Annotated in this window: 50 protein-coding genes; 20 read left to right on the forward strand and 30 right to left on the reverse strand. The window is 72.8% G+C overall.

Features of this window, described 5'->3' with window-relative positions:
* Positions 1-162 precede the first annotated feature (162 nt).
* Complete coding sequence (gene groL / locus ACT3SP_RS11590; RefSeq protein ID WP_444587444.1) at positions 163-1,800, forward strand: chaperonin GroEL; 1,638 nt, start codon at positions 163-165, stop codon at positions 1,798-1,800.
* 158 nt (positions 1,801-1,958) lie between these two features.
* Here groL and ACT3SP_RS11595 read toward each other — a convergent pair whose 3' ends face one another.
* The gene (locus ACT3SP_RS11595) at positions 1,959-2,474 is read right to left on the reverse strand and encodes a DUF1990 family protein (protein WP_444587445.1); all 516 of its coding nucleotides are present in this window, start codon (positions 2,472-2,474) and stop codon (positions 1,959-1,961) included.
* A 219-nt stretch (positions 2,475-2,693) separates the two neighbouring features.
* Here ACT3SP_RS11595 and ACT3SP_RS11600 point away from each other — a divergent pair, with 219 nt between their 5' ends.
* From ACT3SP_RS11600 to ACT3SP_RS11610, 3 genes are read left to right on the forward strand one after another with little or no spacing between them, the layout of a single operon-like run.
* Entirely contained in the window at positions 2,694-3,764 is a 1,071-nt protein-coding gene (locus ACT3SP_RS11600) for a TRAP transporter substrate-binding protein (RefSeq protein WP_444587446.1), read from the forward strand.
* Positions 3,761-4,423 carry a TRAP transporter small permease gene (locus tag ACT3SP_RS11605; RefSeq protein WP_444587447.1) on the forward strand — a complete coding sequence of 221 codons (663 nt, stop codon included), beginning with the start codon at positions 3,761-3,763 and terminating at the stop codon, positions 4,421-4,423. Before ACT3SP_RS11600 ends, ACT3SP_RS11605 begins: the two co-directional genes overlap by 4 nt.
* A gap of 1 nt (position 4,424) precedes the next feature.
* On the forward strand, positions 4,425-5,747 hold the full coding sequence (locus ACT3SP_RS11610; RefSeq protein WP_444587448.1) for a TRAP transporter large permease: 1,323 nt from the start codon (positions 4,425-4,427) through the stop codon (positions 5,745-5,747).
* 72 nt (positions 5,748-5,819) lie between these two features.
* On the opposite strand, the gene ACT3SP_RS11615 is transcribed toward ACT3SP_RS11610, so the two are convergent.
* Genes ACT3SP_RS11615 through ACT3SP_RS11635 form a run of 5 tightly spaced genes read right to left on the reverse strand, consistent with a single transcriptional unit; the run spans position 5,820 to position 10,744 of the window.
* Positions 5,820-6,644, reverse strand: coding sequence for a CPBP family intramembrane glutamic endopeptidase (locus ACT3SP_RS11615; protein WP_444587449.1), 825 nt, complete (start codon positions 6,642-6,644; stop codon positions 5,820-5,822).
* 33 nt (positions 6,645-6,677) lie between these two features.
* On the reverse strand, positions 6,678-7,508 hold the full coding sequence (locus ACT3SP_RS11620) for an energy-coupling factor transporter transmembrane component T family protein (protein ID WP_444587450.1): 831 nt from the start codon (positions 7,506-7,508) through the stop codon (positions 6,678-6,680).
* Positions 7,505-9,310, reverse strand: a complete 1,806-nt coding sequence (locus tag ACT3SP_RS11625) for a DUF3744 domain-containing protein (protein WP_444587451.1) — start codon at positions 9,308-9,310, stop codon at positions 7,505-7,507. Before ACT3SP_RS11625 ends, ACT3SP_RS11620 begins: the two co-directional genes overlap by 4 nt.
* Positions 9,307-9,861 (reverse strand): ECF-type riboflavin transporter substrate-binding protein, encoded by a 555-nt coding sequence (locus tag ACT3SP_RS11630; protein ID WP_444587452.1) that lies wholly within the window; start codon positions 9,859-9,861, stop codon positions 9,307-9,309. Before ACT3SP_RS11630 ends, ACT3SP_RS11625 begins: the two co-directional genes overlap by 4 nt.
* 43 nt (positions 9,862-9,904) lie before the next feature.
* Positions 9,905-10,744 (reverse strand): SAM hydrolase/SAM-dependent halogenase family protein, encoded by an 840-nt coding sequence (locus tag ACT3SP_RS11635; protein ID WP_444587453.1) that lies wholly within the window; start codon positions 10,742-10,744, stop codon positions 9,905-9,907.
* A gap of 128 nt (positions 10,745-10,872) precedes the next feature.
* On the opposite strand from ACT3SP_RS11635, the gene ACT3SP_RS11640 reads away from it, so the two are divergent.
* Positions 10,873-11,691, forward strand: coding sequence for an endonuclease/exonuclease/phosphatase family protein (locus tag ACT3SP_RS11640; RefSeq protein WP_444587454.1), 819 nt, complete (start codon positions 10,873-10,875; stop codon positions 11,689-11,691).
* A 49-nt stretch (positions 11,692-11,740) separates the two neighbouring features.
* Here ACT3SP_RS11640 and ACT3SP_RS11645 read toward each other — a convergent pair whose 3' ends face one another.
* On the reverse strand, positions 11,741-12,337 hold the full coding sequence (locus ACT3SP_RS11645; RefSeq protein WP_444587455.1) for a hypothetical protein: 597 nt from the start codon (positions 12,335-12,337) through the stop codon (positions 11,741-11,743).
* Between the two features lie 43 nt (positions 12,338-12,380).
* A complete protein-coding gene (locus ACT3SP_RS11650; protein WP_444587456.1) occupies positions 12,381-13,385 on the reverse strand; it encodes an LLM class flavin-dependent oxidoreductase in 1,005 nt (334 codons plus the stop codon).
* A 117-nt stretch (positions 13,386-13,502) separates the two neighbouring features.
* Between ACT3SP_RS11650 and ACT3SP_RS11655 the strand changes: the two genes are divergently transcribed.
* Positions 13,503-14,471 carry an MsnO8 family LLM class oxidoreductase gene (locus ACT3SP_RS11655; protein ID WP_444587457.1) on the forward strand — a complete coding sequence of 323 codons (969 nt, stop codon included), beginning with the start codon at positions 13,503-13,505 and terminating at the stop codon, positions 14,469-14,471.
* Positions 14,472-14,521: 50 nt separating this feature from the next.
* On the opposite strand, the gene ACT3SP_RS11660 is transcribed toward ACT3SP_RS11655, so the two are convergent.
* Positions 14,522-14,908 carry an HIT family protein gene (locus ACT3SP_RS11660; RefSeq protein WP_444587458.1) on the reverse strand — a complete coding sequence of 129 codons (387 nt, stop codon included), beginning with the start codon at positions 14,906-14,908 and terminating at the stop codon, positions 14,522-14,524.
* A 66-nt stretch (positions 14,909-14,974) separates the two neighbouring features.
* The gene (locus tag ACT3SP_RS11665) at positions 14,975-15,535 is read right to left on the reverse strand and encodes a hypothetical protein (protein WP_444587459.1); all 561 of its coding nucleotides are present in this window, start codon (positions 15,533-15,535) and stop codon (positions 14,975-14,977) included.
* 278 nt (positions 15,536-15,813) lie between these two features.
* Between ACT3SP_RS11665 and ACT3SP_RS11670 the strand changes: the two genes are divergently transcribed.
* Entirely contained in the window at positions 15,814-15,984 is a 171-nt protein-coding gene (locus ACT3SP_RS11670; RefSeq protein WP_444587460.1) for a hypothetical protein, read from the forward strand.
* Positions 15,985-16,021: 37 nt separating this feature from the next.
* On the opposite strand, the gene ACT3SP_RS11675 is transcribed toward ACT3SP_RS11670, so the two are convergent.
* From ACT3SP_RS11675 to ACT3SP_RS11715, 9 genes are all read right to left on the reverse strand, one after another.
* Positions 16,022-16,516: a GNAT family N-acetyltransferase gene (locus ACT3SP_RS11675; protein WP_444587461.1), complete on the reverse strand. Its 495-nt coding sequence runs from the start codon at positions 16,514-16,516 to the stop codon at positions 16,022-16,024.
* Complete coding sequence (locus tag ACT3SP_RS11680; protein ID WP_444587462.1) at positions 16,513-18,213, reverse strand: dipeptide ABC transporter ATP-binding protein; 1,701 nt, start codon at positions 18,211-18,213, stop codon at positions 16,513-16,515. Before ACT3SP_RS11680 ends, ACT3SP_RS11675 begins: the two co-directional genes overlap by 4 nt.
* On the reverse strand, positions 18,210-19,070 hold the full coding sequence (locus ACT3SP_RS11685) for an ABC transporter permease (RefSeq protein WP_444587463.1): 861 nt from the start codon (positions 19,068-19,070) through the stop codon (positions 18,210-18,212). The genes ACT3SP_RS11680 and ACT3SP_RS11685 overlap by 4 nt, the downstream gene beginning before the upstream one ends.
* Positions 19,067-20,104 (reverse strand): ABC transporter permease, encoded by a 1,038-nt coding sequence (locus ACT3SP_RS11690; RefSeq protein WP_444587464.1) that lies wholly within the window; start codon positions 20,102-20,104, stop codon positions 19,067-19,069. Before ACT3SP_RS11690 ends, ACT3SP_RS11685 begins: the two co-directional genes overlap by 4 nt.
* A complete protein-coding gene (locus ACT3SP_RS11695) occupies positions 20,101-21,762 on the reverse strand; it encodes an ABC transporter substrate-binding protein (protein WP_444587465.1) in 1,662 nt (553 codons plus the stop codon). The genes ACT3SP_RS11690 and ACT3SP_RS11695 overlap by 4 nt, the downstream gene beginning before the upstream one ends.
* On the reverse strand, positions 21,759-23,015 hold the full coding sequence (locus ACT3SP_RS11700; protein WP_444587466.1) for an aminotransferase-like domain-containing protein: 1,257 nt from the start codon (positions 23,013-23,015) through the stop codon (positions 21,759-21,761). The genes ACT3SP_RS11695 and ACT3SP_RS11700 overlap by 4 nt, the downstream gene beginning before the upstream one ends.
* Entirely contained in the window at positions 23,015-24,412 is a 1,398-nt protein-coding gene (locus ACT3SP_RS11705) for an FAD-binding oxidoreductase (protein WP_444587467.1), read from the reverse strand. The genes ACT3SP_RS11700 and ACT3SP_RS11705 overlap by 1 nt, the downstream gene beginning before the upstream one ends.
* 114 nt (positions 24,413-24,526) lie before the next feature.
* Complete coding sequence (locus ACT3SP_RS11710; protein WP_444587468.1) at positions 24,527-25,501, reverse strand: cation diffusion facilitator family transporter; 975 nt, start codon at positions 25,499-25,501, stop codon at positions 24,527-24,529.
* A complete protein-coding gene (locus ACT3SP_RS11715; RefSeq protein ID WP_444587469.1) occupies positions 25,498-25,842 on the reverse strand; it encodes an ArsR/SmtB family transcription factor in 345 nt (114 codons plus the stop codon). Before ACT3SP_RS11715 ends, ACT3SP_RS11710 begins: the two co-directional genes overlap by 4 nt.
* 168 nt (positions 25,843-26,010) lie before the next feature.
* Between ACT3SP_RS11715 and ACT3SP_RS11720 the strand changes: the two genes are divergently transcribed.
* Positions 26,011-27,570 (forward strand): long-chain-fatty-acid--CoA ligase, encoded by a 1,560-nt coding sequence (locus tag ACT3SP_RS11720; RefSeq protein ID WP_444587470.1) that lies wholly within the window; start codon positions 26,011-26,013, stop codon positions 27,568-27,570.
* 17 nt (positions 27,571-27,587) lie between these two features.
* Here the strand turns inward: ACT3SP_RS11720 and ACT3SP_RS11725 are convergent, their stop codons facing one another.
* Together ACT3SP_RS11725 and ACT3SP_RS11730 are read right to left on the reverse strand one after the other, a co-directional pair.
* Positions 27,588-28,037: a rhodanese-like domain-containing protein gene (locus ACT3SP_RS11725; RefSeq protein ID WP_444587471.1), complete on the reverse strand. Its 450-nt coding sequence runs from the start codon at positions 28,035-28,037 to the stop codon at positions 27,588-27,590.
* Positions 28,034-29,569: a DEAD/DEAH box helicase gene (locus ACT3SP_RS11730; RefSeq protein WP_444587472.1), complete on the reverse strand. Its 1,536-nt coding sequence runs from the start codon at positions 29,567-29,569 to the stop codon at positions 28,034-28,036. The genes ACT3SP_RS11725 and ACT3SP_RS11730 overlap by 4 nt, the downstream gene beginning before the upstream one ends.
* Before the next feature lie 398 nt (positions 29,570-29,967).
* On the opposite strand from ACT3SP_RS11730, the gene ACT3SP_RS11735 reads away from it, so the two are divergent.
* The 9 genes from ACT3SP_RS11735 (at position 29,968) to ACT3SP_RS11775 (ending at position 39,209) form a co-directional block, all read left to right on the forward strand.
* Positions 29,968-30,987: a LacI family DNA-binding transcriptional regulator gene (locus ACT3SP_RS11735; RefSeq protein ID WP_444587473.1), complete on the forward strand. Its 1,020-nt coding sequence runs from the start codon at positions 29,968-29,970 to the stop codon at positions 30,985-30,987.
* Between the two features lie 99 nt (positions 30,988-31,086).
* On the forward strand, positions 31,087-33,054 hold the full coding sequence (locus ACT3SP_RS11740; protein WP_444587474.1) for a glycoside hydrolase family 2 protein: 1,968 nt from the start codon (positions 31,087-31,089) through the stop codon (positions 33,052-33,054).
* Between the two features lie 78 nt (positions 33,055-33,132).
* Positions 33,133-33,894 carry a class I SAM-dependent methyltransferase gene (locus tag ACT3SP_RS11745; protein ID WP_444587475.1) on the forward strand — a complete coding sequence of 254 codons (762 nt, stop codon included), beginning with the start codon at positions 33,133-33,135 and terminating at the stop codon, positions 33,892-33,894.
* Positions 33,891-34,958 carry a GNAT family N-acetyltransferase gene (locus ACT3SP_RS11750; protein ID WP_444587476.1) on the forward strand — a complete coding sequence of 356 codons (1,068 nt, stop codon included), beginning with the start codon at positions 33,891-33,893 and terminating at the stop codon, positions 34,956-34,958. Before ACT3SP_RS11745 ends, ACT3SP_RS11750 begins: the two co-directional genes overlap by 4 nt.
* A gap of 114 nt (positions 34,959-35,072) precedes the next feature.
* Complete coding sequence (locus ACT3SP_RS11755; protein ID WP_444587477.1) at positions 35,073-35,450, forward strand: GntR family transcriptional regulator; 378 nt, start codon at positions 35,073-35,075, stop codon at positions 35,448-35,450.
* Positions 35,447-36,370: an ATP-binding cassette domain-containing protein gene (locus ACT3SP_RS11760; RefSeq protein ID WP_444587478.1), complete on the forward strand. Its 924-nt coding sequence runs from the start codon at positions 35,447-35,449 to the stop codon at positions 36,368-36,370. The genes ACT3SP_RS11755 and ACT3SP_RS11760 overlap by 4 nt, the downstream gene beginning before the upstream one ends.
* Positions 36,367-37,083 carry a hypothetical protein gene (locus ACT3SP_RS11765; RefSeq protein ID WP_444587479.1) on the forward strand — a complete coding sequence of 239 codons (717 nt, stop codon included), beginning with the start codon at positions 36,367-36,369 and terminating at the stop codon, positions 37,081-37,083. Before ACT3SP_RS11760 ends, ACT3SP_RS11765 begins: the two co-directional genes overlap by 4 nt.
* 43 nt (positions 37,084-37,126) lie before the next feature.
* Positions 37,127-38,161, forward strand: a complete 1,035-nt coding sequence (locus ACT3SP_RS11770; RefSeq protein WP_444587480.1) for an alcohol dehydrogenase catalytic domain-containing protein — start codon at positions 37,127-37,129, stop codon at positions 38,159-38,161.
* Positions 38,162-38,225: 64 nt separating this feature from the next.
* Entirely contained in the window at positions 38,226-39,209 is a 984-nt protein-coding gene (locus ACT3SP_RS11775) for an RNase H family protein (protein ID WP_444587481.1), read from the forward strand.
* Between the two features lie 27 nt (positions 39,210-39,236).
* Here ACT3SP_RS11775 and ACT3SP_RS11780 read toward each other — a convergent pair whose 3' ends face one another.
* Positions 39,237-40,994 (reverse strand): DUF222 domain-containing protein, encoded by a 1,758-nt coding sequence (locus ACT3SP_RS11780; protein ID WP_444587482.1) that lies wholly within the window; start codon positions 40,992-40,994, stop codon positions 39,237-39,239.
* Positions 40,995-41,350: 356 nt separating this feature from the next.
* Between ACT3SP_RS11780 and ACT3SP_RS11785 the strand changes: the two genes are divergently transcribed.
* A complete protein-coding gene (locus ACT3SP_RS11785) occupies positions 41,351-42,631 on the forward strand; it encodes a DUF418 domain-containing protein (RefSeq protein WP_444587483.1) in 1,281 nt (426 codons plus the stop codon).
* Positions 42,628-43,182, forward strand: coding sequence for a DUF4031 domain-containing protein (locus tag ACT3SP_RS11790; RefSeq protein WP_444587484.1), 555 nt, complete (start codon positions 42,628-42,630; stop codon positions 43,180-43,182). Before ACT3SP_RS11785 ends, ACT3SP_RS11790 begins: the two co-directional genes overlap by 4 nt.
* A gap of 9 nt (positions 43,183-43,191) precedes the next feature.
* Here the strand turns inward: ACT3SP_RS11790 and ACT3SP_RS11795 are convergent, their stop codons facing one another.
* From ACT3SP_RS11795 to ACT3SP_RS11820, 6 genes are all read right to left on the reverse strand, one after another.
* Positions 43,192-45,264 (reverse strand): PhoX family protein, encoded by a 2,073-nt coding sequence (locus tag ACT3SP_RS11795; protein ID WP_444587485.1) that lies wholly within the window; start codon positions 45,262-45,264, stop codon positions 43,192-43,194.
* Positions 45,265-45,487: 223 nt separating this feature from the next.
* Positions 45,488-47,083 carry an ATP-binding protein gene (locus ACT3SP_RS11800; RefSeq protein ID WP_444587486.1) on the reverse strand — a complete coding sequence of 532 codons (1,596 nt, stop codon included), beginning with the start codon at positions 47,081-47,083 and terminating at the stop codon, positions 45,488-45,490.
* Between the two features lie 3 nt (positions 47,084-47,086).
* A complete protein-coding gene (locus tag ACT3SP_RS11805) occupies positions 47,087-47,806 on the reverse strand; it encodes a response regulator transcription factor (RefSeq protein ID WP_444587487.1) in 720 nt (239 codons plus the stop codon).
* Positions 47,807-47,860: 54 nt separating this feature from the next.
* The gene (locus ACT3SP_RS11810; protein ID WP_444587488.1) at positions 47,861-48,349 is read right to left on the reverse strand and encodes a LapA family protein; all 489 of its coding nucleotides are present in this window, start codon (positions 48,347-48,349) and stop codon (positions 47,861-47,863) included.
* Between the two features lie 92 nt (positions 48,350-48,441).
* On the reverse strand, positions 48,442-50,097 hold the full coding sequence (locus ACT3SP_RS11815) for a DNA repair helicase XPB (protein ID WP_444587489.1): 1,656 nt from the start codon (positions 50,095-50,097) through the stop codon (positions 48,442-48,444).
* A gap of 45 nt (positions 50,098-50,142) precedes the next feature.
* Complete coding sequence (locus ACT3SP_RS11820; RefSeq protein WP_444587490.1) at positions 50,143-50,943, reverse strand: hypothetical protein; 801 nt, start codon at positions 50,941-50,943, stop codon at positions 50,143-50,145.
* A 280-nt stretch (positions 50,944-51,223) separates the two neighbouring features.
* Between ACT3SP_RS11820 and gndA the strand changes: the two genes are divergently transcribed.
* Positions 51,224-52,684, forward strand: a complete 1,461-nt coding sequence (gene gndA / locus ACT3SP_RS11825; RefSeq protein WP_444587491.1) for an NADP-dependent phosphogluconate dehydrogenase — start codon at positions 51,224-51,226, stop codon at positions 52,682-52,684.
* A 70-nt stretch (positions 52,685-52,754) separates the two neighbouring features.
* On the opposite strand, the gene ACT3SP_RS11830 is transcribed toward gndA, so the two are convergent.
* Positions 52,755-53,021 (reverse strand): hypothetical protein, encoded by a 267-nt coding sequence (locus ACT3SP_RS11830; RefSeq protein WP_444587492.1) that lies wholly within the window; start codon positions 53,019-53,021, stop codon positions 52,755-52,757.
* Between the two features lie 156 nt (positions 53,022-53,177).
* Positions 53,178-55,337, reverse strand: coding sequence for a helicase-associated domain-containing protein (locus ACT3SP_RS11835; protein ID WP_444587493.1), 2,160 nt, complete (start codon positions 55,335-55,337; stop codon positions 53,178-53,180).
* Positions 55,338-55,362 lie beyond the last annotated feature (25 nt).

The following is a 55,362-nucleotide window of genomic DNA, read 5'->3' on the forward strand; positions in this document are numbered from 1 at the left end:
CCCCTCGGGCGCAGGATCGGCAGGCGGCCACCGCCTCGCCGACCGCGAACATTCCGGCCCCGTGAGGGGGTCGGCGCCGTGGGACATGAACACGGCGTCGGCTCTCGTCCGTCGCGGGCACTGGGTCGGGTGGACACCACACCACACGGGAGAGATTCCACAATGGCCAAGCTCATCTCTTACGACGAGGAGGCCCGGCGCGGCCTCGAGCGGGGAATGAACCAGCTCGCCGACGCCGTCAAGGTCACCCTCGGCCCCAAGGGCCGCAACGTCGTGCTCGAGAAGTCCTGGGGCGCCCCCACCATCACCAACGACGGCGTGTCGATCGCCAAGGAGATCGAACTCGACGATCCCTACGAGAAGATCGGCGCCGAGCTCGTCAAGGAGGTCGCCAAGAAGACCGACGACATCGCGGGCGACGGCACCACCACCGCCACCGTCCTCGCCCAGGCCCTGGTCAAGGAGGGCCTGCGCAACGTCGCCGCCGGCGCCAACCCGATCGCGCTCAAGCGCGGCATCGACAAGGCCGTGGCCGCGGTCTCCGAGACCCTGCTCGCGCAGGCCAAGGAGATCGAGACCAAGGAGCAGATCGCTCACACCGCAGGCATCTCCGCCGCTGACCCGGCGATCGGCGAGCTCATCGCCGAGGCGCTCGACAAGGTCGGCAAGGAGGGCGTGATCACGGTCGAGGAGTCCAACACCATGGGCCTCGAGCTGGAGCTCACCGAGGGCATGCGGTTCGACAAGGGCTACATCTCGCCCTACTTCGTCACCGACGCCGAGCGCCAGGAGACCGTGCTCGAGGATCCCTACATCCTCCTGCTGTCCTCCAAGGTCTCCTCCGTCAAGGACCTGCTGCCGCTGCTGGAGAAGGTCATCCAGGCCGGCAAGCCGCTCGCGATCATCGCCGAGGACATCGAGGGCGAGGCCCTCGCGGTCCTCGTGGTCAACAAGCTCAAGGGCTCCTTCAAGTCCGTGGCCGTCAAGGCCCCCGGCTTCGGCGACCGCCGCAAGGCGATGCTCGAGGACATGGCTATCCTCACCGGCGGCCAGGTCATCTCCGAGGAGGTCGGCCTCAAGCTGGAGACCGCGGGTCTCGAGCAGCTCGGCCAGGCGCGCAAGATCGTCGTCACCAAGGACGAGACCACCATCGTCGAGGGCACGGGCGACGCCGATCGCATCGCCGGTCGCGTCTCCCAGATCCGCACCGAGATCGAGAACTCGGACTCGGACTACGACCGCGAGAAGCTCCAGGAGCGTCTCGCGAAGCTGGCCGGCGGCGTGGCCGTCATCAAGGCCGGTGCCGCGACCGAGGTCGAGCTCAAGGAGCGCAAGCACCGCATCGAGGATGCCGTGCGCAACGCCAAGGCCGCCGTGGACGAGGGCGTCGTCGCCGGTGGCGGCGTCGCGCTGCTGCAGGCCGGCAAGGACACCTTCGACTCGCTCGATCTCGTCGGTGACGAGTCCACCGGTGCGAGCATCGTCAAGGTCGCCATCCAGGCACCGCTCAAGCAGATCGCGGTCAACGCCGGCCTCGAGGGCGGCGTCGTGGCGGAGAAGGTCATCCACCTCCCCGTGGGCGAGGGCCTGAACGCCGCGACCGGCGAGTACGAGAACCTGCTCGACGCGGGCATCATCGATCCCGTCAAGGTCACCCGCTCGGCGCTGCAGAACGCCGCGTCCATCGCGGGCCTGTTCCTCACCACCGAGGCCGTCGTGGCCGACAAGCCGGAGCCCAAGGCCCCGGCCGGCGGCGGCGACGACATGGGCGGCATGGGCGGTATGGGCGGCATGATGTGATCCAGCCTCACGGCTGATCGACGCCTGTGCGTCACGGGCCCCGATCCTCTGCGGAGGGTCGGGGCCCGTCGCTGTCCGGGGCGCCCACCGGGCGCCTCGGCGGTCCGGAGCGTGGTCCGTCGGCGGTGAGACGGTTCGCCGGCGGTGCGGAGAGCGGATCAGCGCAGGGCGCGCAGATACCGCGACCGATAGACCCGCTGCAGCAGCAGCGCGACCGGGAACAGCAGTCGCCGCCACCCGGGCGCGGCAGCTGTGACCGACCGCAGGGTGAGCACCACGGTGCCGTCCGGGGCCCGCTGCAGGATGAAGGCCTCCTCGCCGCGCACCGGGTGGCCCCGGCGGGTCGTGTAGGACAGCGCCACCCGATCGGCGCGGTGCAGGACGTCCACGACCTCTGCGGGCTCGCGCACCCGCAGCGGTCCGAGACGGGCGATGATCGTGAGCCGCTGTCCCGGAGCGGGGACAGGGGTGCCCGGGGGGAGGGAGAACCCGCTGGGGGTCTTGACCGCCCACGCCAGCAGGTCCCTCGACGCCCGCTCCCAGAGCTCCTGGCCGGTGCCGATCACCCGCGAGGTCGTGACGGCGCGCCCAAGCTCAGGACGGACCGACCACTCCTCCCGGGCGGGATCGGTGATTCCCGGGGCCGGCCATGTGCGCTCGCGCTCGCGTGCCATCCCCGGAGCATAGGGCCCGCGCCGCCGGAGCGCGCCGCGCACCTCAGGGCCATGCTGGCCGCCCGGCCCCGATGACGCGGCCCCCACCGCCGCGATGCGGGCAACGTTCGGCAAGCAGGCGGCACCGGGCGGCGCGACGGGCAGACTCCTCGTGAACGTTCATGCGCCGAGTCGGCCGCCCTGCGGTCGGCGTCGGCGCGTTACAAGGAGGTGACCCCCGTGACGTCCACCCCGTCACCGACCACCCGCAGAAGGGCCCGGCCACGGCGCCGCGACCTGCTGCGGGGGATCCCCGCGCTCGGCCTCGGTGCCGCCGCGCTCGCCGGCTGCTCGCAGGCCGGCGCCACGACGGACGTCGAGAACGTCCTGTCGGTCTCGCTGAACCAGGCCGAGGACCACCCCAGCTTCCTGGCCCTGACCTACTTCGGCGAGCAGCTCGCCGAGAGGACCGAGGGCCGCTGGGGCGCCCGCATCTACGCCAACGAGGCCCTCGGAGCCCAGCAGGAGGTCATGCAGCTGGTCTCCGACGGCTCCGTGGACCTGGCCGTCATCTCCAGCACCCAGGTGGAGAACCTCTCGATGGCCTTCCGCCCGCTGAATCTGCCCGGTGCCTTCGAGGACATCGAGCACCAGACCGCCGTGCTGAACGACGAGTCACTGGTCGGCGAGCTGTTCTCCTCCCTCGAGGCGGAACGACGCCTGCGCGTGCTCGGCGGATTCACCCAGGGCTCGCGCCACGTCTACACCGACCGCGGACCGATCGAGGGCCCGGAGGACCTGGCCGGCCTCAAGATCCGCGTCCAGGAGTCCGACGTCTTCATGGAGCTCACCCGGGCCCTGGGCGGCTCTCCCACCCCGATGGCCTACGGCGAGGTGTACACCGCGCTGCAGGCCGGCGTGCTCAACGGAGCGGAGAACAACGAGGTCAGCTACGTGACCCAGCGCCACTACGAGATCGCCCCGCACTTCACGCTCACCAATCACCTGGTGGGCCTGGACTACGTGATGGCCAACGTGGACCGCATCGAGGACATGGACGCGCAGGACCAGGACGCCTTCGCACAGGCGTTCACCGCCACCCAGGAGGAGTTCGTGCGGCTCTGGTCCCAGGAGACCGAGGCCAGCACCGAGCAGATGATCGACCAGGGCGTCGAGATCCACGAGCCCGATCCCGAGGCGTTCACGCCCCTGATCGAGGACGTGGGGCGCGCGTTCCTCCAGAGCCCCGAGGACGAGGCGCTGTACGAGGCGGTCCGCGCCGTCGCCGAGACACGGGGAGGAGAGGGATGACCGCCGTGAGAGCTAGGACCGTCGAGATCCTGAAGTGGATCAGCATCGTGCTGTTCGTGGTGCTGGTGGCCGTGGTGATGTGGCAGGTGATCACCCGCCAGGTGCTGCAGGCGCCGAGCGCCTGGACCACCACCGTCTCCCAGTACCTGTTCATCTGGCTGGTGCTGTTCTCGGTGGCGATGGTGTTCGGGGAGCGCGGGCACGTGGCCGTCGACTTCTTCGCCCGCCTGCTGCCGCGCCCCGCCCAGCGCGTCACCAACGTGCTGGTCTCCCTCTCCGTGCTCGTCTTCGCCCTGCTGGGGCTGGTCTGGGGCGGGATCCGCGGCATGTCGATCTCCTGGGACCAGATCATCCCGGGGCTTCCGGTGACCGTGGGCCAGATGTACCTCGCCCTGCCCCTCGCGGGCGTGCTCATCGCCCTGTTCGCCCTCGAGGACGTGGCCCGCGCTGCACGCGGCGAGGACATGCTCGCGGGCGACAGCGCCCAGGAGGCGGCCGCCCTCGCGTCCACCGAGGGTCTGCGGGAGGACTCGCCGCTGCACGCCCAGGAGCCGCAGTCCACCCAGCAGCCGCTGTCCGCCCAGCAGCCGACGGCGACGCCCGAGGACCCCGGCACCGCCCGGGACACCACCCGCCACGACCGGACGACGGAGGACTGACATGGATCCCGCACTTCTCGCCGGCGTCATCCTGATCGCCGGGGTCATCGTCCTGATCGGCATCGGCGCCCCCATCGGCATCGCGATCGGGCTGCCCTCGGTCCTCGCGCTCGCCGCGGTGGTCGGCACCGAGCAGGCGGTGTTCGTCGCCTCGCAGCGGATGTTCACCGGCGCCAGCTCCTTCACGCTCCTGGCCATCCCGTTCTTCGTGCTCGCCGGGTCGCTGATGAACACCGGAGGCATAGCCTCCCGGCTCGTCGACGCCGCCAAGGTGCTCGTGGGCCGGATGCCCGGCTCCCTCGCGCAGACGAACGTGGTCGCCAACGCCCTGTTCAGCTCCGTCTCCGGAGCGGCGGTGGCGTCGGCCGCCGCGATGGGCTCGACCCTCGGCCCGCGCATGCGGCGCGAGGGCTACGATCCGAGCGTCTCCGCGGCGGTGAATGCGGCCTCGGCCCCCGCCGGCATGATGATCCCGCCCTCGAACACGCTGATCGTCTACTCGCTGGTCTCCTCGACCTCGGTGGCCACGCTGTTCATGGCCGGCTACGGCCCGGGCCTGGTCTGGGTGCTGGCCTGCGTGCTGGTCGTCGCGATCCTGTCCCGTCGGCGGCCCGAGATGCGCGCCTCCGGGGACCGGGTCCCGCTGGGTCTGGCCCTGATCACCCTGGCCAAGGCGCTGCCCGCTGTGCTGATGATCGTGATCGTGATCGGCGGCCTGCTGGCCGGCATCTTCACCGCCACCGAGTCCGCCGTGATCGCCGTGGCGTACTCGCTGATCCTGGGACTCGTCTACCGCCAGCTCACCCTGAGGAACCTGCCCACGGTGATCGCGGACTCCGCGCGCACCACGGCGGTGGTGATGCTGCTGGTGGCGGTGTCCTCGGCGCTGAGCTGGGTGCTGAGCTACGCGACCATCCCGCAGTCGATCTCCGCGGGGCTGCTGGGACTGGCCGAGTCCAAGACGGTCATCCTGCTGCTGATGATGCTGATCCTGCTCATCGTGGGCGCCTTCATGGATCCCACGCCCGCGATCCTGATCTTCACGCCGATCTTCCTGCCGATCGCGATGGAGCTCGGCGTCGATCCGATCCACTTCGGCCTGATGATCACGTTCAACCTGTCGCTGGGGACGATCACCCCGCCGGTGGGGAACATCCTGTTCATCTCGGCGAAGGTGGGCGACGTCCGGGTCGAGCCCGTGATCAAGGCGATGATCCCCTTCTTCATCGCCCTGCTCCTGGGACTTCTGGTGGTGGTGTTCATCCCGCAGATCACCATGTTCCTGCCGGAGGCGCTGGGGATGATGACGGGCACGGAGGACTGATCCCGACTCCCGCACCCGCAGCAGGTGCCCCGGCCCGTCGCCCGACGGGCCGGGGCACCACCCACCTCGCCGTCAGACCAGGAAGATCCCGATCGCCCCGGGGTGGCGGGCGTGGACGATCGCGAGGAACACCACCACGTCGAACAGCAGGTGCACGATCAGCACGTACAGCAGGGAGCCGGTGCGGTCGAAGAGCCAGCCCTGGAGCAGGGCGAACGGCGCGGTGAGCAGCGGACCCCACGCCTGGTAGCCGAGCTCCCACAGGAAGGACACGAAGATCACCGCCTGCAGCAGGTTCGCCGTCCACAGCCCGAAGTGCCGGCGCAGCAGGGCGAAGCAGAGGCAGATGAAGAACAGCTCGTCCCAGGTGCCCACGAAGTTCACGCCCACGAAGAAGCGGCCCACCTCGGCGCCGTCGGCCAGGTGCGGCCAGTTGCGGTACACCCCCGACGTGAGGAAGTAGAACGGCAGGATCAGCCAGCCCAGGAAGGGCACGGCCACGATGTAGCCCTTCTCCAGGCGGGTCCAGCCCTGCCCGGTGCGCAGCGGGAAGCGGATCGCCCGTCGGCGCAGCAGCAGCCGGTCCACGAGGACCGGCGCCGCCACCGCGAGCAGGAGCACGGCGCCGATCGTGACGAATCGGTCCCAGTCCACGGAGGCGACCACGGACGTCGTCGAGACGATCGCGATGCCGAGGCCGATCAGCGCGAGGTCCTTCGCGAGCTCGCGCGAGACCAGCACCGCCCCGAGCAGGCTCAGCGCCAGCAGGGCATGGCCCCAGCCGCCCAGCTGGAGGGCGAACAGCAGGAACGCCGAGGCCGACACCCCGAGGGCGGGCAGCAGCGCGAGCCGCGGGGTGGGGGGCGGGTCGTGCACGGCGGTCGGCAGGGAGCGCATGGGGCACAGCATGGCAGGCCCGGGCTCGTCGGGTCAGACGAACGGGTTCCAGAACCGGCCGCCGTTGACGGCCAGCAGTGCGATCGGCACGACGGCCACGAGCACCGCCGCGGCGATCACCACCGCGTCCCCGCCGCGCAGCGGTGTGCGCACCAGCCAGGTGCGGCCCCTGCCGCGGCCGAAGCCCCGCAGCTCCATCGCGGCGGAGACCGCGTCGATGCGGTCGAAGGTGCCGAGCAGCAGCGGCATCAGGACGGAGGTGAGGTTCCGCAGCCGGGTCCCGAGAGGGGCGCCGCGGGTGGTGTCGAGGCCGCGCGCCTGCTGCGCCCGGGAGATGGTGCGGAACTCCCGCTGCACGTCGGGGATGTACCGCAGGGCCAGGGAGACGGCGTACGCGATCCGGTAGGGCACCCCGATCCGGGCCAGCGACGAGGCGAACTCCGGCGGACGCGTGGTGGCCACGAAGAGCAGCACGGAGGGCAGCACCGCGAGGTACTTCAGGGAGACGGCGAGCTGGTAGAACAGCTGCTCGGCGGTGACGTCCCAGCGCCACGGCCCCTCCAGCAGCACGTGGCGGGTGCCGAACAGCTCGGTGCCGTACCCCGGGGCGAACAGGAAGATCCCGATGTTGTTCAGGACCATGAAGATCCCGATCAGCCACAGCACCACGGCCAGGTCGCGCGCCCGCACCCGGGAGACGCCCCACAGCGCGAGGGATCCGGCCGCGACCGCCGCGAGGTAGCGCACGTCGAAGCCGATCATCGCGCCGAGCACCACACCGAGGGCCAGGGCCAGCTTGGAGACCCCGGAGAGGGTGTGGAGGGGCCCGGGGCGGTCGACGTATCCCAGCAGGGGAGTGCTCATCGCGCCTCCCCGCGCTGCGCACGGTCCACGGCCACGAAGCGCCGTACGAGGGTGTGAGGGTCGGTGATGCCGCAGCGCCGCGCGAGGTCGTACAGGCCGGTGGTCACGAGGTCGGCCTCCGCCGTGAGGGCCGGGTCGGTGAGCACCACGGCCGGGTCCTCGTCGGCCAGCAGGCGCCCGCCCGAGAGCACCAGCACCCGATCGGTGTACTCCACGGCGAGGTGCATGTCGTGGGTGATGAGCACGACCGTGGTGCCCCGCGCGTTCAGGGTGCGCAGGAACCCCATGAACTCGGTGTAGTGGGCGAAGTCCTGACCGGCGGTGGGCTCGTCGAGGATCAGCACCTCGGGCTCGAGGGCGAGCACGGCGGCGATGGTGACGCGCTTGCGCTGGCCGTGGCTGAGCGCGGAGAGGGGCCAGGTGCGGAAGGGAGCCAGTCCGCACACCTCGAGCACGGCCGCGGTGCGGCGAGCGATCTCGGCCTCGTCGAGGCCACGGGCGCGCATCCCGAGCGCGATCTCGTCGGCCAGGAAGGGCTGGGAGAGCATCTGGCCGGGCTCCTGCAGCACGAAGCCGACGTGCTCGCCGCGCTCGGCCAGGGTCCATCCGGCGGCATCGGCCCCGCCGATCCGCAGCTCTCCCGCGGTGAGCTGCTCGAACCCGCAGATCACGCGGGCGAGAGTGGACTTCCCGGCACCGTTGGAGCCGAGCACGCCGATCATCTCGCCGCGGCGCACTCGGGCGCTGACCCCGTCGAGGACCGCGCGGTGCCGATCGGGGCCGACGGCCACGGCGCAGCCGACCTCGCGCAGGTCCAGCGCCTCGTCCTGCGCCCCCGGCGCCTCTCCCTCCGGCGCCTCTCCCTCCGGCGCCTCTCCCTCCGGCGTCTCTCCCTCCGGCTCCCCTCCCGGCGGTGTCCCGTGCGGGGCCGCCGCGTCCTCGACCCACGTGCGCACGGCGTCGATCTGCTGCGGGGTCAGGGCGATGTCCGTGCTGCGCGAGGGGCGCTGGGAGGCGGTGACCGGGGCCCCCGCGCAGGCGAGGGCGGTGACGTGCAGCGGAGGGCGGATGCCGTGCCGCTCCAGCAGCCCGGAGGCGAGCATCTCGGCCGGTGGAGCGTCCCGGACGATGCGCCCCTCGGCCATCAGCACGATGCGGTCCACGTCCCGGTGCAGGACGTCCTCGAGACGGTGCTCGACCAGGACGATCGTCGCGCCCTGCTCCCGGTGCAGATCGTCCAGCAGCTCGACGGCGGCGCGGCCGGCGGCGGGGTCCAGGTTCGCCAGCGGCTCGTCCAGCAGCAGCACATCGACCTCGTCCACCAGCACCCCGCCGATCGCGACCCGCTGCTTCTGCCCGCCCGAGAGGTCCTGCGGGGAGTCCGCGAGCCGGTCAGCGATCCCGGCGAGCTGCGCGGCCCGGGCGAGGCGCGCGGGCATCTCGCTGTGCGGGACCTGCTGGTTCTCGAGGCTGAAGGCGATGTCCTCGGCGACCGTGAGGCCCACGAACTGGCTGCTGCTGTCCTGCAGCACGGTGCCCACGACCCGTGCGGTCTCCACCAGCGGCACGGCCGCCGGGTCCCTCCCGAGCACCCGCACCGTGCCGGTCGCCGTGCCGCGGTGGTGGTGAGGGATCAGCCCGTTGATCACGCCGACCAGCGTCGACTTCCCGGAGCCGGAGGCCCCCACGATCGCGATCTTCTCCCCGCGGCGCACCGTGAGGTCGATGTCGTGCAGGGTCGGCTCCGACTGGGCGCGGTACTGGAAGCCGTACCCCGCCAGCTCGATCAGAGCGGCCGTCACTGCTCGTGGCTCAGCGAACCGGTCCGGGTGCGGGTGCGGGCGTAGACCGACAGGATGACGATGCCCAGCACGATGGCGGTGACCGAGTTGGAGGCGAAGGCGAGGGCGCCCTGCGTCCACACCTTGTTCGCCGGCTCGGAGTAGATCAGCACGTCCCCGAGCGGGGCGACCAGCAGCCAGGCCACGGCGTTGGCGAGCAGCACGGCGAGGCCGAAGCGGACCGCGGTGCGCCGGGTGAACTCCCCGTCGGCGACCGCGTTCCTCAGCAGCAGGAGTCCCACGATCAGCCCGAACACCCCGGAGGAGAGCTCCCAGGAGATCCAGATGCCGTAACCGGTCGCGTCGATGAGCAGGTGGCCGATGAACCCTGCGAGCGCCCCGACCCAGGGGCCGTAGAGCACGGCGAACACCGCCAGGATCGCGTACTGGATGCTGATCGCGGTGTTCGGGACCGGGGTGGGGATCGCGACGAAGCGACCCAGCACGAAGAACAGGGCGGCGCCGATGCCGATGGCGACCACCTGGGTGACGGGGGAGGGGGAGCGGGTCATGGGATGTCCTTCGGGAGAGGCGGACGGCAGGGACGAGGGGCGGTCAGCGCACGGGCACCAGGGTCACGCGCCAGGAGGCCCCGGTGCCGAGCGAGAAGGCGCGGGCGTAGTGGCCGCGGTTGATGGCGATCGCCATCCGGTCCAGGGAGTTCACGTACAGCAGCGACTCGCCCACCTCGACCGCGGCGAAGCTGTGCGCGTAGGTGACCTGGGCGGCGTGCACCACGGTGTCGTGATGGTGGACCCGCACCGTGACCCGCTCGCCCGGTGCCACGCCGAGCTCCCGGAACAGGGTGCGGGGGATCGAGGTCCACAGCGAGCCGTAGCGCACGTCCAGGGTGTCGATCGTGCCCACCGCCGCACCGTCCGCGAGCTGCGGATCCGTGACCGGGAGACGGACCAGGTCCGTCAGGTCCAGCTGCGGACCGACCTCCTCGAGAGCGGTCGCCCCGGAGGCGAGGCGCGCCCCGGTGTAGGCGTAGATGTCGCGGCCGTGGAACGTGTAGGACTCCTCGGAGCCCGGCCGACGGTTGCGGGTCTCGTCGATCTCCCGCAGCTCCGTGAGCCCGAAGATGTTCTCCAGGTGGGTGAGGGTGCCGTTGTCCGGGGTGACGACGAGGTGACCGGTCTCGGTGCGCGCCACCACGGAGAGGCGCTCCGAGCCCACCCCGGGATCGACCACGGAGACGAACACCGTCCCCTCGGGCCAGTAGGTGAGCACCTGGGCGAGCCGGTAGGAGCCCTCCCAGATGTCGTAGGGCGGGATGTTGTGGGTGAGGTCGTGGAGGCGCAGGGTCGGATCGACGCCGACGGCGACGCCGTACATCGCGCTCACCGCGCCGTCGTCGAGGCCGAAGTCGGACTGCAGGACGAGGGCGCTCATGCGGCAAGTATGCGACGACCGCCCGCTCCCTCGCCCGCTCCGCCGACATCCGGCGTCATCGAGCGGTGCCCGGCCGCCGGGAGCCGCGACGGGTGTCGCGGCGCCGCGCAGTGCGACAGGATGGAGGGATGAGCGTTCCCGATGCACCGTCGCAGACCCTGACGATCCTCACCCAGAACATCCGCTATCACGACGCGGGCACGAGCCCCGGCGAGGCCGACCACTGGCCCGAGCGGGCGCCGGTGCTGGCGCATCTGCTGCGCGAGGCCGGGGCGGACGTGGTGGGAACCCAGGAGGTGCTCGCCTCCCAGCTCCCCGTCCTCGACGAGGTGCTGGGGGAGACCCACGAGCGCCTGGGCACCGGTCGCGAGGGCGGCGGGCGCGGCGAGCACAACCTGCTGTGGCTGCGCCGGGAGCGGTTCGAGGTGCTGGACTGGGACCAGTTCTGGCTCTCAGAGCAGCCGGACCGGATCGGCTCGGTGGGCTGGGACGCGCACTGCCCCCGCATCGCGGTCTGGGCACGGGTGCGGGATCGTGCGAGCGGGCAGGAGCTCGTGCTCGCCGTGACCCATCTCGACCACGCCGGGCACGTGGCGCGCGAGAAGGGCGCGGGGCTCGTCGCCCAGCGCCTGCGGGAGGCGTCGGGCGGCGCGCCCGTGGTGCTGATGGGGGACTTCAACGCCGCCGGCGGGGAGAGCACGCCGTGGCGCGTGCTGCGCGACGCAGGTCTCGAGGACGCCCATGACACGGCCGTCGCGCACGAGGGGGAGGACATCGGCACCTTCCCCGACTACGGGGAGCCGGAGGCGGGCGGCATCCGGATCGACTGGATCCTCTCCCGCGGCTTCGCCGTCGAGGAGTACGCCGCCCGGGTCCCGATGCTGGAGGGACGTGCGGCGAGCGACCACGCCACGGTCACCGCACGGCTCCGGCCGACGGGCGGGTGACGGGGCCGACGGGCGGGTGATCGGCCCTCGGTCCGCGTCGCCTCGCGCCTCACATGTCGCGGGCGGAGATGACCAGCTGGTCCCCGCCCTCGCACACCACCGCCAGCTCGAGCATGTCCCCGGCCTCGGTGATCCCCGAGGTGTCGTCCCGCGACAGGGCCGGCTCCACCGAGATCCAGTCGCCCTCGCACGGGGCGAGCTCTCCCTCGATCGTCGGGACCAGGACCGCGAGCAGCTCGTCCTCGGACACCGTCTCCGGTGCGTCGGAGCCGTCGAGATCCGAGGCGCCCGAGGCCGCCGCGCTCTCCAGCAGCTCCTCGACCTGGGCCGGCTCGAGCTGCACGGTCGCCTGCCACCAGTAGTCGTCCTGCGCGGGGATCAGCTCCCGCCCCTCGGGATCGGTGAACTGCCCGTCGGCGATCGTGACGGGACCGGGGTCCTCGAGCGTCGGGAAGTGCTCGTGGACGAGGTCGGGGGTCTGCACCACGAGGCCCGGCCGGTAGTAGCGGTCGCTGTCCTCGTCGAGCGCCCACTCGGGCTCCCTGCCGCGATCCCCGTCCCCTCCCCGCAGGGAGCAGCAGGTCAGCGCACTGCTCGCCAGCACGAGGAGCGCGAGCGTGCTCGCCCGTCGGCTGATGGCTCTCATGTCGTCCCCCCTGGGCCCCGTTCTACCACGGGCCTGCGGCGCCTCAGAGCCCCCAGGCCTCGGCCAGCAGCTCGATGCCGCGGAGGCGGTGCTCGGGCTCGAAGTAGTTCGCGGTGACGATGAGCTCGTCCGCCCCGGTGGCGTCGACGATCGCCTCCAGCTGGGAGACCACGGAGGCGGGGGAGCCGACGGCGCGGATCGAGAGGGTCTGCTCGACCTGCTGCATGAGGTGATCGGGGTAGCGGCCCTCGAGGTCCCGGGGCGGCTGCGTCTTCATCCGCTGCCCGGTCACGACCCCCAGGAACTGCTGGACGTTGGTGGTGAACAGGTGCTCGGCCTCCGCGTCGGTGGGGGCGACGACGACGTTGACCCCCACCATGGTGCGGGGCCGCTCGATCTGCGCCGCCTCGCCGGTGGTGGTGAAGCTGTCCCGGTACACCTGCAGCGCCTGGAGGTACTGGAAGGGCGCGAAGTGGGAGGCGACCGAGAACGGCATCCCCAGCTGCGCGGCCAGACGCGCCCCGTTGGTGGTGGAGCCCAGGATCCACATCGGCACCTCGGTGCCCTCGGCGACGGCGGCACGGATGGGCAGCTGACCGCTGGGCTCGGCGTGGGACCAGTCGCGCATCTGCTCGACGGCGGCGATGAAGGCGCCCGGCTCCGCGGAGGTGCGGGCCAGCAGCTGGGCCGTGTACTGGTCGGTGCCGGGGGCGCGCCCCAGGCCCAGGTCGATGCGGTCCCCGTGGAACTGCACCAGGGTGCCGAACTGCTCGATGACGGCGAGCGGGGAGTGGTTGGGCAGCATGATCCCGCCCGAGCCCACCCGGATCCGCTCGGTGAGCGAGGCGGCCCGGTCGATCAGCAGGCTGGTCGCGCTCGAGGCGAGGGACTCGGTGTTGTGGTGCTCGGCGTACCAGTAGCGGTGGTAGCCGGCGCCATCCGCGGTCTGCGCCGCGCGCATCGAGGTCTCGATCCCGTCGCGGGCGTCCTGCCCCTCGCTGACGGGGACCAGGTCGAGGATCGACAGGGGGACGTGCGGGGTGCTCATGGCGCGAGCCTAGCCACCTGCACGGCCCCCTGGTCGATCGGCGGGGGTGGGGAAGGATCACGTCGACCGATCACGGTCTCCGGGAAGGAATCGGGGGCCGCGGGCGTTGCGGCAGCGATGAGGTTCTCCCTGCTCGACCGCTCCCGCACCCGCGTCGGCCGCCCCGAGCAGGCGGCGCTGCCGGACAGCCTCGAGCGTGCCATCGCGGCGGAGCAGCAGGGCTATCACCGCTTCTGGGCGGCCGAGCATCACACCGTGCCCGGCATCGCGAGCGGTTCCCCGGCCGTGCTGCTCGCCGCGATCGGCCAGCGCACCTCGCGGATCCGCCTGGGCTCCGGCGGGGTGATGCTGCCCAACCACCGCCCCCTCGTGGTCGCCGAGCAGTTCCTCATGCTCGCCTCCCTCGCGCCGGGGCGCGTGGACCTCGGTCTGGGGCGATCGCTGGGCTTCACCGCACCGGTGCGGGAGGCGCTCGGCCGGACGGGGTCCGATCCTGCCCGGTTCGCGCAGGAGGTCACCGAGCTGCGCGACTACCTCGAGGGCACCGCAGCCCTCACCGCCCGCCCCGTCGTCGATCCCCCGCCGCCGCTGTTCCTGCTCGCCACCGGCTCCGGCCTCGACGCGGCCGCGCAGCTCGGGCTGCCCGTGGTGATCGGCGGGCCGGTCCTCGCCTCCGAGGAGCTCCCCGCGCGCCTCGCCGCCTACCGCCGCACCTTCCGCCCGCACCGCGGGAGCGCGCCGAGCGTGATCGTCTCCGCCGACGTGCTCGTCGCCGACACCGACGCCGCGGCGAGAGAGCTCGCCCTCCCCGAGGTGTGGGCGATGGCGCGGTCCCGCGAGACGGGGGTGTTCCCGCCGCTGGACTCCGTGGCCGCGATCCGGGGCCGGGAGCTGAGCGCGCGCGAGCGGTCCCGCATCGAGCGCGGGCTCGAGACCACCTGGGCGGGCGGCGAGCGCACCGTCACCGCCCGCGTCGAGCAGGTCCTCGAGCGCACGGGCGCCGACGAGCTGCTCGTCTCCGGCTCCACCTTCGACCGCGAGGCGCTCGCCGAGTCGGACCGGCGGGTGGCGGCGCTGCTGGGCTGACCACTGCCACCGCACACAGCTCTCCACGGCACGACCACATCCCGCCGCCGTCACCCCGCGTCGTAATGCCCTCGGCCCACCACGGCGTGGCGCACCCCGCCGACCGGGTTCTCCGCGTCGCCGTGGAAGCGGGGGATGAGGTGGAGGTGCGCGTGGAAGACGGTCTGCCCGGCGGCGCGCCCGGCGTTGAGGCCGAGGTTGTAGCCGTCCGGGGCCAGCTCCTCGTCGAGAGCGGCTCGGACCTGATCGATCAGGTCGAGCGCCGCCTGCCATTCCTCACGCGTGGCCTCGAACCAGGTCTCCACCACGCGCCACGGGATGATCAGCGCGTGCCCGGGGGAGACCGGATGCGCATCCCGGATCGCGAAGCAGAGGTTGTTACCCGCCAGATGCTCCGTGCGGGGAACGGCGAGGAAGGGAGAGCTCCGTGCATCCATGGCCGCCATCTCACCACAACGCTCCACGGGACCGGCAGCGGCGCCGAGCTGGTGGCGTGGAGCGTGTCAGTGCCGCGGGGCGTCGTACCTCGGGGCCGCCGCGTGCTGCGCGCTCTGATGGGCGAAGGCGGCACCGTACTGTGCGTGCGCGTGGGCATGCCGTGCGTACTGCGCCCGGACCCGATCGTTGTGACTCGATGCGGCGAGGCAGCCCCAGATCATCGCTGTGATCCAGATCGGGATCCCCACCATTGGTGCCAGAAACGCGAGGATCGCGCCGAGGCCGAAGGTCGCCAGCGTGATCAGGGCGATGACGATCCCGACGCAGAACGAGACGACCAGGGTGATCCCCAACAGGATCAGGGCACCGGAAACGGTCGAGTACAGCATTCCGAGGGGACCGAAGAAGAAGGTGAGCAGAAAGGCGAGACCGACGCTCTTCTCGGGCAACGGAGGGAGGGCCATCGGCGGGGCATAGTGGCCCACGGGCTGAGGCCAGCTCGGCTGCGGCGACGGACGGGCATGCGGCCCGGACCCGCCGTCGCTCAGCGGATCATAGCTGCGTGCGGCCGGATCGACGATTCCGCTCCGGACGATCTCGCTCTCGACGATCTCCCCGGGGATCACGTGCTCGTGACCCTCTGGCTGATCCCGTCGGTCCGATGGTCGCTGAGTCATGTCTCCCCCTGAGTCCCCGGCGCCGGGAGGATGCGTCCCGAGGTGCCGTCGTCGACTGCTTCATCGTAGGTGACATGTGCGACGCATCGGGCAGACCAGCCGATGGAAGACCTCCCGCACGACCTTCGCCACGGGCAGGTCCACGTCCGTCGATGCGACTGGCCTGCGCCTGCCCCGTCCCGGCCGCACTCGAACCCTGTTCCACCGGCTCGACGGCGGAGGAGCGGTTGTCACAGCGGGAGCGCGATGAGTCGCTCGCCGTGCACCGGGAGCGGAGCCGCCGTGCCGCCGCGCTCCTGGAGCAGCGCGCCCCGAGCTCGGTCCACCGGATCACGACCGACAGCCTCGAGCCCTCGGACGTCGCTCGGCGCATCGCAGCGCTCCTGGACTGGGACTGACCTCGACCCGACCGAGCACGCCGACGACTGCGGCGCTTCACAGCTCCTTCCGGAAGCACACGTTCACGCTGTCGGCCGGATCGTACGGGGCGAAGACCGCGATGCGCTCCCAGCCCTCGCGCTCGTAGAGCGCGATCGCCTCGGGCTGGCGATCGCCCGTCTGCAGGAACAGCTCCGTCGCGCCGCGCTCGCGGGCGCCCTCCTCGAGCCGGGCGAGGACGGCGCTCGCCAGTCCCAGCCGCCGATGGTCCGCGTCGATGAACAGCCGTTTGACCTCCCACCGGTCCGGCAGTCGGCGCAGGGTGCCGGTCGCGGCCGTCTCGCCGTCGACCAGGGCCAGCAGCACGTGGTCGACGTCCTCGCTGCTCGGCGGCGCGGGCCGGCGCCGGCGCAGGGCCTCGTAGCGCGGGCCGATCTCCGCGTCCATCGCTGCGCGCAGAGCCGCTCCGCGAGGGTCCTCCCAGGTGGTGCGCTCCCAGACGAGGGTGCGACCGTCGCGCAGCGGCGAGGCGTGCTCGGCGGTGGTCGTCATGCCCTCACCTCCGCGCCGCTCGCCGCTGCGGTGACGACGGCCTCGCGCGCGGGGATCGAGGCGATCAGCGTGCGCGTGTACTCCTCGCGCGGGGCCGCGAACACCTCCGCGACCGTGCCGGACTCGACGACCTCCCCGCGGCGCAGCACCGTGAGCGTGTCCGCGAACTGCCGCACCACGCCGAGGTCGTGGGAGATGAACAGGTAGGTCAGCCCCAGGTCCCGCTGCAGGGTCGCGAGCACCTCGAGGATTCCCGCCTGCACGGTCACGTCCAGCGCGCTGGTGGGCTCGTCGAGCACCAGCACCTCGGGGCGCAGCGCGAGCGCTCGCGCGATCGCGACCCGCTGCCGCTGCCCGCCGGAGAGCGCGCCCGGCCGGCGGCCGCGCAGCGAATCCGGCAGTCGCACCGCGTCCAGCGCCCAGGCCGCGCGCTCCTCGCGCTCGGCCCGGTCGCCCACCCGGTACCTCTCCAGCGGCTCCCGCACGATCCGGCCGACGGCGAAGCGCGGGTCGAGGGACGTGAAGGGGTTCTGGTAGACGATCTGCAGGTGCCGACGCACCTCGCGCAGCGCCGACGGGTCGGCGGGATCCACGACGCGTCCGCCGACGGCGACGGAGCCGCTGTCGACCGCCTCCAGGCCGAGCAGCGCCCGGGCGGCGGTGGACTTCCCGGAGCCGGATTCTCCCACCAGGGCGTGGGTGCGGCCGCGCGGGATCGTGAAGGAGACGTCCGCGAGGGCGCGCACCTCGCGGTCCCGGGAGCGGAAGGTGCGCGAGACGTCCCGCACCTGCACCTGCACGTCGGCCTCGGCGAGGGGACGGTGCTCGTCGCGCTCGGCCCGCAGGGCGGCGAAGCGGTCCGGGTTCAGGCCCGGCACGTCCGCCTGCAGGGCACGGGTGTACTCCGAGCGCGGTGCGGTGAACACGCTCCGCGTCGGCCCCGCCTCCTGGATCGTGCCGTCCTGCAGGACCACGACCTCGTCGGCCCGAGCGGCCGCGATCGCGAGGTCGTGCGTGATCAGCAGGACGCCGATCCCCATCTCGCGCCGCAGATCGTCCAGCAGGTCCAGGATCTGCTTCTGCACGGTCACGTCCAGGGCCGAGGTCGGCTCGTCCGCGACCAGCAGCCGCGGCCCGGGCAGGATCGCGAGCGCGATGAGCACCCGCTGCAGCTGCCCGCCGGAGAGCTGGTGCGGGAAGGACTCCATCACGCGCTGCGGCTCCGGCAGCCCCACGCGCTCGAGGGCGCCCAGCACCAGGGCCTCGCGGTCCGCGCGGCGGCGGGCCCCGGGCACCAGGGCCGCGGCCTCGAGCGCCTGCGCTCCGATCGAGCGCACGGGGTTCAGGGAGGAGCCCGGGTCCTGGGGCACGAAGCCCAGCACCCGGCCGCGCAGCGGCAGGAACTCGCGGTCCCGCAGACCGGTGACCTCGCGGCCCTGCACCACGATCGACCCGTCCACGTGGGCCCGGCGCGAGCCGAGCAGGCGCAGCACGGCGCGGGCGATCGTCGACTTCCCGGAGCCGGACTCCCCGATCAGGGCGAGGGCCTTCCCCTCGCCCACGGCGAAGGAGGCGTCATGGACCACCTCGGTGCCGCCATAGGCCACGCTCAGCCCGCTCACCTGCAGCAGCGGCGCCGCGGGGGCGGGCTCCCGCGGCGCGGCGGCGGTGTTCTCGATCGTCTTCAGGATGCTCATCGGGTCCTCCCCTGATCCAGCCAGCGGCTGATGCGGCTCACGGACAGCACGACGACGGCGATGACGAGACCCGGGGCGATCACGAGCCACGGGGCGTGCAGGAGGTGCTCGCGGCCGTCGGAGACGAGCAGACCCCAGTCGGAGGCGGGCGGCGGATCGCCGTAGCCCAGGAAGGCGAGCCCGGCGATCACGAGGATCGCGATGCCGAACTGCAGGATCGCGAGCGAGAGCACGGGCCGCAGGGCGTTGGGCAGCACGTGCCGCAGCAGCACGTACCCGGCGGAGCCTCCGTTCACGCGCGCCGCCTCGATGAACACGCTGGTGCGCACCCGCAGCACCTCGGAGCGCATGAGCCGGGCGAAGACGGCGACCGCGGAGACGCCGGTGGCGATCGCGGCGTTGCGGGTGTCGTACCCGAGCGCCGTCACCACCACCACGGCCAGCAGGAAGCCCGGGATCGCGAGCAGCACCTCGACCAGGCGGCCGATCACCGCGTCGACCCAGCCGCCCAGGTAGCCGCCCAGCAGCCCCAGCGCACCGCCCGTCACCACGCCGATGGCCACCGCGATCAGCGCGCTGGTCATCGAGGAGGCGGAGCCGTGGACGATGCGGGTGAGCAGGTCGCGGCCCAGATGGTCGGTGCCCAGCCAGTACTGCCAGGCGGGAGCGGTGAACTTGTCGTCCGGGATGCCGACCGACGGATCATGGCCGGTGAACAGCCCGGGGGCGACCGACCAGGCGAGGACCACCACGATCACCGCGGCGGACAGCAGCACCGTCACGGGTGGGCGGGTCCCCGCCGTGGTGCGGGCGCGGGCACCGGCACGCTGGCCGGGGGTGAGGACGGCTGCGCTCATCGGGTCTCCTTCCGGGCGCGCGGGCTCCCGGCGCGCAGACGTGGGTCCAGCAGCGGGTAGAGCAGGTCGATCACCAGGTTCACCACCACGAACACGGCGGCGGAGAGCACCACCGCGGCCAGCAGCACCGGCACGTCCTGGCTGCTGACGGCTTTCTGCACCACGGTGCCCACGCCGGTGCGGCCGAAGATCGTCTCGGTGATCAGCGATCCGCCGAGCACCTCGCCGAGCACCAGACCCACCACGGTCACGGTGGGCAGCAGGGACGGCCGCAGCAGATGCCGCACCACCACCTGCGCGGGAGGCAGGCCGCGCGAGAGCGCCACCTCCGCGTAGTCCTGCCCGGCGGATTCGTCGAGCGCCGTGATGAACACCTGCGCGATCTGGGCGGAGACCGGGATCGCGAGGGTCAGCGCCGCGACGAGCGTGGAGCCCGCGCCCTCGGAGTCCACCAGGCTGAACAGGCCCAGGCTCACCGCGAGCACCTGGATCAGCACCAGGCCGATGAGGAAGTTCGGGGTGGACAGGAACACCGTGGGCAGCGAGCGCACCAGCGAGTTCAGCGGGCCCGCCGGCAGCACCCGGGAGGCCAGCCCCAGCACCGCGGCGATCAGCACCGCGAGCATGAGCGCCGTCGCGGCGAGGATCAGGGTCGAGGGGATCGCGGCGCCGATGAGCTCGGTGACGGGCTGCGAGGTCGACAGCGAGGTGCCCAGCTGCCCGGTGACCGCGTTGCCGAGGGAGACCAGCAGCTGCACGAGCACGGGACGGTCGAGCCCGTGGAAGGCCCGGATCTGCGCCTTCTCCGCGTCGGTGTAGCCGTTCTGGGGGTTGTCCAGCTGCGCGGAGATCGGGTCCCCGGGGATCGCCGAGAGCACCAGGAACACCAGCACGTACGCCAGGGCGATCACCACCAGCGCCTGCCCTGTGCGCCGGAGGGCGAAGGACGCGTAGCGGCGCAGCGGCGCGGCGGTCGCGGTGCCCGCGGGGAGCCGAGGACGGGAGCCCGCGGGGGCGGTCACCGAGGCGCTCATCGCTGCGTCCCCTTCGTCGTCGCGTGGTACGAGGGGATCGCGACCGCGTTGAAGGAGATGCCGCTCAGCTCGGGGGACTGCACGTAGATGCGCTGCACGTTCTGCTCGAGGGGGATGAAGTAGGCCTGCTCGAGCACGTGCCGGGAGAGCTCCTCGACCACGCCGGCCCGCTCCTCGCGGGAGGCGGCGCCGGCCACCTCGTCGCGCAGCCGCACCAGCTCCTCGTCGGAGGAGCCCACCTGGAACCAGTCCTCGCCCTCGTCGGTGATCACCTCGGCGACGGTGCCCACGTCCACGAAGCTGCGGGTCACCTCCGCGACGCCCTGGGTGAGGTCGTTGGTGACGCGCTCGGTCCAGGTGGGGATGTCGAGCTTCTGGGTGCGCACGCGGATGCCGAGGCGGCCCAGGTGCTGGCTGATCAGCTGCGCCTCCGGCACGGAGCCGGTGAGGTACGGGGTGGGGTAGATCGTGAAGCCGAGCTCCTCCCCGTCCTTCGTGCGGAAGCCGTCGGTGTTCCGTCCGGTCCAGCCGGCCTCGTCCAGCAGACGTGCGGCGAGGTCCGGGTCGTGCTCGAACAGCTCGGTGAGGTCCGTGGTCTCCGGCACCCCGGCCTGCAGCCAGCTGGTGGCCGGCTCCCAGGCGTCGGTGAACACGGTGCGCAGGATCTCCGCCCGGTCGATGCCGCGGGTGACGGCCTGCCGCACGCGCACGTCGTCGAAGGGCGCGACCGTGGTGCGCAGGTTGTAGCCGTGCACGAAGCCCAGGTAGCGGGGCACCTCGATGTGGAACCCCGCCTCCGTGAAGGCGTCCAGCACCTGCGGGTTCACGTTGTAGGAGAGGTCGGTCTGCCGGGCGCGGGCGGCGGAGGCCCGCAGGGTGTCGTCCGGCAGCACGGTGAAGGTGATCGCGGCGAGCTCCGCCGGGCCGCTCGCTCCGAGCACCTCGGGGGCCCAGTCGTAGTCCTCGCGGCGCACCAGGCGCACATGGTCGCCCGCCTTCCACGAGTCCAGCACGAAGGGACCGGAGCCGATCTGGACGGCGAGGTCGGACTGCTCCTCGAGGGAGGCGGCGATGCTCGAGGGCGCCAGCAGCTGGCAGCCGTGGTACCCGAGGGTGGGCAGGAAGGACAGGGTGGGTGCGGTGAAGGTGACCCGCACGGTGAGGTCGTCGAGCGCCTCGGCGCCCTCGTACGTGCCGCCCGGGAACAGACCGACCCGGGCGATGCCCTCGTCGGGTCGGCCCACGGCCCAGGACTCGAGGTTCGCGAGCACGGCGTCGGCGTCCAGCGCCGTGCCGTCGGAGAAGGTGACCCCCTCGCGCAGGTGCAGGACGTACTCGGTCGCCTCGGCGTTCTGCTCCCAGGAGGTGGCGATCCAGGGGGAGACGGTGCCCTCGGGATCGGTGTGCACCAGCTTGTCCGTCAGCTGCTGCCACACGTTCGCCTCGTAGCTGGAGATCGCGCTCTTGGAGGGCACCCAGCCGCCGTCGAGGTTGGAGATGAGGAAGGACAGCTCGTCGCTGCCGTCGCCGCCGTCGCTGCCGCCGGCTCGGGCGGACTCCAGCGCGCATCCGGCCAGGGGCAGGCCCGCGAGGCCCAGGGCGCCCGCGCCGAGGCCCTGCAGGAGCCGGCGCCGGCTGGGGGAGGTGCCGGCGGTCATCGCCGGGCCTCCGGTGCGGTGAGGGCGGCGACCAGGCGATCGACGCCGTCGCGCAGCCCGTCGGCGTCCAGGTGGCTGATCCCGAGGCGCAGGCGGCCGCGGTCGTCCGCGGAGTCCTCGAGGAAGAAGAAGCGCCCCAGCACCGCGTCCGTGCCGAAGCGGGTGCGGGCCAGGTGCTGCGCGGCGGCCAGGTCGATCCCCTCGTCCTCGATCCGCGCCCACAGGAAGATCCCGCCGGTGCGGTGCTCCACGCTGACGCCGCCGGGCAGTGCCGCGTCCAGGAGGCCGGTGACCAGGTCGAACCGGTCCGCGTACAGGGTGCGGGAGCGCTCCGCGATGCCGTCCAGGCCGCCCTGGATCGGGGGGCGGTCGCCGGCGCCGACGACGCGCTCCACGATCGCCTGCACGGGCACGGAGGAGTGCTGGTCCTGGTTGGCGCGCAGGCGGGTGACGGGCGCGACCAGCCAGGTCGGGAGCACCAGGTAGCCCAGGCGCAGTCCCGGTCCCAGGATCTTGGAGAAGGTGCGCACGTGCACCACCAGATCCGAGTCGGGCGAGTAGTCCGCGGGGACGTCGACGCCGGGGAAGGCGAGGCCGTCGTAGGCGTTGTCGGAGACGATGACGAAGCCGTAGTGCTCGGCCAGGGCCACCAGTCGCTCGCGCTGCGCGGCGGGGGTGACGAGGCCGGTGGGGTTGTGGAAGTCCGGGACGGTGTACAGCAGCTTCGGGCGGGCGCCGTCCTCGAGGCGCGCCTCGAGGGAGTCGATGTCGAGGCCGTCCGGACCCAGCGGCAGCGGCAGCAGCTCCGGCTCGTGGTGCTGGAGGTCGCGGAAGATCAGCGGATAGGTGGGGTCCTCCACGACGATCCGGTCCCCGCGGTCCAGCAGCGCATCGAACACGAGGGACAGGCCGTGGAAGGCACCGTTGGTGACCAGCACGCGGGCGGGGTCCACCCCCTCGCGGCGGGCGATCCACTCCCGCAGCGGGGTGATGCCGGACGGGGCGCTGTACTGCAGGGTGCTGACCAGGGCCTGCGGATCGGCGGTGAGGTGTGCGGCGGCGAGGCGGATCGCCTCCAGGGGGAGGGCGTCTGGGCTGGGCGCTCCGCCCAGCAGGGGCACGGCGCCGGGCAGGGGAGAGCCGGCGGATCTGCCGAAGCCGCGGGAGCGGTCCTCCCGGGCGCCGAGGGCGGAGAGCAGACCGTCCGCGAGGCGGGAGGGCGTCAGTCGCGCGGGGTCGAGGGTGGTGGTCATCACAGGGCCTTCCCGGGGTTCAGCAGGTGGTGGGGATCGAAGGCGTCCTTCAGGCGTCCTTGCAGGTCGCGGGAGGGGGAGGAGAGCTCGAGGTCGAGCCAGCCGCGCTTGGCGGTGCCGATCCCGTGCTCCCCGCTGATGGTGCCGCCCAGAGCGAGCGCGGCGCGCACCAGCTCGTCGGCGGCGGCGAGGATCGGCGCGGGCAGCTCCTCGCCGTCGTGCTCGCCGCGGGGCAGGGCGAGGCAGGGGTGGAGGTTCCCGTCGCCGGCGTGCGCGACGGCGGAGGTGTCCACGCCGTGGCGCTCGCCGATCGCGGAGATCTCGTCGAAGATCTCGGCCAGGCGGGACTTCGGCACCGCGACGTCCTCGCCCAGGCGGAGCAGGTCGGCGCGGGCGCCGCGGCCGCTGCGGCGCAGCTCCCACAGGTGCTCGGCCTCGCTCTCGTCCTCGATCGCGCGCACCTCGGCGCCGGCGGCGGCGAGCACCGCGGTGAGGTCGGCGGTCTGCTCCTCGATGCCGTAGCCGTCGAGCTCGAGCAGCAGGATCGCGCTGTCCCGGCGGGCGAGGTCGGAGCCGGTGCTGCGGTCGATGTCCCGGAGCGTGCTGGCGTCGAGCAGCTCGGTGGCCGCCGGGCGCACCGGGCTGCGCGAGATCGCGCCCACTCCGTCGGCGGCGGCCCCCACGGTCCGGAAGCGGGCCAGCACGGTGCGGCGGGCGACGGGCAGGGGACGGATCCGCACCGTCGCGGCCGTGACCACGGCGAGGGTGCCCTCCGAGCCGATCAGCAGCTGGGTGAGGTCCAGTCCGGTCACGCCCTTGATCGCGCGGTGCCCGGTGCGCAGCAGGGTGCCGTCGGGGAGGACCGCCTCGAGGGCGAGCACCGATTCCCGGGTGACCCCGTACTTGGCGCAGTGCAGCCCGCCGGCGTTCGTGGCGATGTTGCCGCCGATGGTGGAGAGCCGGGCGCTGGCCGGGTCCGGGGCGTAGAACACGCCGTGCGGCGCGAGCGCGGCCGAGAGGTCCGCGGTGATCACCCCGGCCTCGACCACCGCGACCTCGTCCAGGAGGTCGATCTCGCGGATCGCGGTGAGGCGCTCGAGGCTCAGCACGATCGCCCCGTCGGCCGGGACCGCCCCGCCGGAGAGCCCCGAGCCGGCGCCCCGGGGGACCACCACGGTGCCCGTCTCGTGGGCCAGGCGCAGCACGGCCTGGACCCCCGCGGTGTCCGCGGGGCGCACCAGCAGGAAACGGGTGCCGACCGGGGCGCGCACCGCCGCGTCGCCCGCGTAGGCCTCCGCGGGATCGTCGATCACCGCCGACTCGCCGATCACCGCGCGCAGGCGCGCGGCGACCTCCTCGAGATCGGGGCGGAGGAGGACGGGGGAAGCACTCGGCACGAGGGGGCTCCTGGACGCTGGCGGCGGTGGTCGGTGCCAGCGTGAGCCAGGCATGCCCATAAGGGCAAGTGCTGACCGTCATAAGAGTTCATGGTTGCGCAGGGGGCGGCGCCCTCAGGCCCCCGGAGGGCGCGTCGGATCGTGATCGTCCCCGTGGATCGGCACATGGCCGTCGGGGATGTCCTCGTAGCTCGCCGGGTCCGAGATCGGCTCGAGATGGGTGAGCACCGTGAGGTCCGGCAGCAGGCCGCGCAGCTCCGCCTCGAGACCCTCGATGTAGTCGTGGCCCTGCTTGACCGTCCACTCGTCGGGCACCAGCACGTGCACGTTCATGTACTTCTGCTGTCCGGCCTCGCGGGTCTGCAGGCCGTGGAAGGTCACCGTGGCGTCGGTGCGGCGGCGCAGCACCTCGGTGATGACCTCGTGGTCCTCGTCCGGCAGCGCCTTGTCCAGCAGTCCGGAGACCGACTCGCCCAGCAGGCCGATGCCCGTGACGATGATGTTGATCCCCACGGCGAAGGCGACCAGCGCGTCCAGGCGCTCCCAGCCGGTCAGCGCCACCAGGCCCACGCCCAGCAGCACCCCGGCGCTCGTGACCACGTCGGTCATCAGGTGCTTGCCGTCGGCGCGCAGGGTGATCGAGTTGTGCGCCTTCCCGGCGCGCAGCAGCACCAGGGCCACACCGCCGTTGACGAGGGAGGCGACCACCACGATCACGAGGCCGATGCCGAGGTTCTCGAGCGGGCGCGGGTTGATGAAGCGCTCGACCGCGGTGACCAGGATGACCGCCGCGGCCACGAAGATCATCAACCCCTCGACGGCCGCCGAGAAGTACTCGGCCTTGGCGCGGCCGTAGAGGAAGCGCTCGGTGGCCGGCCGGGCGGCGACGGTCAGCGCGATGAGGGCGACGACCGCCGCGACCAGGTTGACGGTGGACTCGGCGGCGTCCGAGAGGAGGCCGACGGAGTCCGTCAGCGCCCAGGCGCCCGTCTTCAGGGTGATGGTGACGATGGCGGCGACGATCGACAGCCAGGCGAACCGGCGCAGGTCGACCCGTTCGCCCGGGGCGCGACGGTCGGGGGTGGTCATGCGGGGGAGTCCTTCGACGGGGGATCGGGGGCGAGGGTGCCGTCGGGCGCGATGTGCTCGAAGATCTGCTCGACCAGGGAGACGACGTGGGGGTCGTCCACGGTGTAGTAGCTGTGACGGCCCTCCCGCCGGGCGGAGACGATCCCGGCCAGACGCAGCTTGCTCAGGTGCTGGCTGGTGGTGGGCAGGCTGAGGCCCACCTGCGCGGCCAGCGCACCCACGTCGAAGCGCCCCGAGCTCATCAGCTGCACGAGGTGCAGCCGGGCGGGCGAGGCGAGCATCGCGAAGGTGTCGGCCGCCGCGGCGAGCTGCAGCTCGGTGGGCGTCCGGGGATCATCCATGCCCCGAGCCTGCCGCCGATTGGACAGTTGCGCAAGAGACGAAACGTCAGTGTGGGCGAGGCGACGCCGGCCGCGGATCCCGGCGAGATCGCCGCACCGCCGTACGACGGGCGGTCCGGGGCCGTAGCCTGGGCGCCGTCGAGACACCGCCGTCCGAAGGAGACCCCCGTGTACAACCTCTCCGTGGTGCTGGAGGACAGCGCCCGCACCGCCCCCGACCGCACCGCCCTCGTGCTGGGGCCGACCCGACTGACCTACGCCGAGGTCGATGCCGCCGCGAACCAGGTCGCGAACCTGCTGGTCTCCCTCGGCATCACCCCGGGCGACCGGGTCGCGCTCAGCTGCCCCAACCTGCCCCAGTTCCCGATCGTCTACTACGGGATCCTCAAGGCCGGCGCCGTGGTGGTGCCCCTGAACGTGCTCAACAAGGCCCGCGAGGTCACCTACTTCCTCGACGACGCCGAGGCCGCGGTGCACTTCTGCGCCGAGGGCACCGAGGAGCTGCCGATCGGTCGGTTCGCGCGCGACGGCGCCCTCGCCGCGGCGAGGGAGCCGCACCTCGTGGTCATGACCGCGGACCCCTCCGCCCCGAGCCCGCTCGAGGGCGTCCCCACTCTCGCGGAGTCCCTCGAGGGGATGTCCACGACCTTCGAGACCGTGCAGACCCGCGAGACGGACACCGCGGTGGTCCTCTACACCTCGGGCACCACCGGACGGCCGAAGGGCGCGGAGCTGAGCCACTCCAACCAGCTCATGAACGCCCTGACCTGCAACCGTCTGTTCGACTCGCAGCCCGGGCAGGACACGCACCTGGTGACCCTGCCGCTGTTCCACACCTTCGGCGCGACCGTGAACCTCCACGCCGGCTTCTCGATGGGCGCGACGCTGGTGCTGGTGCCGCGCTTCGAGGCGGGGCAGGTGCTCGACCTGCTCGTCGAGCACGAGGTGAGCGTGTTCGCCGCGGTGCCCACCATGTGGTGGGGGCTGCTGCGCGCGCTGGGGGAGGAGGACCGGGACCGGGCCGAGACGATCTCGAAGAGCCTCCGGCTGGGCATCTCCGGCGGCTCGCCGCTGCCCGTGGAGGTCCTCTCCGAGGCCCGGGACCGGCTCGGGGTCTCGATCATGGAGGGCTACGGGCTGTCCGAGACCTCGCCCGTGGCCTGCTTCTCCCTGGCCGACCGGCCACGGCCCGGATCGATCGGCCTGCCCGTGTGGGGCGTCGAGGTCAAGCTCATCGACCCCGGGGACCCGGACTGGGCGGAGGTCACCGGGGCCGACGAGGTCGGTGAGCTCGCGGTGCGCGGCCACAACGTGATGAGCGGCTATCTGGGTCGTCCGCAGGAGACCGGGGCGGTGATGCGCGAGGGCTGGTTCCGCACCGGCGACCTGGCGCGCCGCGACGAGGACGGCTTCTACTTCGTCGTGGACCGCTCCAAGGACATGATCCTGCGGGGCGGCTACAACGTGTACCCGCGCGAGGTCGAGGAGGTGCTCATCTCCCATCCCGAGGTCTCCCTCGCCGCCGTGGTCGGCGTGCCCGACGAGCGCGTCGGGGAGGAGGTCAAGGCCCACGTGATCCTCGTCGACGGCGCGACGATCACCGCCGAGGAGCTGCGCGACTGGGGCGCGGAGCAGATGGCCGCCTACAAGTACCCGCGCGAGGTGGTCCTGGTCGAGGAGCTGCCGATGACCGCGACCGGGAAGATCCTCAAGCGCGAGCTGAGCTGACGGACCCCCGGGGCCGCTCAGAGCACCGTGCGGGTGGGCTCCGTGTCCGTCGGGAGGCCCGCCCGGGCGTAGGCGCGGAAGCCGCCGACGATGTCGGTGGCGCGGCGGAAGCCGAGATCGCGCAGGTCGCGGGCGGCGAGCGAGGAGTAGTACCCCTCGTTGCAGACCACCACGACGAGCTCGTCGCGCTCGGGGCTCTCCGGCATCCGGTGGTCGCCGGCGGGGTCCAGCCGCCACTCGAGCACGAGGCGCTCGATGACCGCGGCGCCGGGAATGTGCCCCTCGGGCTCCCGGGTCGCGGCCGAGCGGATGTCGATCACGTGCGCGCCCTGCGCCTGCGCCGCGGCGAGATCCTGCGGAGCGATGCGCTGGATCCCGCGGCGCGACGCCTCGAGGATCTCCTCGATGCCGTGGGCAGGAGCGGCCTCGGCGCGGCGCCGTCCGTGCGACCCGTCCGCCTCGCTCACCGGGTGCGGCCCGAGGAGAACGCGGCCAGCCCGTCGCCCGCGCCGCCGGCGCCCTCGGAGCTCGTCGAGTAGCGCGTGGGGGTGCTCTCGCGGCGCGGGCCCCCGCTGCGGGTGGGACGACCCTGCCCGCCGCGGCCCCGGCCGCCGCCCTGGCCGGAGCGCTGCCCCTGCTCGCCGCCGGGGCGCTGGCCCTGACCGCCCTGGCCACGACCGCCCTGGCCACGGCCGCCGCCCTGGCCACGGCCGCCCTGACCGCGGCCGCCGCCCTGACCGCGGCCGCGACCGCCCTGGCCGCCGCGACGCTCGCCGTTCAGACGGGCCTGGTCCACAGGGGCCTCGGGCTGGCGCGGCTCGTGGGTCTCCACCCGCTCGCCGGGGGCCAGCGTGTCGAGGACCGGGGAGGTCGGGGCCACCCGGGCGTGGTAGGTGGGCGTGATGCCCGCCTTGCGCATGAGGTCGCTGACGTCGCGCTTCTGCTCCGGGGTCTGGACCGTGATCACGGTGCCGGACTCGCCGGCGCGGGCGGTGCGGCCCGAGCGGTGCAGGTACGCCTTGTGCTCGACCGGCGGATCGGCGTGCACCACGAGGGCGACCTCGTCGACGTGGATGCCGCGGGCGGCGATGTCGGTGCAGACCATCGTGGTCGCGGTGCCGGAGCCGAAGGCCTCGAGATTCCGGGTGCGGGCGTTCTGCGAGAGGTTGCCGTGGAGGTCCACCGCGTCCACGCCGCGGGCGCTGAGCTTGCGGGCGAGGTTCTTCGCGCCGTACTTGGTGCGCGTGAACATGATGGTGCGGCCGGGAGCGGCGGCGAGATCGCGCAGCACGTCGAAGCGAGTCGCGGCATCCACCTCGAGCACGTGGTGCTCCATGGTGCCCACGGGGCTCGTGGCCGGGTCCGCCGAGTGGGTCACGGGCTCGTGCAGGAACTCCTTGACCAGCTTGTTCACGCCCGAGTCGAGGGTCGCGGAGAACAGCATCCGCTGGCCCTTGCGCGGGGTCGCCGCGAGGATCCGGCGCACCATCGGCAGGAAGCCCATGTCGGCCATGTGGTCGGCCTCGTCGATGACGGTGATCTCGACGGCGCCGAGGTCCGCGTGGCCCTGGCCCATGAGGTCGAGCAGGCGACCGGGGCAGGCGATGAGCACGTCGATGCCACCGGCCAAGGCCTTGACCTGGGGGTTCTGACCGACTCCGCCGAACACCACCGCGCTGCGCAGCCCGGCGGCCGCCTCGAGCGGCTGCAGGGACTCGGCGATCTGCGAGGCGAGCTCGCGGGTGGGGGCGAGGATGAGCGAGCGCGGCCGACGGGAGACCCGGCGGCGCGGCTCGGCGATGAGGCGGGCCACCAGCGGCAGCAGGAAGGCGTAGGTCTTGCCCGAGCCGGTGCGGCCACGGCCCAGCACGTCGCGCCCGGACAGGGAGTCGGGCAGCGTGGCGGACTGGATGGGGGTGGGCTCGGTGATCCCGCGGGGCGAGAGCACGTCGACGAGCGAGGAGGGCACGCCGAGGCGTGCGAAGTCTGAGGTGGTCACGAAGAGTGATCCGATCTGTGCGTTGCAGAACCGCCCGGGGCGTCGTCGATCCGGCGCTGCGCGGAGCAGCGATCCTCGGCCGACGCTGTCACCGGGGCGGAGCCTGCCGAACCAGAGGTCGGGGCTGTCCGCTCGGGACCTGTGCCGCGGCGGGAGGACGGCACTGCGGATCACAGTAGCCGCAGGTCGTCCCGGTGGCGACGATCCGCCGCGCCGGTGTGAGATACCACCGGGTCACCAGGCGGCTCACCGGGCGCCCGGTGACGGCCCTGCCCTCACGGCGCCGTCGTGGCCGCTCCGAGTTCCCACGTGGGACCCGGATCCGCCACCCGGTATCCTCGAGAGCATCTCCCGCGCCCGGATCCCGGGCCCGGCCGTCCCCGACTCCAGGAGGGCTCATGGCACGACGAGTCAGCATCAAGGACGTCGCCCAGCGCGCCGGGGTCTCCTGGAAGACCGTCTCCAACGTGGTCAACGACCGCCCGGTCGTGCGGGCGGAGACCCGCGCCAGGGTGGAGCGGGCGATCGAGGAGCTCGGCTACGTGCCGAACCATGTGGGACGGGAGCTGCGCGGGGGCCCCACCCGGACCATCGCCCTGGTGGTCCCCGAGCTGCAGAACCCCTACTTCGCACGCCTCGCGGAGCTCATGCAGGTCGCCGCCCGCGACCGCGGGTACACGGTGAGCGTCGAGGTCTCCCTGGGGGTCGCGGCGACCGAGCGGGCCCATGTGCGCGGGCTGACCCCGCGTCCGGTCGACGCGGTCATCATCTCCCCGGCGGCGCTGACGCCTCCCGACCTGCTCGACGCCGGCGGCCCGCGGGTGGTGCTGCTGGGGGAGATGCTGCCGGCCGCTCCCGAGGTCTCCCACGTGGCCATCGACAACGTCGCCTCCGCGGCCGACGTGGTGCGCCACCTCGTGGCGCAGGGGCGACGGCGGCTGCTGTTCCTGGGCGGCGACGGGGCCGTGCGGTCGACGGCGACGGACCGCCTGGCCGGCTTCCGTGCCGCGCTGCGCTTCGCCGACCTGGGCATCGACCCCGACCGGGTCCGCACCGTCACGGACTGGAGCCGCGAGGCCGGGCGGGCGGAGATGAGAGCGGTGATCGGGGCCGGCATCGAGGTCGACGCGGTGGTGGCGGGGAACGATCTGCTGGCCCTGGGGGCGCTCGCGGCGCTGGCCGAGCACGGACTGGAGGTGCCCTCGCAGGTCGCGGTGGTGGGATGGGACGACATCCCCGAGGCGGCCTGGTCCACCCCGGCGCTGACCAGCGTCGCCCCGGATCTCGACGCCCTCATCTCGGCGGCCCTGGACGCCGCGCTCGCCGAGTCCGGCGGAGGAGCGGTCGCCGGTGCGGAGACGGTGGTGGGGCACCGGCTCGTCGAGCGGGGCTCGACCTCCGCCGTCGTGCGGGGCTGAGGACCTGTCCCACCCATGTTCCCACGTTGCAATCATCGAGGGGATGCGGTTGACTGACGCCGACCGATCAGCGCCGATCCCGAGCCGAGGAGCCGATCCATGACCGTCCCGACCACCGCGCAGCGCGCCGAGCTGCCCGAGCACCTGGCCGCGCTCTTCGGGCGCGCCGACGAGCTCGCCGCGCAGCTCGACGCCCCTCTCTCCGCCGCCGGCGAGGTCCCGCGACCCGAGCACCCCCGCCCCCGGCTGCAGCGCGCCGCGTGGCTGTCCCTCAACGGCACCTGGCAGTTCGAGATCGACCAGGGCGACTCGGGCCGCGACCGCGGCCTGCTCGAGCGTGATCTCGCGGGCAGCATCACCGTGCCCTTCGCGCCCGAGACCGAGGCCTCCGGCGTCGGGAACCGAGACTTCCTCCAGGCGGTCTGGTACCGCCGCACGGTCACCGTCCCCGCCGACTGGGCCGGACTGCGCCCGATCCTGCGCTTCGAGGCCGTCGACCAGGACGCGACCGTCTGGGCGAACGGCGTCGAGGTCGCGCGCCACCGCGGCGGCTTCACGCCCTTCGCGGCCGATCTCTCGACCGTGCCCGGCGTCGCCGCGGGCGCCGAGGTCGAGATCGTGGTGCGCGCCCGCGATCCGCACGACGTCCCCCAGGCCCGCGGAAAGCAGTCCACCTGGTTCCGCCCCACCCACGCCAGCTACCACCGCACCACCGGCATCTGGCAGAGCGTCTGGCTCGAGGGCGTCCCCGTGGACGAGATCCGCGACCTGCGCATCGTGCCCTCGCTGGCAGGCCGCTCCTTCTCGGTCACCGTTCCGCTGGACCGCAGCACCCGCGGCACCCGCCTCGAGGTGATCGCCTCCGAGCCGGGCGGCGACGAGGTCTCCCGCGGCGAGGTCCGCGCCGATCTCGACCTCGCCCCGCATCTCGAGCTCGTGATCCCCGAGGAGTCGGTCCGGGTCTGGGGCCCGGGAGCGCCCGAGCTCTATGCGCTCACCGCACGGCTGGTCGACGAGGGCGGCGAGGTGCTCGACGAGGTCCGCTCCTATGCGGGACTGCGCTCGACCGCCCTGCGCGACCACGAGTTCCGGATCAACGGCGAGAAGGTCTTCCAGCGTCTCGTGCTCGACCAGGGCTACTGGGAGGAGTCGTTCATGACCTCCCCGACGGACGAGGCCATGACCACCGACATCCGCCTCGCGCTGGAGGCCGGCTTCAACGGTGCCCGTCTGCATCAGAAGGTCTTCGAGCAGCGCATGCTGTTCTGGGCGGATCTGCACGGCTACCTGGTCTGGGGCGAGTTCGGCGACTGGGGCGCCTCCGGCCACGGGCCGATGGGTGACAACCAGCAGCCCACCGCCTCCTTCATCGGCCAGTGGATCGAGGCGGTGCGGCGCGATCTCAGCCACCCCAGCATCATCGGCTGGTGCCCGCTGAACGAGACCCACCAGGTGATCCACGACCGCCTCACGCAGCTCGACGACGTCACCCAGGCGATGTACGACGCGACCAAGCTCGCCGATCCCTCCCGGCCGGTGCTCGACGCCTCCGGCTACTCCCACCGGGTGCGCGGGGCCGACGTCTACGACTCCCACTCCTACGAGCAGGATCCCGGTCGCTTCCGCGCGGAGCAGTCCGGGCTCGCGGACGGTGCTCCGTTCGCGAACCGTCGGGACCTCGCCCCGGACGAGATGCCCTTCGCCGACGGCACCTTCTCGCTGCCGTTCGCCGGCCAGCCCTATTTCGTCTCCGAGTACGGCGGGATCTGGTGGAACGAGCAGGAGGCGCGGGAATCCGCGGAGAACGAGCGCGCCGGGAACGATGCGGCGCAGTCCTGGGGCTACGGCCAGCGGATCCGCAGCGAGGAGGAGCTCTACGAGCGCTTCGAGGGGCTCACCCGCGTGCTGCTCGAGGACCCGCTGATGTTCGGCTACTGCTACACGCAGATGACCGACGTCTTCCAGGAGAAGAACGGCATCGTCGACTTCGAGCGCGGTCGCAAGCTCGATCTCTCCCGCCTGCGCGCGGTCCAGCAGCAGGCGGCGGCGTACGAGAACGAGGGCTGAGCGCCCGTCGGCCGGTGGGGCGCGGGGCGCACGGGAAAATCCCGTGACGCCCTGCGCCGGGCGGGCCACGATGGGCCCATGATCGATCAGACCCGCCTCTGGGACGCGCAGGCCGCCGCCGAGTACGACACCCCCGGCGAGGGCATGTTCGCGCCCGAGGTCCTGGGGCCGACGGTCGCGACCCTGGCCGAGCTCGCCGCCGGCGGGCCCGCGCTCGAGCTCGCGATCGGCACCGGCCGGGTCGCCGTCCCGCTGCGGGAGGCGGGGGTCGAGGTCACCGGGATCGAGCTCTCGCCGGCGATGATCGCGCGGCTGCGGGAGAAGGCCGACGCAGAGCGCATCCCCGTCGTCCAGGGGGACATGGCCACGGCCCGGGCCGGGGAGGGGTTCGCTCTCGCCTACCTGGTCTTCAACACCATCGCGAACCTGCTCACCCAGGAGGAGCAGGTGGCCTGCTTCCGCAGCGCCGCCCGGCAGCTGGCCCCCGGCGGCTGCTTCGTGATCGAGCTGTGGGTGCCGCAGCTGCGCTCGCTCGCCCCCGGCCACGGCGGCACCGTCGAGGTCTCCGAGCCCGGGCGCCTGCTGGTGGACACCTACGACACGCTCGCCCAGCAGGTCGTCTCCCACCATCTCCGCTTCGATCCGGCCGTCGACGGCGCCCGCGGCGCCCGCATCGCCCGCACCCCGCACCGCTACGTCTGGCCCGCCGAGCTCGACCTGATGGCGCAGCTGGCGGGCTTCACCCTCGAGGCGCGCTGGGCGGACTGGGACCGCACCGAGTTCACCGCGGACTCCCGCAGCCACGTCAGCGTGTACCGGCTCCCTACAATGGACCGGTGACCTCCTACGACACCCTCCCGACCGGTGCCACCACGTCCGGTGCCACCACGTCCGTCGCCGTCACGTCCGGCGGCATCACGACCCGCAGCCCGCTCACGGTGGAGGACGTCCCCGCCCTCACCGCCCTGCTGAACCGCATCGACGCCGCCGACCGGCTCGACGAGCCCGCCGCGGAGCCCAGCATCCGCGAATGGCTCACGATGCCGGGCCTCGACCTGGAGCGCGACACCCTGGCCGTGCGCCGCGGCGAGGATCTCGTCGCCGTCGCCCTGGTCGACGTGCACACCTCCCTGGACCGGGACGGCCGGGTGCGCTGCCAGCTGATGGGCGGCGTCGACCCCTCCCACCGTCGCCAGGGCCTGGGCACCGCGCTCCTGGACTGGTCGGAGACCCGCGCCCGGGAGCTCGTCGGCGAGCGGCACGGCACAGACGCGATGGCCGTCTTCCGCGCCTCCGGCGGTCGCGACCCCCGCGAGGGGGCCGCGGCCGACGCCCCGCAGGCCGGCGGCGCCGACATCCGCCCGGTGCTCGCCCGCCGCGGCTACACGCGAGCGCGCAGCTGGCTGAGCATGGTCCGTGAGCTGTCCGGGGAGCCCGTCGCCGGACCGTCCGTCGTGGGCGCGGCGCTGCGCGCCCCCACCGACGCCGAGCGCGAGGCCACCCGCCTCGCCCACCTCGCCGCCTTCGCCGACCACTGGGGCTCGGCCCCGGTCCCGCGCGAGCGGTGGGCGCTGTGGTGGTCCTCCCACACCTCGCGCAGGGAGCTGTCCTCGATCGCGCTCGACGCCGAGGGGACCGTGCTCGCCTACGTCATCGCCTCCGAGGACCGTCCGGGCGCCCTCCACATCGCCCTGGTGGGCACCCGCCCCGAGGCCCGGGGCCGCGGCCTCGCGCGCGCCGTCATCGCCCGCACCCTCCGGGCGGCCGCCGAGGCCGGCTACGCGCGGGCGGAGCTCGAGGTCGACGGCGAGTCCCTCACCGGTGCCACCCGCCTCTACGACGCCCTCGGGTTCGTGCGCGAGAGCGTGTTCGGCACCTATGAGAAGCCGGTCGGAACCCTCTGACGGGGCGGTCTGGGACCGGCCCCCGGCCCTCCCCGCCTTGACGTCGCATCCCTGATCTGTTCATAGTGCATATGCACAGTAGGGACAGTCCACGGGGGCGAGGAGGCATCGTCGATGCACATCCCGATCGACCCCTCCGCGCCCGCTCCGATCTATGCACAGATCCGCATCCACCTCAGCGAGGCGATCCTCCGCGGCGATCTCGCCCCCGGTGAGGCGCTGCCCTCGATCCGCACGTTGGCGCGCGACCTGCGGGTCAGCGTCATCACCACCACTCGCGCCTACAACGAGCTGGTGGCGGACGGCCTCGCCGACGCCGTGCGCGGCAAGGGCGTGTTCGTCCGGGCCCAGGCCGCGCAGCAGGTGCGCGACCGCTCCCTCGAGCGCATCGACGCCGCGCTGACGGAGGCCGTGCGGATCGCCCGCACCACCGGTGTCAGCCCCGCCGAGCTCCAGGACCGCCTGGCTCGAGCATGTCAGGAGGTCCGATGACGCAGCCCGCCCGCACTCCCGATCCCGCGGCCGAGGTCCGTGACCTCGTCGTCGAGCTGCCCGACCGGGAGCGCCCCTACGCGAGCCCTCTGGCCGCGCTGCGCGGCCTGTCCCTGACCGCTCCGGCCGGTCAGGTCACCGCGCTGGTCGGCGCCAACGGGGCCGGGAAGACCACCGCCCTGCGCGCCCTCATCGGAGCGCAGCCCTGGACCCAGGGATCCGTCGCGCTGCACGGCAGCGAGATGGGTGCGGCCGATGTCCCCCTCCCGGTGGGCGTCGCCCACGTCCCCGACGCTCCCTCCTACCCGCGCTCCTGGACCGCCCGGCATCTCCTGCAGCAGCTCGAGCGCGTCGGGCGCCCCGTGGACGGCGCGCGCTTCGCCGCCCGGCTGGACGCCCACCGGGTTCCGGGGCGGCGCCCGGCGCGCACGCTCTCCCGGGGACAGCTGACCCAGCTCGCGCTCACCGCCGCGCTCGCCCAGGACCCGCAGGTGCTCCTGCTGGACGAGCCCTTCGCGCGACTGGACCCCCTGGCGCGCTCCGAGCTGCTCGACGAGCTGAGGGCCCTGATGGCGCACGAGGGCCGCTCGATCCTCCTGTCCACCCATGACCTCGAGGGGATGGATCGCTTCGTCGACCACCTCGTCGTCATCGCCGACGGACAGACGGTGCTCGAGGGCGAGGCGGAGGCCCTCCGCGAGGAGTTCCTGCTCCTGGAGACCGCCGCCGACGCACCGTTGGCCCAGGACACGGCGATGCGGCTGATCGGCGCGGTCACCACGGGCGGCTCGCGCCGTGCCCTGGTCGCGGTGGAGGAGGCCGTCGGCCTGGCGCCGGACGCCGACCTCCGCCGACCCGAGCTGCCCGAGCTGATCACCCACTGGCTGCGCGGCGCGCGCCGCGCGAAGGAGGCGGCGTGACCTCTGCGTACCGAACCCTCGCGACCGAGATCCGACTCCATCCCGGAACCGCCGCGACCTCCCTCGGTCTGTGCGCGGTGACCCTCCTGGTCACCGTGCTCCTCTCCGATGCGATGGTGAGCGTGCTGCCCCTCTGGGCTTCGCTGGCCTGGTATCGCTACGGGCGGCAGGACACCCCCGCACGGGAGGAGCTCCGTGCGAGCCTCGGGCTCAGCCGTGCCGACCGCGTGCGGGGGAGGGTGGTGCTCATCGCGGCGGAGACGGCGCTGCTGCTGGTCACCGCGGCGGCCTGCATGCTGATCGCGCACGCGCTCGACCGCGCGACCGTCGGCGCCAGCCCCACGGTCACGGTCGCCGGGCCTCCTGGGGCGCCGGTGGCACTGCTGGTGCTGGTGGGGAGCCTGTACTCCGCGGCAGCGCTCCTGGTGGTGGCATCGGTGGTCGGCGGGGAGTGCGTCACCCGCGTCCCGGGCGGCGGGCTGATCCTGATCAGCCTCGGCGTCCATCTCGGCGCCGGACTCCTCGGCGCCGCCGTGGTGGGGGTGCCGCTGGCGACGCTCCAGATCGGCTCGGCCACCGGGACGGTCGTCGCGACTGCCGGGGTCCTCCTGCTCGCGATGCTGCTGCTGTCCCTGCTGCTGCGCCGTCGCCTGCGGGGATGGATCCGGCAGCTGGATGCCGGCGCCGCCACCCGTCGCCGGGTCGAGGCCTGAGCAGGCAGGCCCTCTCCCACGCCGTCCGGGGGAGGATGGCGCCATGAGAGCAGTCCGCTTCGAGAGCTTCCGTGCAGCGCCCGCCCTGGTCGAGGTCCCCGACCCCGTCTGCCCGCCCCGCGGCGCGGTGGTCACCGTCCACGCCACCGGTGTGTGCCGCAGCGACTGGCACGCCTGGCAGGGGCACGACGACTCCGTCCAGCTGCCGCACGTCCCGGGCCACGAGTTCGCGGGGACCGTCGACCAGGTGGGGGAGGAGGCCACAGGCTTCGCGCCGGGCGACCGCGTCACCGCCCCGTTCATTCTCGCCTGCGGCCGCTGCGAGCAGTGCCGCGCAGGGGCATCCCAGGTGTGCTCTGCGCAGCGCCAGCCCGGCTTCGACCTGCCCGGCTCCTGGGCCGAGAAGGTCGTGGTCCTCGAGGCTGACCACAACCTCGTCGCTCTCCCGGACGCGATCGACATGACACTCGCCGCGGGACTCGGCTGCCGGGTCGGCACCGCGCACCACGCCGTCCGCGCCCAGGCCGCGGTCGCCCCCGGAGAGCAGGTGGCGGTGTTCGGCTGCGGCGGGCTCGGGCTCGCCTGCGTGATGGTCGCCCGCGCCGCCGGGGCCGACGTGGTCGCCGTCGACGTCTCGGACAGGGCCCTCGAGGCCGCTGCGGCCCTGGGCGCGACGCCCGTCCGCGCCGGCGCGGATGCCGTCGACCGGGTGCGGGAGGCGACCGACGGCGGCGCCCACGTCACCGTCGACGCGCTCGGCTCCGCGGCGACCGCCCGAGCGGCTATCTCGTCCCTGCGTCCCCGGGGCCGGCACGTCCAGGTGGGACTGCTGCTCGGCGAGGACGCCGATCCTTCCCTGCCCATGGGGCGCGTGATCGCCGACGAGCTCACGATCCGCGGCAGCCACGGTCTCGCGGTCGCGGAGTACCGGGAGCTGATGGAGGACGTGGCGACCGGACGTCTCGATCTGGGCGCGACCGTCGGCCGGGTGATCGAGGCCGCGGAGCTGCCCGCCGCGATGCTCGCGATGGATGCCCCGCCCACCCATGCCGGGATGACCGTCGCGCGCTGGCGGTGAGGAAGCCCTCGGGCGGTGCGGGAGCTCGCCGGGACGGGCGGCAGGCTGTGGAACGATTGCCCCCATGACGATCACCGCTGCCGCCGACGGCTCCGCCCTCGGCAATCCCGGACCCGCCGGCTGGGCCTGGTACATCGACGAGGACACCTGGCGCGCGGGCGGCTGGCCCCATGGCACCAACAACATGGGGGAGCTCAAGGCCGTCCTCGACCTCCTCGAGGCGACCGCCGTCGACGCCGATCAGCATCTGCACGTGCTGTGCGACAGCCAGTACGTCATCAACTCGGTGACCAAGTGGATGCCGGGGTGGAAGCGCAAGGGGTGGCGCAAGAAGGACGGCAAGCCGGTGATGAACGTCGAGCTGCTCCAGGACATCGACCGGGCGCTCGCCGGGCGCAGCGTCGAGTTCGAATGGGTCAAGGGCCACTCCGGCCATGCGATGAACGAGGCCGCGGACAAGCGGGCCAACGCGGCGGCCACGGCTTTCTCGAGGAAGCAGGATCCGCAGGTCGGGCCCGGGTACCGGGGGAGCGGGGGAGCCGCTGCGCCTCGGTCCGTTGCGCCCAGTTCCGCTGCGCCGTCGGCGGTCGCCGGATCTCCCGCCGAGGATCTGTTCAGCCTCTTCGACGAGCCCGCCGCGGACGCAGCGCCTGGCTGCTCGAGCGCGGTCGAGGAGACCGTGCTGGTGGCCGATGCCCCCGGCACCACCGACTTCGAGCAGATCACTGCTCGCGAGCAGGCCCTGCTCGGCGACGCTCTGCGGGCGGACCCTCCGAGCGCGGCCGAGCTGCTGCACCGCTACGTCACCGAGATCGGCGCGAGCGGGAGACGCTACGACCGTGAGGAGATCCTCGCCCACCTCGCGCCGCTGGACGGCGTCGACGCCGAGGAGTTCATCGCCGACGAGATCGCTCCGGGGGTGGTGCTGCTGCAGTACACGACGCACTCCCCGAACGGCACCGTGCATCGCAGCTCCCTGTGGGTGCGGGAGAACGACCGCTGGCTGCTCCGCCACCATCAGGGCACGCCGAGCTCCCAGGGGCTCTGAGATCCGCGCCCGGCGGCGGCAGTGGGCTCAGGGGGATTGCGAGTTCTCCGGCGGCTCGGTGCCGACGGGGCGAACGGGGTCACCGGGGTCGCCGGGAGGAACGGGCGCGTCCGGTTCCCTCCGGTCGTCGTCCGGCGGTGGGTGGTCGAGGCTTGGTGCGATCAGCGGGGGCGTGGGCGAGATGCCCGTGGCCCCGTGGGGCGAGGTCCAGGCCCATGCGGCCGGCGGCGTGGTGCTCGGCGGTGGAGCCTCCGCCGGGTCAACGCTCCCCGGCTCCGTCCCGGCGCGGCTCAGCGGGGTCAGCACCCAGAGTCCGTGCTCCTTGAGCAGGTTGCAGCGGGCGCAGAGCCCCTGGCCGTTCGCGTAGCTCGTCGGGCCGCCGTGCTGGACGGGGACGACATGATCGCTGTGACGGATCGTCGCATTGCACCAGGGAGTGCGGCACGTGGTGTCGCGCCAGCGGAGCATCCGGGCGAGTCCGGCGGGGAAGGCACGGGCGGTCGACTCCATGGCGACGAGGTCGCCGGCGCGCGGTGCGGCGTAGAGGCGGCGGAAGAAGGCGGAGACCTCCTCGTCGGGGTGCTCGGCCTCGTCGTGCCGCAGGTGCCCCGGCGGTCGGCCGAGCAGGGTGTCCTGCACGATGTGCGCAGGGAGCGTGCCGTAGCCCTCGAGGAGGGCGGTCTCGGCGTCGTCGTCCTGTCCCAGCAGCGCGGTCTCGGTGATGACGATGCCGACGTCCAGTCCAGGGCGCGGCCGCGGCCGGCGCGGGGCGGTGGCCCGCTCCTCAATGGCCCCGCTCCCGGCGGTTCCCTTCTCGCCGGCCTCCTCGTCGGAGGCCCCGCTTCCGACGGTTCCCGGCGCGTCACTCCCTCCTCCATCGTTCAGGGCACCCTGGAGGACGTCCTCGACGAGCAGGTCCGCTTCCAGCGCGGGGACCGAGGTCCTCGAGCCCGACGCCCGCCGGGACTCGGCCCGGGACCGGAGCGAGGCCATCATCGCGACCGCATCGATCGCACGGAGCGTCGCGCTCACACGCGCCATCCCATCGTCCAGGGGAGTCATGGTGACGTGCCGGGACCGGGCGGCGCGCTCGGCGCGCTCGCGGGACGTCTCGGGCTCGAGCTGCTGGACCAGGGCGCGGACATCGGACTGGAGACGCCGCTTCCCCTTGCCGTGCAGGAACTCGGGGTGCTCACGGATCCGGTCGTCGATCCGTCGGCAGGTCTCCGCGCCGGCACCGTCGAGGGCGCCCGCGACCGTGGAGGCCTGCTGGTCCGTGACGGCACCTGACCAGAGAGCCTCCACGGTGCCGGGCATGTCCTGGGCCAGGCGGCGCGCCCTCGCCAGCGAGAAGGACGAGGCGGCCGGGGAGATCCGGCGGGCGAGGGCGATCTCCTGACCGGCGCCCCGTCCTTGCCGGTCGGCCGGCAGTCCACGGTCGGCGTCGCTCCGACGGATCCGCTGCTCGGCGACGGCCTGCCAGGTCACGTCGACCGCGGCCAACGAGGCACGCAGCTGATCGATCCCCGCGAGGGCCGCCAGAGCTTCCTCGGCGCTCTCGGGAGCGGTGTCGATCAGGGGATCGCGCACCGAGCGCGTGCGGGTGAACGAGGCCAGCGTCGCCGCGAGGACCTGGGCGATCAGGGTTCGCGCCGTGGAGCCGGCCTGGATCATCGCGAAGCGCCGCAGCACCTCCTCGAGGACGTCCCCCGACGGCGCGGCCGGGTTCCGAGGGGGCATGTCCCCACCGGGTCGGTCCCCGCTGCTCGTCGGCGTCGTCTCCATACCACGAGCGTACCGACGTTCGAAATGCATCACCATCCCTCCGGTGATTCCGGGGATAACTCCGTCGACTGTGGAAAAAATGTGGAAAAGTGGGCACTGTGGAGGAACGGTCGAGAGGGTGGGCGGGCAAGTCAGCAGTGCTTGTGGCGGCCGGAGAGGCGGCTGAAGAATTCCTCCGACGCGAATAGCCCCATCTTCGTCGTGAAATGTCAAGGGTCGCCTCGAAGATGTGGATGGCAAGGACCGTCGGGAACGTGCCGAGGCACCGGATCCTCGGACATCGCCTCCTCCGCACGGCGGCCTCGGGACCGCCTGCGGCAGCGAGACCGGTCCGCGCCTGTGGGACCATGTCGGGCATGAGGAGCACCCCCGTCGGCCGTGCTCCGCGCACCGGAGGACCGGGCGCGGTGATGACCTCCGTCCCCCTCTCCCGCCGCGCCGCCGGGCCCGACCTCGCCCGGGGGACCGCCCTGCTGGGGATCGCGCTGGCCAACACGGTGGGCTGGCTGCACGGCAGCGAGTGGACGGTGCTGCTCAAGCAGGTCGACGCCACCGCGCTGGACAGGACCGTCGATGCGTTCGTCGCCCTGTTCGCGGACAACCGCGGATTCCCGCTGTTCGCCCTGCTGTTCGGGTACGGCATCGGGATCCTGCACCGACGGTCCCGGGAGCGCGGGGAGCGGGCCGGCCGGTTCCTGCGACGCATGCTGCGTCGCCACCTGGTGCTGCTCACGATCGGCCTGGTCCACGCGATCCTGCTGTTCAGCGGGGACATCCTGGTCGCGTACGCGATCATCGGCATGTTCTGCGCGGTGCTCGTGACCCGGCACCGCGCCGTGCTGCCGGCCGCCGCCGTGCTCGCCCTGCCCGCTCTCGGGGTCTGGGGGTGGGCCGACGGGGTCATCGGCCTCGGGAGCGGCAGCGGGTATGCTGCGGCCTCCGCCCCGGACGCCCTGACCGGGGTGCGGCTGCGCGCCGTCGAGGCGCTCGGCGACACGGCGCTGGCCCCGGTCCAGGAGATCGGCCTGCTCGCACCCATGGCGATCGGGGCCGTCGCCGCCCGGCTGCGCCTCCTCGAGCTGGTGGCGGAGAACCGTGACGTGCTGGTCCCGCTGTCGCGCTGGGGCCTGCTCCTGGGCCTGCTCGGCGCCGTGCCGCTGACCGCGGTGCTCGTGCTCGATCCCGCCCACGCGCATCTCGACAGCATGGTGGTGCTCGGCGGCCTCGGCGTGCTCCACCAGTACTCGGGCCTGCTCTTCGCCGTCGGGCTCGCCGCGGGGGCAGCCCTGCTCGCGGAGCGGGTGCGAGCGCTTCCGGGACGGGCCTCGGCGGCGCGCATGGTGCAGGGGATCGCTGCGCTCGGCACCGTCTCCCTGAGCGCCTACATCGCCCAGTCCCTCATCTTCGCCGCGCTGATGCCGCCCTACGCCCTGGACCTCGGCGCCGTGCTGGGCAGCGCCGGGGCCGCGTCGATCGGGGTGGCCGGCTGGCTGCTGATGATCCCGCCGGCCCTCGCCCTGCAGCGCCGCGGCCGACGGGGCCCGCTCGAGCACCTGCTGAGACGGCTCGCTGGCTCGGCGACGCCCCGCACGGAGGGCGCCCCCGCGGCCGACGGCTCCGGGGAGGCGCGCCCGTGACCGTCTACGCCGACACCCCACGCTGGCCGCGCCATGGCACCCTCTGGGGGCACCTGATCTCCGATGCCTCGCTCGAGGAGCTGCACCAGGCCGCCGCCCGTGCGGGTCTCCCTCCCCGCTCCTTCGACCTCGACCACTACGACTGGCCGGCCGCCGCCGGCGAGGCGCTGCGCGAGGTCGGTGTGCGCTTCGTGGACGACGGCGCCCTCACCCGCATCCTCATCGCCTCCGGTCTGCGGATCCGGCTGCGGGACCGCCCGGCCGCCCGTGCTCGCCGCAGCGCCGAGCAGGCCGCGGCGCTGGGCCTCGACCCCGTGCCGCGGGATCTCATCGTCGGGCTGCTCGGGCACGTGGACCCGCTGCCCGAGCAGCCGGGCGGCTACCGGCTCACCCGCGACGATCCCGACCGCCCCGCGCGGATCGAGGCGCACGACGCCGCGGGCCGACGGGAGGCCCAGGAGATGCTCGAGCGTCTCGACGCGCTCGCCCGGGTCGCGGGCACGGGCCGCTTCGTCGGGCAGGTCATGGACGCCCCGCCCGACCGGCGGTGAGGGGGCGGATCAGCGCCCCGCGTCGGCCTCTGCGTGGGTGTCCGCGTAGATCTGCACCACGGCCGGGCGCGGCACGGCGACCAGGTCGCCGCTGAGCTCCCCGCTCGGGACGTAGTCCGGGAAGTAGGAGGTGTGCGCTCCCCACTCGCCGCCCTCCCCGGGGTGCTGCACCGCGACGAACACCGAGTTGTCCCGGTCATGGATGACCGGTCCGCAGGTCTCGGCGTCGGCCGGCACCGCGAGGAACTGCTCCACCCGGCCTCGCTCCTCGCCCTCGAGCGTGACCTTGTGCAGGGCGTCCGCATAGCCGATCTTGCCGGGCTGCCCGTCGGTGGAGATCCACAGGGTGCCCTCCGAGTCGAAGGCCAGGTTGTCCGGGCAGGAGATGGGGGAGACCTGGTCCACCGGGAAGCCGGAGAAGTAGGCGGTCTCCGAGACCTCCGGGTCGCCTGCGAGCAGCAGGATGTTCCAGCCGAAGCGCTCGGAGGTGTGGTTGTCGCGCTGCTCGACGATCTCGATCACGTGACCGTCCCGGTTGCCGCCCTCGGCCAGGCCCACCGGGTTCGCCTCGTCGGCGCCCTCCGCGGTGCGTCCGGAGTTGTTGGTCAGCGCCACGTAGACCTTGCCCGTGACCGGATTGGGCTCCATGTCCTCGGGGCGGTCCATCTTGGTGGCGCCGACGGTGTCCGCGGCGAGGCGGGTGTTGACCAGGACCTCCTCGACCGTGAACCCGGGCACCAGTGACCGGTTGTTCCGCACCAGCGGGATCCAGGTGCCCGAGCCGTCGAAGGAGCCGTCGGAGGGCACCGCGCCGGTGCCGTCGATCTCCTCCTCGGGGGAGTTGCCGTCGAAGCGCGCCACGTACAGCGTCCCCTCGCTGAGCAGGGTCATGTTGTGCGCCTTGTCCCCCTCGCGGTACACCCTGCGGGAGACGAACTTGTAGATGTAGTCGTCCACCTGGTCGTCCCCGGAGTAGACCACCGCGTGGCCGGTGCGGGCGATGATCACGGTGCCGGCCTCGTGCTTGAAGCGGCCCAGGGCGGTGTGCTTGACCGGCGTGGACTCCGGGTCCTCGGGGTCGATCTCCACGATCCAGCCGAAGCGGTTCGCCTCGTTCGCATAGCCCTCGTTGTTGAGGTTGAAGCGCGGGTGGACCAGGTCCCAGCGGCGGGAGGTCGGGCCGGGCTGGATGCCGAAGCGCTCCTCCTCCGGGGCGCCGGTGCCGATGAAGTACTGGTCGATGTTCTCCTCGCCGGAGAGCACGGTGCCCCACGGGGTGGTGCCGCCGGAGCAGTTGTTCAGCGTGCCGAGGATCGTCATGCCGTCGGGGTCCTCGGTGGTCCGCAGCAGCTCGGACCCGGCGGCGGGACCGTCGACGGTGAAGGGGGTCGTGCCGGTGATGCGGCGGTTGCGCTCCCCGCCGCGCACGTAGGACCAGGGCTCGCCCGGGCCCTCGCGCTCGAGGTCCACGATCGAGAAGCCGTGGGCGGCGATCGCGGTCTCGACCACGTCCTCGGGCCGCGAGGCGATGAACTCCGGGGAGAACATGATGTTCTCGTTGGTGTACTCGTGGTTGTTCACGAGGTACCCGGTGCGGCCGTCGTCGCCGTCGGAGATGATGTTGAGGTAGTCGGAGTTGTAGCCGAACTGCTGGGACTGGGACTGCCCGGTCTGGTCCTCCAGGTCGAACTCCGGAGAGTCCTCGAACAGCGGATCGCCCCAGCGGATGATCGGCGTCCAGTCGTAGCCGCGGGGCACGGTGACGTCGTCCACCGCGCGCGGCACGGGGGCGATCGCGTCGAAGGGCAGCGTCCCCTCGCCCTCCGGCGGATTGCCGTGGTCGGCGGAGGCCCGCGGGGCGTTCGCCACGTTCGCGCCGACCACCACGGCGGCCGCGAGACCGCCCCCGAGGCCGAGGGCCGAGCGGCGGGAGATCGCCGCCTCCGCCACGTCCCGGAAGCGCGGGTTGTCCGAGGTGTTGGGCACCGGGTGCGAGCAGGCGCTGCCGCACTTCAGCTCGCACGTGATCGCGAGGCGGTTGCCGCGGGTGTGGCCGAGCATGGGCAGGTGGCGCAGAAGCATGGGGGTGTTCCTCCGGGGAGCGGGTGTCGTCCTCGCGGAGACCGTGCTGTCCCCGCGAACCCCACCCTGGCCCGGGCGCCGTGCCCTCCCGGCCACGTCCGGATGACGTCGGGGTGAACAGTGGATGAGCAGGTGCGAACGGTTTTTCGACAGCTCGGCGTTGCGAAAACGGGGTGCTCGGCCGGCGGGGGAGCGGGTCGACGGGGGAGAGGGCCGAGGGCCGTCAGTCCTCGCGGGGTTCCGGGTCCGGGGACCCGGCGCTCCCGTTCTCGTCCGGGGTGCCGAGGGCGCGCACCTGGTCGGGCGGCGTCCGCGCCTCCGGGGCGATCTCGGTGCCCTGCAGCTCGAGCCAGAAGGTCGCGCCGCCGCCCGGCGTCCCGGTGACCCCGAGCCTCCCGCGGTGCTGCTCGACGATCGTCGCCGCGATCGAGAGCCCGAGCCCGGCCCCGCCGCCCTGGCTCGCCGCGCGCACGCGCGAGGAATCCGTGCGGTAGAAGCGCTCGAAGACCTTCTCCCGCTGGTCGTCGTCGATGCCCTCGCCGTGGTCGCGCACCTCGATCCGCGCGGTGCCGGTCTCGGTGTAGCCCACCGCGATCTCGACGGGCGAACCCTTGGGGGTGTGGCGGTTCGCGTTGCCGACCAGGTTGAGGATCACCTGGCGCAGGGAGGACTCGTCCCCGAGCACGCCGATCGACACGTGCGGCTGCACGGACAGCGGCGTCCCCGAGAGCGAGACCACCATCACCTGGCGGCCCGGGTCCAGCGCCCGCAGGTCCTGGGCGGCGTCGAACAGGGCGTCGGTGAGGTCCACCGGCTCGAGGTCCAGCTCCGGCTTCTCGTCCAGGCGGGCCAGGCGCAGCAGGTTCTCGACCAGCGAGCCCATCCGCCGGGCCTCGTCCTCGATGCGCCGCATCGCCGAGGCGACGTCGTCGTCGCTGCGCAGCGCCCCCATCCGGTACAGCTCGCCGAAGCCGCGGATCGCCGCCAGCGGCGTGCGCAGCTCATGGGAGGCGTCGCCCACGAAGCGGCGCATCTTCGCCTCCGAGCTGGTGGCCCTCTCCTCCGAGGTGGACTGCGCCGCGAAGGCCTGCTCGATGCGCACCAGCATCTCGTTCAGCGACAGCGACAGGTCGTGCACCTCGAGGCTGGTGGAGGTGACCGGGACACGACGGGAGAGATCGCCGCCGGCGATCTGGGAGGCGGTCGCCTCCACGTCCCGCAGCGGTTCGAGGGAGCGGTGGGTGACGTAGCCGCCCACTCCCATGCCGACGAGCACCACCAGGGTCCCCACCAGCACGATGATCAGCGCCATCTCGTGCATCGTGCGGTCCACGCCGGTCAGCGGCAGCGCCACGTAGACGCTGCCCCCCTCGGGGCCCGAGTTCAGCATCGCGACCACGCGCCAGCGGTTCTCGGAGGAGTCCAGCACGGTGAACGGGCGCCCGCCGAGCTGGAGGATCTGCTCGTCGGTCAGGTCCGGGAAGGGCAGTGACACGTGGCCGGGCCCGTAGTGGACCACGTTGTTCTCGACCGACACGCCGTCGCTGTCGCGGACCTCGATCGCGTACTCGACGGGCGTGTAGGTGCTGTTCTGGATCGCGTCGCCGTCACCGGCGAGCTCGTGCTGCGCCAGGGCGAGCATCTCGCCCATGCCGGACTGCAGGTTGTTGTCGACGGACTGGATGAGGGTGCGGTTGAGCAGGAACAGCGACAGGCTCCCGGTGACGACGGTGCCGAGCACCAGCAGCAGCGAGATCAGCGCCACGATCCGTGTCCACAGGGACACGGGCCGCTCGGTGCGCAGGCTCGGCAGGGCCAATCGTCAGGAACCTTCGGGCGCGCGCAGCACGTAGCCGATGCCGCGCTTGGTGTGGATCATCGGCTCGCCGATCACGTCGATCTTGCGGCGCAGGTAGGAGATGTAGGACTCCACGATCCCCACCTCGCCGGACCAGTCGTAGTCCCACACGTGGTCGAGGATCTGCGTCTTGGAGACCACGCGGCCCGCGTTGAGCATCAGGTAGCGCAGCAGCTTGAACTCGGTGGGGGACAGCTCGATGTTCACGTCCCCGCGGTGGACCTCGTGGGAGTCCTCGTCCAGTCGCAGGTCGGCGACCACGAGCGAGCTGTCCACGGTGGTCTCCGCACCGCCGTGGGTGCGGCGCAGCACCGCCCGGATGCGGGCCACGACCTCCTCGAGGCTGAAGGGCTTGGTGACGTAGTCGTCGCCGCCGACGGTGAGCCCGGCGACCTTGTCCTGGGTCTCGTCCTTCGCGGTGAGGAAGAGGATCGGGTACTGCTCGCCGCGGTCCCGCAGGCGCCGGGTGACGGTGAAGCCGTCCATGTCGGGGAGCATCACGTCGAGCACCACCAGGTCGGGCTGGTTCTCGGTGGCCTCCCGGATCGCCTCGTTCCCGGTGGAGGCGGTGAACACCTCGAAGCCGGCGAAGCGCAGGGACGTCGCGAGCAGGTCGCGGATGTTGGGTTCGTCGTCGACCACGAGGAGGCGTGCCTCGAAGTCCTGGTCCTCATGGGTAGTCATGGACTCACCGTCCTCCTCGAGTGTGGGAATCACCTGGACGTCCGCTGGACGCGCTCATCGGGTGGCGCGGTGGATCTTCTCCTGCTGCTTGCGCATCTTGCGGATGGTCCAGCTCATCTGGACCATCCGCACCGAGCCCACCAGCGCCATGACCAGCGCGCCGGCGATCGCGGCGAGCAGCATCGCGACCCCGAGGGGGAGGTCGAACTCCGTGGCGAAGTACTGGAAGCGCGCGGTGTGGTTGTTCTGGATCACGAAGATCAGCAGCATCACGAGCACGATCGCGCCGAGGATCAGGGAGATCCAGAGGCCGGCGGTCCTGCCGCCGCCGCGGCCCACCTCGACGGGCTCCGTGCCCGGGGCGTCGCCGCCGACGGGGGCCGTCGTCCTGCCCGGGGCGGGACGCTCGTCGGCGGTGCCGTCCGGGGCGCTCGAGCGGCCGGGGACCTCGGCCGACGGAGTCCGCGTCGGCTCCTGCGGGGCGGTCCCGGAGCCGGCGGGGCGGACCGGGTCGTCGGAGGGGTGATCTGAGGGCTGAGTCATGGCTGCTCTCCTCGGGAGGAAGTGATGTGACCACCACTGTAGGACCTGCAGGCGCCGCGGACCGGCCGCCGCGACGCGCCGGCAGCCCCGGCTCAGCCGGCGCCGACCGCCCGGTCCAGCTCCTCGGCGTCCAGGATCGAGTAGGCGTAGCCCTGCTCGGCGAGGAAGCGCTGGCGGTGGGCGGCGTAGTCCTGGTCCTGCGTGTCGCGCATGACCACCGTGTAGAAGTGCGCGGAGCGCCCGTCGGCCTTCGGACGCAGCAGGCGCCCCAGCCGCTGCGCCTCCTCCTGTCGTGATCCGAAGGCGCCGCTGACCTGCACCGCGACGGAGGCCTCGGGCAGGTCGATCGAGAAGTTCGCGACCTTCGAGACGACCAGGCGGGAGATCTGCCCGGTGCGGAACTCCTCGAACAGCTGCTGACGGCGCCGCACCGGGGTCTGCCCGGTGATGAGATCGGCGTCGAGCTGCTGCGAGATCTCCTCCAGCTGGTCGATGTACTGGCCGATCACGAGCATCGGCTCGCCCGGGTGCCGGGCCGCGATCCGCTCCACCACGTCGACCTTGGCGCCGTGGGCGGCCCCCAGGCGCGGCCGGTCCGAGGCCTCCGCCATCGCATAGGCCATGCGGTCCGCTGCGGGCATGGTCACGCGCACCTCGGTGCAGTCCGCCGGGGCGATGTAGCCCTGCGCCTCGATGTCCTTCCACGGCGCGTCGTAGCGCTTGGGGCCGATGAGGGAGAACACCTCGCCCTCGCGGCCGTCCTCCCGCACCAGGGTCGCGGTGAGGCCCAGACGGCGACGGGCCTGCAGATCCGCGGTCATCCGGAACACGGGGGCCGGCAGCAGATGGACCTCGTCGTAGACGATCAGGCCCCAGTCGCGGGCGCTCATCAGCTCGAGATGCGGGTGGACGCCCTTCCGCTTCATGGTCAGCACCTGGTACGTCGCGATCGTCACCGGGCGCACCTCCTTGGTGGCGCCCGAGTACTCGCCGATCTCGTCCTCGGTGAGGGTGGTGCGGCGCAGCAGCTCGTCCCTCCACTGCCGGGCCGAGACGGTCGAGGTGACCAGGATCAGCGTGGTGCGCCCCATCGCGGCCATCGCGCCGGCGCCGACGAGGGTCTTGCCCGCCCCGCAGGGAAGCACCACCACGCCGCTGCCGCCGTGGCGGAAGCCGTCCACCGCCTCCGCCTGGTAGGGCCGCAGCGACCAGTCCTCCTCCCGCAGCGCGATCGGATGGGCCTCGCCGTCGACGTAGCCGGCGTGGTCCTCCGCGGGCCAGCCGAGCTTGAGCAGAGCCTGCTTGAGGGCGCCGCGCTGCGAGGGATGGACCGCGACGCTCACCTCGTCGATCCGCGCGCCGAGCATCCCCTGGATCCGCCGGGCCCGGGAGACCTCCTCGAGCACCGCCCGGTCCAGGGCGTGCAGCACCAGGCCGTGCTCGGGATGCGACTCGAGCCGCAGCCGCCCGTAGCGGTCCATCGTGTCCGCGACGTCGATCAGCAGGGAGTGGGGGACCGGGTAGCGGGAGTGGTCCACGAGCGCTGCGACCACCGACTCCGCGTCGTACCCGGCGGCGCGCGCGTTCCACAGCCCGAGGTCGGTGATGCGGTAGGTGTGCACGTGCTCGGGGGCGCGCTCGAGCTCGGCGAAGGCGGCGATCGCGATCCGGGCCGCCTGCGCCGAAGGATGGTCGACCTCGAGCAGGAGGGACTTGTCGCTCTGGACGATGAGAGGGCCGTCGGTCATCGGATCAGGCTACGCCGGGTGGGCAGGGGTGGGACGGCGGCCCGGTCAGGCGCGAGCGGGCTCGGGCAGCTCGCGACCGGAGAGACGCTCGTAGATCCCCAGGTGGAACAGGGCGATGAAGGGGACCAGCACCACCACGGTGATGACCAGCATCCCGGCCACCGAGCCGATCGCGGAGACCAGGACGACGACCACGATCGTGGTGGCCAGGTTCGCCCTGACCAGGGAGATGCTCTCCTTGATCGCCTCCACCGGGCGCGCTCCTCGCGCCGCGGCCGGCAGGGCGAAGGTCAGAAGGACCGAGGCGATGAGCCCCGGGACGTACAGCAGCAGCATGCCCACGACGACGATCAGCCCCACCAGCAGCAGGGTGAGCAAGAGCCGGCCGGAGCCGATCATCGCCTGCCCGAACGTCGGCCGGCCCCCCTCGACGACCGCCCTGCCGGCGCGGACGGCGCCGGTCTGCCAGAACCACATCAGCGGGGCCGCGAGGAGACCGCCGAGCGCCATCGCGCCGTAGATCGTCAGGATCACGCCGAGCGGCATCTCGTCCGAGGAGGCGGCGGTCTCCATCTGGGGCACGGCGAGCACGAATCCCGTGATCATCCCGCCGCCGAACAGGACAGCAACGAGGATCCCGTAGATCACCCCCGGCACCACGAAGGCGACCGGGTTGCGCAGCACCGCGTCGAGGGCGAAGCGGAGGCCCGCACCGAGATCGGCACCGAGGTCCTTCCCGGGGAGGGGACGGCCGGGGAGGTTCCCGGCGGGCGCGGGGCCGGGGACGGGCCCGGGGGCGGAGGCGGGACCGGGGGCGGAGGTCTGGTGGTGCGGAGGATGGGTCATCGTTCGGCTCTCTCGGCATCGGCAGGCAAACGGGGGCACGTACGGCCGTTCCCCCGGCGACGACGTTACCGTCTCCCCGGCCCGTGCGCTGGGTCCGCGCCCGCGAGCGTGCACGGCATCGTGCACGGCATCCAGGACACGGCAAGGGCTGGCACACTCGGACGCCTCGGCCCGCGAATCCCTAAGATGGACCGCGATGGGTGGAGTCCGCGATGCCCGCCGAGGCCCTCGGCGCTGCGGACCGACCCGGCTCGACGATCACCCGACCTGAGGAGAACCCATGGCCAGCTTCACTCCGTCCCCCGCCGATGTCGCGGACATCGGTGTCACCGGTATGGCGGTGATGGGCTCCAACCTGGCCCGCAACTTCGCCCGCAACGGCTTCAAGGTCGCCATCCACAACCGCTCCGTCGGCAAGACCGAGAAGGTCATCGCCGAGCACGGCGGCGACGGCGAGTTCTACCCCTCGGAGTCCATGGCCGACTTCGTCGCCTCTCTGCAGAAGCCGCGCGTGGCCATCATCATGGTCAAGGCCGGCGGCCCGACCGACGCCGTCATCGACGAGCTCGCCGGTCTCATGGACGAGGGCGACATCATCGTCGACGCCGGCAACGCCCTGTTCGGCGACACCCGTCGTCGCGAGGCCGCGCTGCGCGAGAAGGGGCTGCACTTCGTGGGCTCCGGCGTCTCCGGCGGCGAGGAGGGCGCCCTGAACGGCCCCTCGATCATGCCCGGCGGCACCAAGGAGTCCTACGACCGCCTCGGCCCGATGTTCGAGAAGATCTCCGCCCACGTCGACGGCGATCCCTGCTGCACCCACGTGGGTGCCGATGGTGCCGGCCACTTCGTGAAGATGGTCCACAACGGCATCGAGTACGCCGACATGCAGGTCATCTCCGAGGCCTACGACCTCATGTCCAAGGCTCTGGGCAAGGGCGCCTCCGAGATCGGCGATGTGTTCGCCGAGTGGAACAAGGGCGACCTGGAGTCCTTCCTCATCGAGATCACCGCCGAGGTGCTGCACCACACCGACGCCACCTCCGGCACGCCGTTCGTGGACGTGATCCTCGACCGAGCGGCCCAGAAGGGCACCGGCGCCTGGACCGTGCAGACCGCCCTGGACCTCGGCGTCCCGGTGACCGGCATCGCCGAGGCCACCTTCGCGCGCTCCACCTCCGGCTCGACCCCGCAGCGCGAGGCCGGCCGGAAGGTGCTGCCCGCCGAGGCGCAGACCCTCGAGATCGCCGATCCCGCCCAGTTCATCGACGACCTCCAGAAGGCGCTCTACGCCGCGAAGCTGGTCTCCTACTCGCAGGGCTTCGACGAGATCGCCGCCGGAGCCTCGGAGTACGGCTGGGACATCGATCTCGGCGCGATGGCGCGGATCTGGCGCGGCGGCTGCATCATCCGCGCCCGATTCCTCAACCGCATCACCGAGGCCTATGAGCGCGACGCGACGCTGCCGCTGCTGCTCGCGGACGAGTACTTCACCACCGAGATCGCCAAGTGCATCCCGGCGTGGCGCCGGATCGTGGCCTTCGCCGCCGCGAGCGGCTACCCGGTGCCGGTGTTCTCCTCGACCCTGTCGTACTACGACGCGGTCCGCGCCGAGCGTCTCCCGGCCGCCCTGGTCCAGGCCCAGCGCGACTACTTCGGCGCGCACACCTACCAGCGCGTCGACGCCGAGGGCACCTTCCACGTGGAGTGGTCCGAGGACCGTCGCGAGACCAAGCAGGACTGAGACTCCTCCCATCGACGACGAAGCCCCGGACCTCGCGGTCCGGGGCTTCGTGCTGTGCTGAGGCTGTCGCTCAGTAGGTCGACATCGAGGCGCTGAAGACGCCGAGCGCGAGGCTCCCGATGAAGATCAGCACGTAGAGCACGACGACGATGATCGTCACGATCATGGCCCACTTCGTGAACTTCTGCGCGGTCTCCGGCTCCTGGTCGGCCTTGAGGTAGCCGAGCAGGCCGAGCACGCCGGCGATGACGCCGCCGCAGATGAAGCCGACGATGGTCCAGATGAGGGCCCTCTTCTTGATGCCTTCGATGTCGTAGCCCGAGGTGGGTGAGGTCATGGGAATCCCCTTCTTCCTGATGATCATTCCCCGGAATGGGTGGTCCCGGGCCCCAGGTCGGGTGCTGAAGTCGGTCCGCTCCTGGCGTCGAAAATAGTACCCCGAGGCCAGTGGGGTTCCGCCATGGGGAGCACTCCCCATGCCCCCCGGGTCGTCTCAGCCGAGGGTCACCCGGTGCACCAGCACCGTGAACTCCTCGTCGCGGCCCGCCTCGCGAGCCCGCAGCCGACCGCCCTCGAGGGAGAGCGGCTGCGCGTGCTTGACCACGACGCCGCCGCGACCGTCGACGATCCCGAGCGGGATCTCGCTCGACCGGGCGATCGCGTCCAGCAGCCGATCGGTGACGGACAGATCGGCGCCGCCCTCCTCCGCCGCGCGGATCCTCGCCACCGTCTCCTCGGCCGGGACCCGCAGCTCCGGACCGTCGATGGTCACCAGGTCCGGCTCCACCGGACCGCCGTGCAGGGAGTGGGTGAGCTCCTCGTCGACGGGGCGGCCGTCGGGGCCCACCGCCTGCGGGGAGAGGCCGGCCTGGCGCGCCACCTGCAGCGCGAAGCCCGGATCGGAGAGGGTGACCGCGACGGTGGGCGCCAGCCGGTGCAGGCCGAGCGCCGCGGCCTCGGGCGCGACCTGCAGCAGATCGAGCACCTCGGCCTCCGCCGTGAGCACGGTCGAGGCGCGGGAGACCTGCACCCGGCCGTGGCGACGCTGCTCGTCGCGCAGCAGGTAGGTGAGCGACTGCGGGACGGGCGAGCGGGAGGCGCCCTCGAGCAGTGCCAGCAGCGCCTCGCCGTCGCGGCCGTCCCCGAGGGCCCGGCGCACGGTCGAGGTCGTGAAGCGCAGGGTGAGGGCACCCCCGCGGGAGACGACCTCGGTCCAGTCCAGCAGCGGCAGCAGGCGCTCGGAGGGCCGGCCCGGGATCACGACGCTGAGGTCGGCGTCCAGCAGCACCTCGTCCACCGGGGCGGGCGCGGCGTCGTGCAGCGCCGCGGCCAGGCGCGCGTCCGCGGTGGTGATCTCCTCGTCCAGGGCGAGGACCATCTCGTGCCCGAGCGCCGTGAGGGCCCCGCCGTCCAGCAGGCCGAGCGCCTGACCCTCGACCAGCACGGCGGCGGTCTCCTCCTGGATCACCTCGCCCGGGACGAGCGGGAACGCCCAGGCGAGCGAGGCGGCCAGGGACTCCTCGGTGGCGTCCACCCCGGGGGCGGTGCGCAGCGCCTGCAGCACGCTGCTGCGCCGCGTGCGCACGCCGTCGCGGCGGGTGAGGTCCGAGAGCAGCGAGCGGCCGGTGCCGCTGCTGTCCGGGGTGCCGACGACCGCGGCGAGATGATGGCCCCGCGCCCAGGCGAGGGCCAGCTCCGCCCACCGCTGCTCGGCGCTCAGCAGACGGTGCGCGTCCCAGTCCCTCGTGGGGTGCCATTCCTGGCCGTCGTGGCCGATCAGTCCGGCCTGCCAGGCCGACTGCAGAACGGTCGCGTAGGCCACGACGGAGGTGCCCGCCCGGTCGGCGAGACGGCGCAGGTCACGCTGCGGGAGTCCGCCCCGGCGCAGCACCCCGGGCGGGTCCTCGTCGAAGCTGCGGACGGTCCCCAGCAGCCGCAGCGCGTCGAAGGCGCGCTCGACGGCCTGGGCGGAGCGGGATCCGGGGATGCGCTCGGTGAGCTCGGGGCCGGCGGGAAGGGGCCGGTGGGCGATGTGCGTGCGGCGCACCCGCCCTCCCCGGAGCGCGAGATGCACGGGCCGGGGGATGTGCAGGGTCTCGCCGTCGGCCACCACGATGCCGACGCTCAGCAGCGTCTCGGCGAGCCGCCCGCGGCCGGTGACCGCGCACGGTCCCCAGGCGAGCGTCTCGAGCACCTCGGGCACGGTCTCCCTCGCCCTCTCCACCCGGCGCCGCGCCTCGTCGGGGGACGGATCGTCGGCCGAGGCCGGGGCCAGTCCGGCGGGAGCGCGCATCCCGTCCCGCAGGGGACGGATCAGGTGCAGCTCGTCCTCTCCCCAGACCACGGCGAGGGTGATCAGCCGTTCGAGGGCGGGGGCGATCGTCGCGGGGTCCGAGGAGACGGCCGCGGCAAGCTGCGCGGGGGAGGCGCCGTCCTCGAGGACGGCGAGGGCCTCGACCAGGTGCAGCTCGGGCAGGGTGAGGGCCTCGAGCGCCCGACGGGCGGAGGTGGCGCCCCCGGCGCGGGCGGCGAGCGGGCCGATCCCGCGGGGCAGGGGCGAGGCGAGATCCGGTCGGGCGACGAGCAGGGCCTCGAGGCGGTCGTCGCCGAACCGTCGCAGGGAGTCCGCGAGGGACCGGATCACAGCGGTCATGATGCCCTCCAGCATAGGGTGGCCA

This window comes from Brachybacterium sp. AOP43-C2-M15 (genome assembly GCF_052446295.1).
Classification (GTDB): Bacteria; Actinomycetota; Actinomycetes; order Actinomycetales; family Dermabacteraceae; genus Brachybacterium.

What these genes read in the sequence shown, in the direction of transcription:
- groL (WP_444587444.1), top strand. Translation starts at nt 163, where the DNA reads ATGGCCAAGCTCATCTCTTACGACGAGGAGGCCCGGCGCGGCCTCGAG.
- ACT3SP_RS11595 (WP_444587445.1), bottom strand. Translation starts at nt 2,474, where the DNA reads ATGGCACGCGAGCGCGAGCGCACATGGCCGGCCCCGGGAATCACCGAT.
- ACT3SP_RS11605 (WP_444587447.1), top strand. Translation starts at nt 3,761, where the DNA reads ATGACCGCCGTGAGAGCTAGGACCGTCGAGATCCTGAAGTGGATCAGC.
- ACT3SP_RS11610 (WP_444587448.1), top strand. Translation starts at nt 4,425, where the DNA reads ATGGATCCCGCACTTCTCGCCGGCGTCATCCTGATCGCCGGGGTCATC.
- ACT3SP_RS11615 (WP_444587449.1), bottom strand. Translation starts at nt 6,644, where the DNA reads ATGCGCTCCCTGCCGACCGCCGTGCACGACCCGCCCCCCACCCCGCGG.
- ACT3SP_RS11620 (WP_444587450.1), bottom strand. Translation starts at nt 7,508, where the DNA reads ATGAGCACTCCCCTGCTGGGATACGTCGACCGCCCCGGGCCCCTCCAC.
- ACT3SP_RS11630 (WP_444587452.1), bottom strand. Translation starts at nt 9,861, where the DNA reads ATGACCCGCTCCCCCTCCCCCGTCACCCAGGTGGTCGCCATCGGCATC.
- ACT3SP_RS11635 (WP_444587453.1), bottom strand. Translation starts at nt 10,744, where the DNA reads ATGAGCGCCCTCGTCCTGCAGTCCGACTTCGGCCTCGACGACGGCGCG.
- ACT3SP_RS11640 (WP_444587454.1), top strand. Translation starts at nt 10,873, where the DNA reads ATGAGCGTTCCCGATGCACCGTCGCAGACCCTGACGATCCTCACCCAG.
- ACT3SP_RS11645 (WP_444587455.1), bottom strand. Translation starts at nt 12,337, where the DNA reads ATGAGAGCCATCAGCCGACGGGCGAGCACGCTCGCGCTCCTCGTGCTG.
- ACT3SP_RS11650 (WP_444587456.1), bottom strand. Translation starts at nt 13,385, where the DNA reads ATGAGCACCCCGCACGTCCCCCTGTCGATCCTCGACCTGGTCCCCGTC.
- ACT3SP_RS11655 (WP_444587457.1), top strand. Translation starts at nt 13,503, where the DNA reads ATGAGGTTCTCCCTGCTCGACCGCTCCCGCACCCGCGTCGGCCGCCCC.
- ACT3SP_RS11660 (WP_444587458.1), bottom strand. Translation starts at nt 14,908, where the DNA reads ATGGATGCACGGAGCTCTCCCTTCCTCGCCGTTCCCCGCACGGAGCAT.
- ACT3SP_RS11675 (WP_444587461.1), bottom strand. Translation starts at nt 16,516, where the DNA reads ATGACGACCACCGCCGAGCACGCCTCGCCGCTGCGCGACGGTCGCACC.
- ACT3SP_RS11680 (WP_444587462.1), bottom strand. Translation starts at nt 18,213, where the DNA reads ATGAGCATCCTGAAGACGATCGAGAACACCGCCGCCGCGCCGCGGGAG.
- ACT3SP_RS11685 (WP_444587463.1), bottom strand. Translation starts at nt 19,070, where the DNA reads ATGAGCGCAGCCGTCCTCACCCCCGGCCAGCGTGCCGGTGCCCGCGCC.
- ACT3SP_RS11690 (WP_444587464.1), bottom strand. Translation starts at nt 20,104, where the DNA reads ATGAGCGCCTCGGTGACCGCCCCCGCGGGCTCCCGTCCTCGGCTCCCC.
- ACT3SP_RS11695 (WP_444587465.1), bottom strand. Translation starts at nt 21,762, where the DNA reads ATGACCGCCGGCACCTCCCCCAGCCGGCGCCGGCTCCTGCAGGGCCTC.
- ACT3SP_RS11700 (WP_444587466.1), bottom strand. Translation starts at nt 23,015, where the DNA reads ATGACCACCACCCTCGACCCCGCGCGACTGACGCCCTCCCGCCTCGCG.
- ACT3SP_RS11710 (WP_444587468.1), bottom strand. Translation starts at nt 25,501, where the DNA reads ATGACCACCCCCGACCGTCGCGCCCCGGGCGAACGGGTCGACCTGCGC.
- ACT3SP_RS11715 (WP_444587469.1), bottom strand. Translation starts at nt 25,842, where the DNA reads ATGGATGATCCCCGGACGCCCACCGAGCTGCAGCTCGCCGCGGCGGCC.
- ACT3SP_RS11735 (WP_444587473.1), top strand. Translation starts at nt 29,968, where the DNA reads ATGGCACGACGAGTCAGCATCAAGGACGTCGCCCAGCGCGCCGGGGTC.
- ACT3SP_RS11740 (WP_444587474.1), top strand. Translation starts at nt 31,087, where the DNA reads ATGACCGTCCCGACCACCGCGCAGCGCGCCGAGCTGCCCGAGCACCTG.
- ACT3SP_RS11745 (WP_444587475.1), top strand. Translation starts at nt 33,133, where the DNA reads ATGATCGATCAGACCCGCCTCTGGGACGCGCAGGCCGCCGCCGAGTAC.
- ACT3SP_RS11755 (WP_444587477.1), top strand. Translation starts at nt 35,073, where the DNA reads ATGCACATCCCGATCGACCCCTCCGCGCCCGCTCCGATCTATGCACAG.
- ACT3SP_RS11760 (WP_444587478.1), top strand. Translation starts at nt 35,447, where the DNA reads ATGACGCAGCCCGCCCGCACTCCCGATCCCGCGGCCGAGGTCCGTGAC.
- ACT3SP_RS11770 (WP_444587480.1), top strand. Translation starts at nt 37,127, where the DNA reads ATGAGAGCAGTCCGCTTCGAGAGCTTCCGTGCAGCGCCCGCCCTGGTC.
- ACT3SP_RS11775 (WP_444587481.1), top strand. Translation starts at nt 38,226, where the DNA reads ATGACGATCACCGCTGCCGCCGACGGCTCCGCCCTCGGCAATCCCGGA.
- ACT3SP_RS11780 (WP_444587482.1), bottom strand. Translation starts at nt 40,994, where the DNA reads ATGGAGACGACGCCGACGAGCAGCGGGGACCGACCCGGTGGGGACATG.
- ACT3SP_RS11785 (WP_444587483.1), top strand. Translation starts at nt 41,351, where the DNA reads ATGAGGAGCACCCCCGTCGGCCGTGCTCCGCGCACCGGAGGACCGGGC.
- ACT3SP_RS11795 (WP_444587485.1), bottom strand. Translation starts at nt 45,264, where the DNA reads ATGCTTCTGCGCCACCTGCCCATGCTCGGCCACACCCGCGGCAACCGC.
- ACT3SP_RS11805 (WP_444587487.1), bottom strand. Translation starts at nt 47,806, where the DNA reads ATGACTACCCATGAGGACCAGGACTTCGAGGCACGCCTCCTCGTGGTC.
- ACT3SP_RS11810 (WP_444587488.1), bottom strand. Translation starts at nt 48,349, where the DNA reads ATGACTCAGCCCTCAGATCACCCCTCCGACGACCCGGTCCGCCCCGCC.
- ACT3SP_RS11815 (WP_444587489.1), bottom strand. Translation starts at nt 50,097, where the DNA reads ATGACCGACGGCCCTCTCATCGTCCAGAGCGACAAGTCCCTCCTGCTC.
- ACT3SP_RS11820 (WP_444587490.1), bottom strand. Translation starts at nt 50,943, where the DNA reads ATGACCCATCCTCCGCACCACCAGACCTCCGCCCCCGGTCCCGCCTCC.
- gndA (WP_444587491.1), top strand. Translation starts at nt 51,224, where the DNA reads ATGGCCAGCTTCACTCCGTCCCCCGCCGATGTCGCGGACATCGGTGTC.
- ACT3SP_RS11830 (WP_444587492.1), bottom strand. Translation starts at nt 53,021, where the DNA reads ATGACCTCACCCACCTCGGGCTACGACATCGAAGGCATCAAGAAGAGG.
- ACT3SP_RS11835 (WP_444587493.1), bottom strand. Translation starts at nt 55,337, where the DNA reads ATGACCGCTGTGATCCGGTCCCTCGCGGACTCCCTGCGACGGTTCGGC.